49 protein-coding genes (2 of these 49 only partly in view) are annotated in these 57,671 nt (G+C 46.4%); 40 read left to right on the forward strand and 9 right to left on the reverse strand.

Annotation, left to right across the window (positions count from 1 at the left end; all coding sequences use genetic code 11):
* A protein-coding gene (locus tag BMX05_RS04660; protein ID WP_093308806.1) for a M48 family metalloprotease crosses the window boundary here: on the reverse strand, window positions 1-1,287 show its 5' portion. 210 nt of this gene lie to the left of the window's left edge; only the first 1,287 of its 1,497 coding nucleotides appear in the window; it begins with the start codon at window positions 1,285-1,287; its stop codon lies beyond the left edge, outside the window.
* Between the two features lie 60 nt (window positions 1,288-1,347).
* Between BMX05_RS04660 and BMX05_RS04665 the strand changes: the two genes are divergently transcribed.
* Window positions 1,348-1,656, forward strand: a complete 309-nt coding sequence (locus BMX05_RS04665; RefSeq protein WP_245710432.1) for a sulfurtransferase TusA family protein — start codon at window positions 1,348-1,350, stop codon at window positions 1,654-1,656.
* Window positions 1,656-2,720 carry an AI-2E family transporter gene (locus BMX05_RS04670; RefSeq protein WP_093308808.1) on the forward strand — a complete coding sequence of 355 codons (1,065 nt, stop codon included), beginning with the start codon at window positions 1,656-1,658 and terminating at the stop codon, window positions 2,718-2,720. The genes BMX05_RS04665 and BMX05_RS04670 overlap by 1 nt, the downstream gene beginning before the upstream one ends.
* A 75-nt stretch (window positions 2,721-2,795) precedes the next feature.
* On the opposite strand, the gene BMX05_RS04675 is transcribed toward BMX05_RS04670, so the two are convergent.
* Window positions 2,796-3,572, reverse strand: coding sequence for a tRNA-uridine aminocarboxypropyltransferase (locus BMX05_RS04675; protein ID WP_093308809.1), 777 nt, complete (start codon window positions 3,570-3,572; stop codon window positions 2,796-2,798).
* A gap of 68 nt (window positions 3,573-3,640) precedes the next feature.
* Here BMX05_RS04675 and BMX05_RS04680 point away from each other — a divergent pair, with 68 nt between their 5' ends.
* From BMX05_RS04680 to BMX05_RS04710, 7 genes are all read left to right on the forward strand, one after another.
* The gene (locus BMX05_RS04680; RefSeq protein WP_395854979.1) at window positions 3,641-5,050 is read left to right on the forward strand and encodes a YcjX family GTP-binding protein; all 1,410 of its coding nucleotides are present in this window, start codon (window positions 3,641-3,643) and stop codon (window positions 5,048-5,050) included.
* A gap of 158 nt (window positions 5,051-5,208) precedes the next feature.
* The gene (gpmI, locus tag BMX05_RS04685) at window positions 5,209-6,771 is read left to right on the forward strand and encodes a 2,3-bisphosphoglycerate-independent phosphoglycerate mutase (RefSeq protein ID WP_093308811.1); all 1,563 of its coding nucleotides are present in this window, start codon (window positions 5,209-5,211) and stop codon (window positions 6,769-6,771) included.
* Window positions 6,772-6,855: 84 nt separating this feature from the next.
* Window positions 6,856-8,034, forward strand: a complete 1,179-nt coding sequence (locus tag BMX05_RS04690; protein WP_143051943.1) for a murein hydrolase activator EnvC family protein — start codon at window positions 6,856-6,858, stop codon at window positions 8,032-8,034.
* A gap of 88 nt (window positions 8,035-8,122) precedes the next feature.
* Window positions 8,123-9,472 (forward strand): S41 family peptidase, encoded by a 1,350-nt coding sequence (locus BMX05_RS04695; protein ID WP_093308813.1) that lies wholly within the window; start codon window positions 8,123-8,125, stop codon window positions 9,470-9,472.
* Window positions 9,459-10,799, forward strand: coding sequence for a divergent polysaccharide deacetylase family protein (locus BMX05_RS04700; RefSeq protein WP_093308814.1), 1,341 nt, complete (start codon window positions 9,459-9,461; stop codon window positions 10,797-10,799). Before BMX05_RS04695 ends, BMX05_RS04700 begins: the two co-directional genes overlap by 14 nt.
* Before the next feature lie 24 nt (window positions 10,800-10,823).
* Complete coding sequence (locus BMX05_RS04705; RefSeq protein WP_093308815.1) at window positions 10,824-11,747, forward strand: lysophospholipid acyltransferase family protein; 924 nt, start codon at window positions 10,824-10,826, stop codon at window positions 11,745-11,747.
* A 99-nt stretch (window positions 11,748-11,846) separates the two neighbouring features.
* Complete coding sequence (locus tag BMX05_RS04710) at window positions 11,847-12,047, forward strand: zinc ribbon domain-containing protein (RefSeq protein ID WP_093308816.1); 201 nt, start codon at window positions 11,847-11,849, stop codon at window positions 12,045-12,047.
* Window positions 12,048-12,077: 30 nt separating this feature from the next.
* Here BMX05_RS04710 and coaBC read toward each other — a convergent pair whose 3' ends face one another.
* Window positions 12,078-13,307, reverse strand: a complete 1,230-nt coding sequence (gene coaBC, locus BMX05_RS04715; protein WP_093308817.1) for a bifunctional phosphopantothenoylcysteine decarboxylase/phosphopantothenate--cysteine ligase CoaBC — start codon at window positions 13,305-13,307, stop codon at window positions 12,078-12,080.
* Window positions 13,308-13,372: 65 nt separating this feature from the next.
* Between coaBC and radC the strand changes: the two genes are divergently transcribed.
* The 5 genes from radC to dnaE all read left to right on the forward strand — a co-directional run bounded on the left by radC (window position 13,373) and on the right by dnaE (window position 19,239).
* Window positions 13,373-14,050 carry a RadC family protein gene (radC, locus tag BMX05_RS04720; protein WP_093308818.1) on the forward strand — a complete coding sequence of 226 codons (678 nt, stop codon included), beginning with the start codon at window positions 13,373-13,375 and terminating at the stop codon, window positions 14,048-14,050.
* Between the two features lie 269 nt (window positions 14,051-14,319).
* Window positions 14,320-14,556 carry a 50S ribosomal protein L28 gene (rpmB, locus tag BMX05_RS04725; protein ID WP_093308819.1) on the forward strand — a complete coding sequence of 79 codons (237 nt, stop codon included), beginning with the start codon at window positions 14,320-14,322 and terminating at the stop codon, window positions 14,554-14,556.
* A 16-nt stretch (window positions 14,557-14,572) separates the two neighbouring features.
* Window positions 14,573-14,728, forward strand: a complete 156-nt coding sequence (gene rpmG, locus BMX05_RS04730) for a 50S ribosomal protein L33 (RefSeq protein ID WP_093308820.1) — start codon at window positions 14,573-14,575, stop codon at window positions 14,726-14,728.
* A gap of 98 nt (window positions 14,729-14,826) precedes the next feature.
* Complete coding sequence (mutM, locus tag BMX05_RS04735; protein WP_093308821.1) at window positions 14,827-15,696, forward strand: bifunctional DNA-formamidopyrimidine glycosylase/DNA-(apurinic or apyrimidinic site) lyase; 870 nt, start codon at window positions 14,827-14,829, stop codon at window positions 15,694-15,696.
* 18 nt (window positions 15,697-15,714) lie between these two features.
* Window positions 15,715-19,239: a DNA polymerase III subunit alpha gene (gene dnaE, locus BMX05_RS04740; RefSeq protein ID WP_093308822.1), complete on the forward strand. Its 3,525-nt coding sequence runs from the start codon at window positions 15,715-15,717 to the stop codon at window positions 19,237-19,239.
* A gap of 44 nt (window positions 19,240-19,283) precedes the next feature.
* Here dnaE and gyrB read toward each other — a convergent pair whose 3' ends face one another.
* Window positions 19,284-21,701 carry a DNA topoisomerase (ATP-hydrolyzing) subunit B gene (gene gyrB, locus BMX05_RS04745; protein ID WP_093308823.1) on the reverse strand — a complete coding sequence of 806 codons (2,418 nt, stop codon included), beginning with the start codon at window positions 21,699-21,701 and terminating at the stop codon, window positions 19,284-19,286.
* Complete coding sequence (recF, locus tag BMX05_RS04750) at window positions 21,698-22,804, reverse strand: DNA replication/repair protein RecF (protein WP_093308824.1); 1,107 nt, start codon at window positions 22,802-22,804, stop codon at window positions 21,698-21,700. Before recF ends, gyrB begins: the two co-directional genes overlap by 4 nt.
* Before the next feature lie 134 nt (window positions 22,805-22,938).
* Between recF and BMX05_RS04755 the strand changes: the two genes are divergently transcribed.
* Window positions 22,939-24,939: a methyl-accepting chemotaxis protein gene (locus BMX05_RS04755; protein ID WP_093308825.1), complete on the forward strand. Its 2,001-nt coding sequence runs from the start codon at window positions 22,939-22,941 to the stop codon at window positions 24,937-24,939.
* Window positions 24,940-24,989: 50 nt separating this feature from the next.
* On the opposite strand, the gene BMX05_RS04760 is transcribed toward BMX05_RS04755, so the two are convergent.
* Window positions 24,990-26,555, reverse strand: a complete 1,566-nt coding sequence (locus BMX05_RS04760) for a bifunctional aminoglycoside phosphotransferase/ATP-binding protein (RefSeq protein WP_093308826.1) — start codon at window positions 26,553-26,555, stop codon at window positions 24,990-24,992.
* Between the two features lie 662 nt (window positions 26,556-27,217).
* On the opposite strand from BMX05_RS04760, the gene mnmG reads away from it, so the two are divergent.
* The 18 genes from mnmG to BMX05_RS04850 all read left to right on the forward strand — a co-directional run bounded on the left by mnmG (window position 27,218) and on the right by BMX05_RS04850 (window position 45,657).
* Window positions 27,218-29,116, forward strand: a complete 1,899-nt coding sequence (gene mnmG, locus BMX05_RS04765) for a tRNA uridine-5-carboxymethylaminomethyl(34) synthesis enzyme MnmG (protein WP_093308827.1) — start codon at window positions 27,218-27,220, stop codon at window positions 29,114-29,116.
* Entirely contained in the window at window positions 29,116-29,748 is a 633-nt protein-coding gene (gene rsmG / locus BMX05_RS04770) for a 16S rRNA (guanine(527)-N(7))-methyltransferase RsmG (protein ID WP_093308828.1), read from the forward strand. The genes mnmG and rsmG overlap by 1 nt, the downstream gene beginning before the upstream one ends.
* A gap of 13 nt (window positions 29,749-29,761) precedes the next feature.
* Window positions 29,762-30,586, forward strand: coding sequence for a ParB/RepB/Spo0J family partition protein (locus BMX05_RS04775; RefSeq protein ID WP_093308829.1), 825 nt, complete (start codon window positions 29,762-29,764; stop codon window positions 30,584-30,586).
* A gap of 251 nt (window positions 30,587-30,837) precedes the next feature.
* The gene (locus tag BMX05_RS04780; RefSeq protein ID WP_093308830.1) at window positions 30,838-31,185 is read left to right on the forward strand and encodes an ATP synthase subunit I; all 348 of its coding nucleotides are present in this window, start codon (window positions 30,838-30,840) and stop codon (window positions 31,183-31,185) included.
* Window positions 31,186-31,213: 28 nt separating this feature from the next.
* The gene (atpB, locus tag BMX05_RS04785; RefSeq protein WP_093308831.1) at window positions 31,214-32,038 is read left to right on the forward strand and encodes a F0F1 ATP synthase subunit A; all 825 of its coding nucleotides are present in this window, start codon (window positions 31,214-31,216) and stop codon (window positions 32,036-32,038) included.
* A 106-nt stretch (window positions 32,039-32,144) separates the two neighbouring features.
* Window positions 32,145-32,393 (forward strand): F0F1 ATP synthase subunit C, encoded by a 249-nt coding sequence (gene atpE / locus BMX05_RS04790; protein WP_093308832.1) that lies wholly within the window; start codon window positions 32,145-32,147, stop codon window positions 32,391-32,393.
* Window positions 32,394-32,454: 61 nt separating this feature from the next.
* The gene (locus tag BMX05_RS04795) at window positions 32,455-32,925 is read left to right on the forward strand and encodes a F0F1 ATP synthase subunit B (protein WP_093308833.1); all 471 of its coding nucleotides are present in this window, start codon (window positions 32,455-32,457) and stop codon (window positions 32,923-32,925) included.
* Window positions 32,926-32,937: 12 nt separating this feature from the next.
* Window positions 32,938-33,474 (forward strand): F0F1 ATP synthase subunit delta, encoded by a 537-nt coding sequence (locus BMX05_RS04800; RefSeq protein WP_093308834.1) that lies wholly within the window; start codon window positions 32,938-32,940, stop codon window positions 33,472-33,474.
* 16 nt (window positions 33,475-33,490) lie between these two features.
* Window positions 33,491-35,035 carry a F0F1 ATP synthase subunit alpha gene (gene atpA, locus BMX05_RS04805; protein WP_093308835.1) on the forward strand — a complete coding sequence of 515 codons (1,545 nt, stop codon included), beginning with the start codon at window positions 33,491-33,493 and terminating at the stop codon, window positions 35,033-35,035.
* A gap of 73 nt (window positions 35,036-35,108) precedes the next feature.
* On the forward strand, window positions 35,109-35,975 hold the full coding sequence (atpG, locus tag BMX05_RS04810; RefSeq protein ID WP_093308836.1) for a F0F1 ATP synthase subunit gamma: 867 nt from the start codon (window positions 35,109-35,111) through the stop codon (window positions 35,973-35,975).
* Window positions 35,976-36,023: 48 nt separating this feature from the next.
* A complete protein-coding gene (atpD, locus tag BMX05_RS04815; RefSeq protein WP_093308837.1) occupies window positions 36,024-37,403 on the forward strand; it encodes a F0F1 ATP synthase subunit beta in 1,380 nt (459 codons plus the stop codon).
* A gap of 34 nt (window positions 37,404-37,437) precedes the next feature.
* The gene (locus BMX05_RS04820) at window positions 37,438-37,863 is read left to right on the forward strand and encodes a F0F1 ATP synthase subunit epsilon (protein ID WP_093308838.1); all 426 of its coding nucleotides are present in this window, start codon (window positions 37,438-37,440) and stop codon (window positions 37,861-37,863) included.
* 142 nt (window positions 37,864-38,005) lie between these two features.
* On the forward strand, window positions 38,006-39,394 hold the full coding sequence (glmU, locus tag BMX05_RS04825; protein ID WP_093308839.1) for a bifunctional UDP-N-acetylglucosamine diphosphorylase/glucosamine-1-phosphate N-acetyltransferase GlmU: 1,389 nt from the start codon (window positions 38,006-38,008) through the stop codon (window positions 39,392-39,394).
* Between the two features lie 3 nt (window positions 39,395-39,397).
* The gene (glmS, locus tag BMX05_RS04830; protein WP_093308840.1) at window positions 39,398-41,239 is read left to right on the forward strand and encodes a glutamine--fructose-6-phosphate transaminase (isomerizing); all 1,842 of its coding nucleotides are present in this window, start codon (window positions 39,398-39,400) and stop codon (window positions 41,237-41,239) included.
* Between the two features lie 12 nt (window positions 41,240-41,251).
* Complete coding sequence (gene hemC, locus BMX05_RS04835; RefSeq protein WP_218138982.1) at window positions 41,252-42,187, forward strand: hydroxymethylbilane synthase; 936 nt, start codon at window positions 41,252-41,254, stop codon at window positions 42,185-42,187.
* A 9-nt stretch (window positions 42,188-42,196) separates the two neighbouring features.
* A complete protein-coding gene (locus BMX05_RS04840; RefSeq protein ID WP_093308841.1) occupies window positions 42,197-43,015 on the forward strand; it encodes a uroporphyrinogen-III synthase in 819 nt (272 codons plus the stop codon).
* A 57-nt stretch (window positions 43,016-43,072) separates the two neighbouring features.
* Entirely contained in the window at window positions 43,073-44,386 is a 1,314-nt protein-coding gene (locus tag BMX05_RS04845; protein ID WP_093308842.1) for a uroporphyrinogen-III C-methyltransferase, read from the forward strand.
* Window positions 44,383-45,657, forward strand: a complete 1,275-nt coding sequence (locus tag BMX05_RS04850) for a heme biosynthesis HemY N-terminal domain-containing protein (RefSeq protein ID WP_093308843.1) — start codon at window positions 44,383-44,385, stop codon at window positions 45,655-45,657. The genes BMX05_RS04845 and BMX05_RS04850 overlap by 4 nt, the downstream gene beginning before the upstream one ends.
* 289 nt (window positions 45,658-45,946) lie before the next feature.
* Here the strand turns inward: BMX05_RS04850 and BMX05_RS04855 are convergent, their stop codons facing one another.
* The 3 genes from BMX05_RS04855 to BMX05_RS04865 form a co-directional block, all read right to left on the reverse strand.
* Window positions 45,947-47,428: a dihydrolipoyl dehydrogenase gene (locus BMX05_RS04855; protein WP_093308844.1), complete on the reverse strand. Its 1,482-nt coding sequence runs from the start codon at window positions 47,426-47,428 to the stop codon at window positions 45,947-45,949.
* 130 nt (window positions 47,429-47,558) lie between these two features.
* Window positions 47,559-47,897 carry a P-II family nitrogen regulator gene (gene glnK, locus BMX05_RS04860; protein ID WP_093308845.1) on the reverse strand — a complete coding sequence of 113 codons (339 nt, stop codon included), beginning with the start codon at window positions 47,895-47,897 and terminating at the stop codon, window positions 47,559-47,561.
* Between the two features lie 191 nt (window positions 47,898-48,088).
* A complete protein-coding gene (locus tag BMX05_RS04865; protein ID WP_093308846.1) occupies window positions 48,089-49,357 on the reverse strand; it encodes an ATP-binding protein in 1,269 nt (422 codons plus the stop codon).
* A 33-nt stretch (window positions 49,358-49,390) separates the two neighbouring features.
* Here BMX05_RS04865 and rpiA point away from each other — a divergent pair, with 33 nt between their 5' ends.
* The 7 genes from rpiA to BMX05_RS04900 form a co-directional block, all read left to right on the forward strand.
* The gene (rpiA, locus tag BMX05_RS04870; RefSeq protein WP_093308847.1) at window positions 49,391-50,080 is read left to right on the forward strand and encodes a ribose-5-phosphate isomerase RpiA; all 690 of its coding nucleotides are present in this window, start codon (window positions 49,391-49,393) and stop codon (window positions 50,078-50,080) included.
* 13 nt (window positions 50,081-50,093) lie between these two features.
* Window positions 50,094-50,315, forward strand: coding sequence for a YheV family putative zinc ribbon protein (locus BMX05_RS04875; protein WP_093308848.1), 222 nt, complete (start codon window positions 50,094-50,096; stop codon window positions 50,313-50,315).
* A gap of 174 nt (window positions 50,316-50,489) precedes the next feature.
* Window positions 50,490-51,671 carry an acetyl-CoA C-acetyltransferase gene (locus tag BMX05_RS04880; protein ID WP_093308849.1) on the forward strand — a complete coding sequence of 394 codons (1,182 nt, stop codon included), beginning with the start codon at window positions 50,490-50,492 and terminating at the stop codon, window positions 51,669-51,671.
* Window positions 51,672-51,882: 211 nt separating this feature from the next.
* Window positions 51,883-53,226 (forward strand): SWIM zinc finger family protein, encoded by a 1,344-nt coding sequence (locus BMX05_RS04885; RefSeq protein ID WP_093308850.1) that lies wholly within the window; start codon window positions 51,883-51,885, stop codon window positions 53,224-53,226.
* Window positions 53,217-54,689, forward strand: coding sequence for a DUF5691 domain-containing protein (locus tag BMX05_RS04890; protein WP_093308851.1), 1,473 nt, complete (start codon window positions 53,217-53,219; stop codon window positions 54,687-54,689). The genes BMX05_RS04885 and BMX05_RS04890 overlap by 10 nt, the downstream gene beginning before the upstream one ends.
* 26 nt (window positions 54,690-54,715) lie before the next feature.
* Complete coding sequence (locus BMX05_RS04895) at window positions 54,716-55,795, forward strand: ATP-binding protein (protein ID WP_093308852.1); 1,080 nt, start codon at window positions 54,716-54,718, stop codon at window positions 55,793-55,795.
* A gap of 9 nt (window positions 55,796-55,804) precedes the next feature.
* A protein-coding gene (locus BMX05_RS04900; RefSeq protein ID WP_093308853.1) for a DUF5682 family protein crosses the window boundary here: on the forward strand, window positions 55,805-57,671 show its 5' portion. The gene runs 446 nt beyond the window's last position; 1,867 of the gene's 2,313 nt are visible here — the first part of the coding sequence; it begins with the start codon at window positions 55,805-55,807; its stop codon lies off the right edge, out of view.

Here is a 57,671-nt window from a genome sequence, read left to right on the forward strand (position 1 = left end):
TTCTGCCGTTTGATACCAGATATGGGGATCTTGTGGACGTTGACGACTTAACGCTTGCCAAATGGGATAAGCCTTGGTGGGATCGGTTTGCATCAAAGTACGCCCATACCACCATAAAGCAGGATAATAATTGGGGGCTAAAGCCAGTAACTGACTTAAAATCTGTTCGGCTGCTGGGTAATTTTGTGCATGAAAATACGCCTCCGCTAAACTGGTTTGAAGGTTTAAATCCTCCGGATACTGCTTGAGTAAGGCCTGTAGCCCTTGTATAGCCGCTGTGGCTTGTGTTGGTAAAGCCGCCAGTGCTTGAATATAAGTTTGCAAGTGTGCTTTCTGTTCGGCCAAGTCAGGTGCTTCACTTTGTAAACGCGCACTTGCCACCTCAGCACCGCCTTCCAAAGCCACCAAAATACGTGCACGCATCAGTGCATAGGGTGATAAAGTCGGCAGCTGCCAGCCCGCCAAAAGCGCTGATTTTGGCCTGTTTTGTTGTTCGTTCTGAACTTGTGCTGCATGATTTTGCGTATCTGCAATCCGAGATTCGCTTAAAGGGTGAGTGCGCAAAAACTCGAACCCTTGCTCACCTTGTAAATGCATATGTTGTTGCAAGCGTGTAAACATTTTAGGCATGGCTTCAGGATCAAACCCAGCCGCTGCCAAGGTTTCCAACCCAATACGATCCGCTTCTTGTTCGTGCAAACGGCTATAACTTAAACTTTGCTGAATCCCTGCAGCTTGTCCACTACTCATAGCGGCAATCCCAGCTTGAGGTTCTCCTGCTGCACTCAGGGCAATCCCTGCTAATACGCTGGCAATTTGTAAACCTTGGTTGGCTTGCGCTTGTTGCAGACGACGTACAAAATGTTCTTGGCTTAAGTGGCCAAGCTCGTGCGCAAGCACGGAGGCAAATTCTGCTTCTGTCGGTGCAAAGGTGAACAAGCCACTATGAATGCCGATAATTTGCCCAGGTACAGCAAAAGCGTTTAACTGCCGATGTGCCACCACTAAAAGTTGCAATTGTGTGGCTGTCATAGGAGTGTAACTACTTAAACGTTTTAGCAGGGTTTCGCTATAGTCTTGCACCAAAGGATCATAATGCACTTGCGCTTGCTGGCGGAATTGTCTTAACCAAGCCTGACCGAGTAGTCTTTGTTGCTCTGCTGAATACAAAGGGGGCGACCCTAAAGCCGGTAAATCTGCCTGTGCTTTCGCAGTGGCTAGCGGCCCCAAGCCGACAACCAAGATTGCCAGTACCCAGCCTAAGCAAAGATAACACCTTGTAAACATCAGCTGACCCCTTGAGATATTCTCAGCCTTAGTAGGCTAATAGAACCTAGATTGACTACCATGGATACTCGCCCTATGCAAAGTACGCCTGCTCAAGCCGCTTTTACGCCGGCTTTTTCTGTAGATCACACCTTGGATGCACGTGGACTTGTTTGCCCGCTCCCCTTGCTCAAAACCAAACACTGTCTTTTACAACTGGAAGTGGGGCAAGTGTTGTATGTCCTTGCAGAAGACACAGGCGCTTGGACAGATATTCCCGCATTTGTTCGTCATAGTCAGCAACATACTCTGCTCGATGCACAACACACAGCAACCGGTTACCACTTTTGGATCCGCAAAGGCGAATCCTTGTTCTCGAGGTCAGTATGATGGCCGTACGTGTCTTATTAAAGCGTTGGAGCGAGCGTTACTTTTCTGACGAAGAAGCCGTCATCTTATTTTTCGTGCTCTTGCTTGGCTTTGCCGGAATTATCTTGTTAGGCAAGATGCTAGCGCCTTTCCTTGCCAGTGTAGTGATCGCCTTTTTGCTCAATGGCCTAGTCCACGCCTTGGAACGCTGGCATATCCCGAGGATGCTGGCGGTTTCTGTCGCTTCTTGTTTATTTATCGGTGTGTTATTTGCCGCTTTATTTATTTTACTGCCGCTCATCTGGAACCAGTTACTGGGATTATCGCGCGAGTTACCTGGGATGATTCAGGTTGGCCAAACTTGGCTAGCAAGCCTACAAGATACCTATCCGACGTTAATTTCAGAAAGCCATGTCAATGCTTGGGTAGCCCAAGCAGGGCAAGAATTAGGGCAGATTGGCCAAAAGCTCATTTCAGCATCCTTGTCCAGCATTCCCAGTATGATGGCTTTAATTGTGTATTTGGTGCTTGTCCCGATTTTGGTCTTTTTCTTGCTCAAAGATCAGGGATTATTAATCCATTGGTGCGCCTCTTGGTTACCTAATAAGCGGCGGATGCTTGGCCAAGTCTGGGCCGAAATGGATAAACAGATTGCCAATTATATCCGTGGTAAAGCGATTGAAATTGTGATTGTCGGTGCAGCGACTTATGTCGGTTTAGTCGCTTTCGGCATGCAGTATGCGGCTTTACTGGCATTACTGGTTGGCTTATCTGTGTTGATTCCGTATATAGGCGCTGCTGTGGTCACAGTTCCAGTTGCTTTGATTGCAATTTTCCAATTTGGTTGGAGCGATACTTTCATTTACATCATGATCACGTACGGCATTATCCAAGCACTTGATGGTAATGTCTTAGTCCCTTTGCTCTTTTCTGAAGCCGTGAACTTGCATCCTGTCGCGATTATTTTGGCCGTACTTTTCTTTGGCGGTTTATGGGGCTTTTGGGGCGTCTTTTTTGCGATTCCTTTAGCGACCTTATGTAAAGCTGTGCTCAATGCTTGGCCAAGTGATTTTAGCAAGGAGTGAAAGTCCCTCCCCCTGCTAAGAGGTTAGGAGGGGGCTTGCCTGATAAGCAACTTCCCCCTTCCCCAACCTTCCCTTTTACAGGGGAGGGAGAATGTCCTGTTTCAAACACCTTTGCTCGCGTAAATCAGCCAGCAAAGCATGCGCAGGGGACTCCTTCACAATCTCTGCTTGTTGACGGCTTGCTGCATAATGCGTGTTAAAAATATGGAAATAGGCCCCCAACACTTGTGCGCCTGTTGGCTCCTGCGCCATTTTTAACAATTCGATGGCCACTTCAACCGTACATAATTGGTACTTTTGACTGGCCTTACGCAGTTGATATTGGCTGGTAAAATCACCTCGTAAAGGTAGGATAGGTAAGTGTGCAAGATAAGGACTTTTGCGAAAAATCCGTCGTGCCTGCCGCCAAGTCCCCTCAAGTAGGATAAAAACCGGCGTTGCCTGAGGGCGAGCTTGCTGCACTTGTGTATAAGTACTGACACGCTGCGCATAATCGGGCTGATCATCGGGAAAAATCACCATAGGCGCATAGCAAGGTGAAGCTAAAGCCGCTAATAACTCAGGATCGACTTGGGTACGTGACCATAAAAACACCCGGGTATTGGGTAAACAATCCGCAATTAAACGTCCGGTATTGCTAGGCTTATAAGCTTCTTCTGGATGCATTAATAGCCAAAACTCAACCTGAGTCGGTACTTGTACTCGATAAGCACAAATGCAAGCAGGTAAAGCAAGTTGACATTCAGGGCAACGACGCACATTCGCCCCACGCGCTTTAAAAGGGCGGCGTGCCACTGAATGGTGATGTATTGGGTCCATGGGTAAATCTGGGTTGGTTTTATCAGTATACAAAAGACGTTATCTCATCCAGAGCCTATCGGCGGTTTATTCTTTCAAGATCCATTGACAGGAGCATGCAGGTGTCTTGGTCCAAATTTGAATATCAGCTGCAAACTTGGCTAGAACGCGGTTTAGATCAAAGGTTGCGTTTAGCCGTAACGGGTTTAAGTCGCGCGGGTAAAACTGCCTTTATTAGTGCGTTGGTTTATCAGTTGCGTCATCTTAACGCCCAACAGCAACTTCCTCTATTACAGGTTGCTCGTGAAGGGCGTCTTTTAGGCTGCAAGCGCACTCATCAACCGGATTTAAGTATTCCACGCTTTCCTTATGATCAGGCCTTAGCTGCCTTCTACAGCCAACCGCCCTATTGGCCACAGCCCACCAATGGTATCAGTGAAATCTGTCTTAATTTACGTTATCGCCCACAAACCTCACTCAAGCGCTACCTAGGTGAAGTCGCAAGTTTACAACTTGAAATTGTTGATTATCCAGGGGAATGGCTACTTGATTTACCCTTGCTCGAACAAGACTTTATCACCTGGTCCCAGACCAGCATAGACTATTTACAACACCATCCACAAAGGCGTGCGCTGGCCCAAACTTGGTGGCAAGGGGTCGAAGCCTTGGATGTACTGGCACCTGCTGATGAACACAAAATTGCCCAACTAGCTGCCTTATACACAGAGAACTTGCATCAAAGCAAGGCCGCCGGTTTTGCTTGGATTCAACCTGGGCGCTTTATTATGCCTGCTGATCATGCAGGCGCACCTATTTTAGAGTTTTTCCCCTTACCTCAATTGGACAAATATAGTGCGGAGCAAATCCACCAGGCAGCACCAGATAGTTTGTTCGCTTTACTGCAACAACGCTTTGAGTACTATAAAAACCATCTAGTACGCCCTTTTTATAAAGAGCATTTTTCTCGCTTTGATCGGCAAATTGTTTTAATTGATCTGCTACAGGCTTTAAACGCGGGACACGAAAAAGTCCTCGACACGCAAATGACCTTAACCCAACTACTGCAGAGCTTTCGTTATGGGCAAAGGGATTTTTTACGACGCTTGTTTGCCCCTCGGATTGATCGCCTTTTATTTGCGATTACCAAAAGTGATCATGTCACCCGAGATCAAGATCCTGCATTATGCCAACTATTGCAAAACCTCTTGCAAGATCCCCTACAAGACCTACGTACAGATGCAGTACAGCTACAAATTCAACCCCTTGCCTCCGTCCGTGCTACCCAAGAGCTCATCCTTGAATTAAGCGATGGTCAAAAAACACCTGCCTTAAAAGGGCATAATTTGCAGGGTGAAGTCCTCACTTTTTACCCTGGAGAAGTCCCCAAAAGCCTACCTTCGCCCGATTTTTGGCAAACCCAAGGCTTTGAGTTTGTACATTTTGCGCCGCCAAGCTTACATCAAGAACAAGCCCTTGCGCATTTGCGCATGGATGAGGCCTTAGAATTTTTACTCGGTGATAAATTAGCTTAATCCTTACAAGTCAAACAGCAACAAAAAGCACAGGTAAGTCGAGCCTGTGCAGACAGGCTTCCCCAGCTTGTATACACTAGCAGGCTGCACTTGATCTAAGCCTTTCACGGCCTAGATGCGCCCAATATTGAGACTAGCCAAGAGAAGACATAAGGCCCATGAGTACACGCACACCCACTTTATTAATGATTTTAGATGGTTACGGTCACCGCGAAGATCCCACAGATAATGCGATTTATCATGCGAACACGCCTGTGATGGATCGTTTATGGCGCGAGATGCCGCATACACTGATTCATACTTCTGGGATGCAGGTCGGTTTACCTGAAGGCCAAATGGGTAATTCCGAAGTAGGCCATATGAATTTGGGTGCAGGGCGCATTGTGTACCAAGATTTTACCCGCATCACAAAAGCCATCGAAACAGGTGATTTTGCTCAAAATCCTGCTTTAGTCGCAGCGGTTGATGCTGCTGTGGCTCAAGATAAAGCCGTGCATATTATGGGGTTAGTTTCCCCAGGCGGTGTGCATAGCCACCAAGATCATATTCACGCCATGATTGAGCTGGCGGCGCAACGTGGCGCACGTTATGTCTATTTACATGCTTTTTTAGATGGCCGCGATACCCCTCCAAGAAGCGCGCAAGCGTCTCTGGTTGCCTTAGATAAAACATTAAAAGACTTGGGCATTGGCCATATTGCCAGCTTGATTGGGCGTTATTACGCCATGGATAGGGATGCCCGTTGGGACCGTGTGCAAGCAGCTTACCAATTGCTGACCCAAGCCCAAGCCCAATATCATGCAGTCGATGCGGTGACTGGCTTAGCAATGGCGTATGCGCGTGGCGAAAATGATGAATTTGTCCAAGCGACCAGCATACATGCACCAGAAGCTGCGCCTGTACATTTGCAAGATGGCGATAGCCTGATCTTTATGAATTTCCGTGCTGACCGTGCACGCGAAATCAGCCGCGCCTTCGTCGATCAAGATTTTGCACACTTTGCCCGTCCACAACATCCGCAACTCGCCCATTTTGTGATGCTCACTGAGTATGCCGCCAATATTCACGCGCCTTGCGCCTTCCCACCGGAAGCTTTAACCAATACGCTTGGTGAATATCTGGCCAGCTTAGATAAAACTCAATTGCGTATTGCAGAAACTGAAAAATACGCTCATGTGACTTTCTTTTTCTCTGGTGGACGTGAGCTAGAATATCCAGGCGAAACCCGTGCTTTGATTCCTTCTCCACAAGTTGCTACCTATGATTTGCAGCCCGAGATGAGCGCACCCGAACTGACTCGCCAACTGGTTGAAGCGATTCATTCCGGCCAATATGATTTAATCGTTTGTAATTACGCCAATGGCGATATGGTGGGGCACACCGGCGTATATCAAGCTGCAGTACAAGCGGTCGAGGCTTTAGATGCGTGTATTGGTCAAGTAGTAGAAGCGATAGAGCAAGTCGGTGGTCAATGCCTCATCACGGCAGATCACGGCAATGCAGAACAAATGCTCGATCCAAACACAGGGCAAGCTCATACCGCGCACACCACTTGTCCTGTGCCTTTAATTTATATTCCAAATCACCCCAAGCACCCAAGCCTCAAACCAGGGCGTTTGTGTGATATTGCCCCCACCTTATTGACCTTAATGGACTTACCCGTTCCTGATGAAATGACAGGTGAGTCTTTATTAATCCAAGACACCCTAAGCGCTCTTTAGGCTCATCGAGGGAGGCTAATGCCTCCCTTATCATGTCATGCAGACTTGCCTTATACGCTGAGAATGTAAGCGGGATTGAATATCGTGGTTAATGTACATGCCATCATACTGAGATATCTTGCCTTGTTTGGACTTGGGTTCAGCCTGATGTTCGGTGTGGATGTTAATGCGGCTGTTGATCAGGTGTCCCCAGAGCAATTAAAAGCCTTGCAGCAAGAAATCAACAGCTTACAAGGCTGGCTGAAAACGGCCGAAGGCCAGCGTTCTGAGCATCAGGAAATCTTAGCTGAGGCAGAGCGTGACATTGGGATTTTGCTCAAACAGATTCAAGATCACCAAGATCAGCAAAACCAACTCAATGGCCAACTCGATGAACTTCAAAGTCGTCAAACCCTGCTACAACGCCAGCGCGATCAGCAAGCCTTGCTTTTAAGGCGACAAATTCGCGCTGCCTATGCCATGGGCCGACAAGAATATTTGAAAGTCTTGTTAAATCAAGAGGCACCCGACCAGCTCGCGCGCGTGCTACGTTATTATGATTACTTAAACCGAGAACGTGCGACCCGTATTGAAAGCTATCTAGCTAGTGCACGCGAACTGCGCCAAGTCGAAAGCGAGATTATTGAAAAAAGCCAACACCTCAATGCAGTGACGCAAAGTTTACGTGATCAAAGCGCACAGCTTGCACAGGAACAAGAAAAACGCCAACAAGCGTTGGCTGCTTTGGAACAAAATATTCAAAATAAAGGCAGCGAACTCGATAAATTACTCAGTGATCAAGTCCGTTTAGAAAAATTACTTGCTGCCGTTGAGCAAGCAGCACAAAAGATTCAGCCTCAGCCAGATAATCGCCCCTTTCGCAAAATGCGTGGTCAACTCCCTTGGCCACTCGATACAGATCAAGGGGTGAAAGTGCTGCAAGCCTTTGGTAGTGAACAATATAATGGCAAATTACGTTCACGTGGACTTTTATTAGAGGCTAATTTAGGTCAAGCCGTTCGTGCCGTGCATAGCGGACGTGTGGTTTTCTCCGATTGGTTACGCGGTTTTGGCCTAATGGTGATTCTTGATCATGGGACAGGTTATATGAGTTTATATGGCCACAACCAAACCTTGTTAAGAGATACAGGTGCTTGGGTTCACGCCGGCGAGGTGATTGCCACCGCAGGCCATACCGGTGGACAAAAACGCACTGCATTATACTTTGAAATTCGTTATAAAGGCCGTCCAACCGATCCCGTCTCTTGGGTGGCTAAGCGTTAAATGACTCTCGGTAAATTGATGCATGTAACCAACCCCATATGGGCAAAATATCAATTTTATCAGCCATAAAAATTCACAGGATTCTAGGATGCTCTCACTTAAATCTTATCCTCGCCGAGGTGCGCTCGCTGGTTTTAGTTTACTTTTGACCCTCACCGCACCCTGGTTATCTGCGCAACCTCCCGCCCCTGAGCCGCAAATCCTGTATGTTCAAGACCCTTTGCCTTTAGATGAACTGCGTAATTTTGCAGAAATCTATGAGCGTATCAAACAAGCTTATGTCCAGCCAATTGATGATAACACCCTATTAGAATATGCCATCAAAGGGATGCTTGCCGGATTAGATCCACACTCGGCTTACCTCAGCGCCCAAGATTATGACAACTTACAAGAGAGCACCGAAGGGGAGTTTGGTGGTTTAGGGATTGAAGTAGGTGTACATGAAGATGGCATTTTAGTCATTAGCCCAATTGATGACACGCCCGCATCACGCGCTGGCTTAAAACCCCAAGATGTGATTATCAGGATCAACCAAACCCCTACTCGAGGTTTGTCTCTCAGCCAAGGGGTTGATCTCATGCGTGGTGCCCCTGGAACTCAAATAGAGCTTGGGATTCGCCGTGGTAGTCAAACCTTTGATGTGTCTTTAACACGTGCTGTAATCGCGGTCACCAGCGTCAAAACTCGCCTTTTAGAACCCCATTACGGCTATATTCGTATTTCTCAGTTTCAAACCCGCACAGGCAAAGATGTACAAGAAGCTTTAGCTGATCTTTTCGCACGCAACCAAGGGGATTTACGCGGCCTCATTTTGGATTTGCGCAATAACCCAGGCGGGATCTTACAATCTGCGGTGGCAGTTGCTGATGCTTTCTTAACAGAGGGCTTGATTGTGTATACGGAAGGTCGTTTACCGGACGCAGAATTAAGGTTCTCTGCAGATGCCCAAGATCCTAGCCAAGGGGTGCCTTTAATTGTGCTCATTAATGCAGGTAGCGCATCGGCTTCTGAGATTGTCGCTGGTGCCTTACAAGACCATAAACGCGCGGTTTTAATGGGTAGCGCAAGTTTTGGTAAAGGCTCAGTGCAAAGTGTTCTACCTTTAAAAGGTGAGCGGGCATTAAAACTAACAACGGCTTTATATTTCACACCTTCGGGGCGTTCGATTCAAGCTCAAGGCATCATGCCCGATATAAAGGTGCAAAATGTGCGTGTGACCCCAGTTGAGCAACCCAATGCTGAAATCCGCGAAGCAAACTTAGCTGGCCACTTAAATAATGCACAAGAAGACAATACAAAGGCAGCAGGCCAAAACTCATCCACCCAGACTAGCCCTGTGACCTCAGGACTAAGCGCTGAGGATTATCTTTTAGGTGAAGCGCTTAATCTTTTGAAAGGCTGGCAGATTTTGAGGGCTCAACATAATGACGACAACTAATTCACAGCAGGCATCTCAACGGCCGCCTTGGGCACAGTTCAAACGCACACTGACACTTGTCGCTTCAAGTTTTGTACTGGGTAGCTTGAGTTTTTCTAGCCATGCCGCGTCCATTACCTTGATTATTGATGATATCGGTCATCAAATGAAAGCCGGTATGCGCGCGGTTAATCTGCCAGGCGAGGTCACCCTTTCTGTTTTGCCTAATCGCCCTCATAGCCAAACATTAGCAAAAGCAGCGCATCAAGCTGGCAAAGCCATTATGCTGCATTTGCCAATGGAAAATTTGCACGAACGGGAATTAGGAGCCTGTGGTATCACCACGCAGATGCCCAGCGCAGAACAAAAAGAAATCGTGCAACGCTGCTTAAAAGAAGTCCCTCATATTATTGGCGTCAACAACCATATGGGGAGTTTGCTGACCCAAAGTATGCAATCTATGGATGCTGTCCTTGAAGTCATCAAGGGAGAGCGCCTTTTCTTTGTCGATAGCCGCACGACACCTAGAACTGTTGCCGGTGAACGCGCCCAATTGATGCAAGTCCCTTATTTACAAAGAGATGTGTTCTTAGATCATGATCCTGATCCTAAAGCGATTGCTGCTGCTTTCCGTGAGTTGATTGCCCAAGCCAAACGCAAAGGTCATGCGGTTGCTATTGGCCATCCTTATCCACAAACACTGGCTCTTTTAGAACGTGAGCTCCCTAAGTTGAAAGACTATGGTGTCAGCTTAGTCAATGCACCACGTCTGATTCTTGCATTAAACCGTGGTTACCCAGAAGGCCATTTTGGCTTACAGGCCAGTCAGTATGCCAGCTTGACCTCGAATGTGGATCAAGTCAGTCTCTCACCCGTGCAAAACAATAAGCGCTTGCCCAGTTTACAAACCACCAGCACTGAGGTCAGCACCAGTTATCAAGCAGAAGAAACAAAACCAGCAACCAATAAAACAGCATCGGCGGCGGTTAATCCTTCACCTCCGCCACCCACAGAAACCAAATCAGTTGCCCAAGCCTCCCCCAAGATTCCAAGTGTCCCCACAGGCAGCAGTTATAGCCCCTTATCCGGTGAGCATTATAAGATTGCCAACCCAGCACCTTATCGCTATCAAGCGCCTGTAGTACAAGCGATAGAAGCACCTAAACCCGCGCCGCAAGCACAAAACCTTTCAGGCGGGCAAACCCAGTTAAGTTTTAACCGTGCAACGCCTGTAAATAATGCACCCACAATGCAGCCTGTGGATAACTCTTGGTTGAATGACCGCAAGCCCGCGATTCAGGAAAGAAGCGCTCCCAAAGTGCTCACCCCTGTGGAAAAAGTTTTTTAGTGCGTAAGGAATTAAGCAAAATACATGTGTAAAAGGCGTTTGACTCTGTATAAAGAACAGCTTCTTACCGGCTTGGTACTGGCTTGTTGGAGGCTGTTAGCACGTATTCCCCTAGGTTATTTAGCGCATGCTGCTTGGCTCAGTGGTCGCTTGTTATGGTGGGCACATGGCCGTGAGCGTATTGTGACTGAGACCAATTTACGCCTTTGTTATCCCGAGTTATCCACAACACAACAAACACACATGGCACGCGCTAGCTTGGTGGCAAGTAGTGCAACTTTTCTGGAATTAGGATTTGCTTGGCAAGCCCCTTTGTCACTCTGTTTAGCCAGTATTCAAAGGGTTGAAGGCTTAGAAAACTTGCAACAAGCCCAAACTGCTGGCCAAGGCGTGATTATTCTCGCGCCTCATATAGGGAACTGGGAGATTCTTAATCTTTGGCTCTCACAGCAAGGCGTTTTTACCGCTATGTATGCGCCGCCTAAGTTGACCAGCTTAGATAAGCACACCCGTGCTGGCCGTGAGCGCGGTGGTGCCCAGCTTGTGCCTACAGATGTTAAAGGCGTTGCAGCCTTATTGAAGGCCCTCAAACGCGGGGAAATGATCGGTATTTTACCAGATCAAGAACCTGACTGGTCTGGTGGTGTATTTGCGCCTTTCTTCCAGCAACCCGCGTTTACCGGCACCCTACTTGCAAAACTCGTGGCCCGTACCCAAGCCCGAGTCGTCACTGGGATGGCAGAACGCTTACCGCATGGACAAGGCTTTGTAGTTAAGTTTTTCCCCGCAGATGATAGAGTCTATGCACAGGATGAAACGACAGCCTGTACAGGGATTAATGCTTGCGTAGAAACCGCGATTGCCCAAGCTCCCTTGCAATACCAATGGGAATACAAACGCTTTCGTAAACGCCCAACACAGCAACCCTCCTTGTACCCACCAACCTAATGGCCACACCCTGCGCTGTTAAAAAGCACACTATACTTGCTGATATCCTTGTGTACCAACAAGGGTAGATTGATTTCACTCAGCTCAGGAGTGTTTGCTATGTTAGAGGCGTTGTTAGAAACACGTTTTGCCCCCTGCCCTTATTGCGGCCATGAACAAGAATGGGCTTTTGATACCAGTGCTGGTGCCCAAGTCTTCCATGAAGAGTGCGACCTTTGTTATGCCTTGGTTGAAGTGCATTTTTACGTCGATATGCAAGGGAGCTTGGCTCACTTTGAGCTAAAACGCGAGATGGATTAGCTCAAACTGTTTTCATAGACCGCGAGCTCATCACTCGCGGTTGCTCAAGCTTTCTTGATTGGTATAGGCTTGTAAAATTTCTGTCATCAGTTGATGAGCAAGTTCTTTTTTACTTTGTATATCAAATGCCTGCTGACGGTCTTTGGTGATTAACGTCACTGCATTGTGATCACTATGAAAACCAATTTCTGGATTAGACACATCATTGGCAATCATCATATCTAAGCCTTTACGTTGTAACTTTGCCAAAGCATAAGCCTGCACCTTTTGAGTTTCTGCAGCAAAACCAACGACTAAAGCAGGGCGTTGTTGATGCTGGGCGATAGTGGCCACAATATCTGGATTTTCCACCAAATTTAAGGTTAACCCTTGCTGAGATTGATCTTTTTTCAACTTATGCACAGCCACTTCTGCCAAGCGATAATCCGCAACTGCCGCCGCTGCAATAAAAATATCCGTTTGCGCCACCTCGGATAAACAAGCCGCTAGCATTTGTTCAGCGCTTTCTACGTCCACCCGAGTCACACCCGAAGGACAAGCCAATTGTGTGGGGCCACTGACTAAAGTGACCTGACACCCAAGCGCTTGCGCCGCCGCCGCCAGTGCATAACCCATTTTGCCCGAGCTGTGATTACTAATATAACGTACAGGATCGATTGGCTCTCGTGTTGGCCCTGCGGTAATCACGACTTTTGGCCCTTGTGCTTGTTGCACCCCAACCGCTGCTTGCAAGGCCGCTACTATCTGCTCAGGTTCCAACATTCGCCCCATACCTAAATCACCACAAGCCTGTTCGCCACTGGCTGGGCCTAAAATATGTACTTGATGAGTGCGTAAAATTTGCAGATTGGCCTGTGTTGCTGGGTGAGCCCACATGGCTTGATTCATAGCAGGCGCAATAAACACAGGGGCTTGACTGGCTAAATACAAGGTACTCACTAAATCATCTGCATGTCCATGAGCTAAGCGTGCCATTAAATCGGCTGTCGCTGGGGCGATCACAATTTTGTGCGCCCAACGTGCTAACTCAATATGCCCCATACCCGCTTCTGCATCTGCATCTAATAAGCTGGTATGTACTGGGGATTGACTCAAAGCTTGTAGGGTTAAGGGTGTGATAAAGGCTTGGGCGGCCTGCGTCATGGCCACACGCACTTGCGCACCGGCTTGGGTCAGCAAACGGACTAAATGTGCACTTTTATAGGCCGCAATACCACCACTAATGCACACTAAAATACGCTGATCTTTGAGGGAAGTCATAAGCGAAAATCCTTATTTTCTGCTAATTAATGAGGTTGGGATTATCAATGCAAGGAGCAAATCAGATGGCAAGTATTCGTGAATGGCCTGAAGGAGAACGTCCACGTGAAAAATTATTACACATGGGTCCTCAAGCACTTTCTGATGCAGAACTATTAGCTATTTTCTTACGCACAGGCACACAAGGCAAATCAGCGGTTGATCTAGCGCGTGAGCTTATCAAGGAATTTGGTGGTTTACGCACCTTGCTGACCGCAAATCAACAAAGCTTTTGTGCTTGCCACGGATTAGGACAAGCCAAATTTGCAACTTTACAAGCGGTGCTAGAAATGAGCCGCCGTCATATGGAAGCGGTACTCACTCGTGGCGAGGCTCTGACCAGTTCGAAACAGGTCCGCCAATTGTTAAAACTCAAATTACGCGATTATCCGCATGAAGTCTTTGCTGTCATATTTTTGGATAAGCAACATCAAGTGCTTGCCATTGAGGAGCTTTTTAAAGGCACTTTAGATGCAGCCAGTATTTATCCACGCGAAGTCCTCAAACGTGTGTTACACCATAATGCCGCAGCAGTCATTTTTGCGCATAACCATCCTTCAGGTTCAACGCGTCCCAGTCAGGCAGATCAACAAATCACCCAAAGTTTACGCACCTTATTACAGATGATTGATGTGCAAGTGCTCGATCACTTTATTATTGGTGAAGGCGATCCTTACTCATTTGCAGAAGCTGGCTTGATTTAAATCATCCTTGGCTTGCGGTTCCGGCTAGAGCAGGTATAATGTGCCTTCCTCAATACTCTGTGCCGGATCAGCTAGGATTTGTGCCCCGTTTATCCACTGCATCTTGAATGTATACATTCGAGATTGTTTTGGCGTTTGCTTGCATGTGCATGACGCTTCTGATATAAAGTTCGGCCTTTAATCAGGGGTAACGGCGGTCGCCTTCCTTCCATGCCGGTTGTCCCACGGAATTTTCTTGAAGCCAACACTGAGCGGTTGGAGGCCAACAAATGTCACAAGTTTGTCAAGTTACCGGCAAGCGTCCTATCACCGGTAATAACGTATCACACTCAAATCGTAAAACGCGTCGTCGTTTTCTGCCTAACCTGCATACGCATCGTTTTTGGGTAGAGTCTGAAAAGCGCTTCGTTAAATTGCGCGTTTCCTCTAAAGGCATGCGCATTATCGATAAAGTAGGTATCGACCAAGTCTTGGTTGATTTGCGCAAGCGCGGCGAAAGCTTTTAATTAAAGGAGCGATAAGATGCGTGATAAAATCAAGCTAGTTTCTAGCGCAGGTACTGGTCACTTCTACACCACGACCAAAAACAAGCGTACCACGCCTGATAAACTAGAATTCAAAAAGTATGATCCTGTAGTGCGCAAGCATGTGCTCTACAAAGAAGCAAAAATCAAGTAGTCTGATTCGCCCTTTTCTTTTCGCTGGCGCATTAGCACATCAAAACCCGGATTCGTCCGGGTTTTTTATTGCCTTCAATTTACCCTGAGGATGCCTCAATGCCTGAATTACCTGAAGTGGAAACCACACGCACAGGTCTTGCGCCTTATTGCCATCAGGGCATTATCAGCCATTTGCAGGTTCGTCAGCCCAGATTAAGATGGCCTGTCCCCGAAAACCTTGAAGCGCAAGTGCAAGGTGGGCATCTTGCTCCTTTACTACGCCGTGCTAAATACTTACTCCTACCGGTAACCGCACGCGGTTACTTAATTTGGCACCTTGGTATGTCGGGGAAATTTCGTGTCCTTACCCCAGAGACAACAGATCAAGCATGGCGTAAACACGAGCATATTGAGCTGGGTTTAACCTCTGGAGTACGCATCCGTTATGAGGACCCACGACGTTTTGGTGCCTTACTCTGGCATCCAGACTTGCAAGCTGGGCAAGCACAAGCACCCTGGCCACAACATCCATTGCTTACGGCTTTAGGTCCAGAACCTTTATCCACAAATTGGCATGCAGAAGATTTTTATCATCAATGCCGCAAAAGTCGTAAAGCGATTAAAGTGCTTCTGATGGAGCCTAAGTGCGTGGTCGGTGTGGGGAATATTTATGCCACTGAAGCCTTATTCGCGGCCAAGATACATCCACAATGCCCTGCCAATCGCCTCAGTTTCTCTGAATGCGCTCTATTGGTCACTCATGTCAAAAAGATTTTGACCCAAGCTATTGCACAGGGTGGCACCAGCCTAAAAGATTTTGCCTCTGTCCAAGGGGATTTAGGTTATTTTGCCCAATCCTTGCAAGTGTATGGACGCACAGGGCAAGCTTGTTATCTTTGTGAAACGCCTATTCAGAGCGTGCAACTGGCACAGCGTACCTCTGCTTTTTGTCCCCAGTGCCAACCTTTATCCGCAAAAGAAGCCTAAAGTAAGAGCCTACCGCCTATGTCCATGCCAACCTTTGTCCACCTGAATCTCCATAGCGAATATTCTCTTGTCGATGGTTTAATTCGCATTAAAGCCCTCAGCAAGCGCTTGCAAGAATTACAAATGCCTGCAGTTGCCATCACAGATGTGAATAACTTTTTCGGTTTAGTGAAATTCTATAAAAATTTACAAGGCGCTGGATTAAAACCCCTGATTGGTGTGGATATGTATTTAAAACATCCACAAGCATCTGAGGCAGGCTGGCGTTTAACCCTGTTAGCAATGGATAACCAAGGCTATCGTAACCTGACCGAGCTGATCTCCCAAGCTTGGCTAGAAGGCCAGCATCAAGGGCGTGCTTATATCGAGGAAGCTTGGTTGCTGGCAAAAAACCAAGGCATTTTAGTGCTTTCCGGCGCACTAGAAGGAGAAATTGGCCATTGGTTATTGCACCACCCTCCTACAGCCCAGCAGCGCTGTTTACATTGGATGCAACATTTTCCGCAACGTTTTTATTTAGAGATTCAGCGCACCGGCCACCCACAAGATGAAGCCTGTGTGCAAGCCAGTGTTGCCCTTGCCTACCAAGTGCAATGTCCTCTTGTGGCCACCAATGGTGTGCGTTTTTTAAATCCGCAAGACTATTGGGCACATGAAACACGTGTTTGTATTGGTGAAGGGGAAAGTTTAGAAGATCCTAAACGCATCAGCCGTTATCGTGAGCAGCAATACCTAAAAAGTGCCGAGGAAATGCAGGCCCTATTTGCCGATATCCCAGAAGCCCTTACCAATAGTGTAGAAATTGCTAAACGATGCAATGTGACCTTGCGCCTTGGTGAATATTTTTTACCTGAATACCCAGTCCCCCAAGGGATGAGTATGGATGATTTTTTCCGCCAAGTGGCCCATCAAGGTTTACAAGTCCGTTTGCAACAAAACTTTGATCCGCAAAGTGCTGATTTTAGCGCTAAAGCACAAGAATATCGTCAACGCCTAGATTTTGAGCTAGATACCATTTTGCAAATGGGATTTCCCGGCTATTTTTTGATCGTGATGGACTTTATTAAGTGGGCCAAAAATAATGGCGTGCCAGTTGGCCCTGGGCGGGGCTCTGGTGCGGGTTCTTTGGTTGCCTATGCTTTGGATATCACGGACTTAGATCCGATTGCTTATGATTTACTGTTTGAGCGCTTTTTAAATCCTGAACGGGTTTCCATGCCGGATTTTGATATTGATTTTTGTATGGAAGGCCGAGACCGTGTCATTGAGTATGTCGCGGAACGTTATGGACGTTTTGCCGTTTCACAAATCGTCACCTTTGGCACCATGGCCGCAAAAGCAGTTGTGCGTGATGTTGCCAGAGCCCAAGGCAAGCCTTATATGCTGGGGGATAAGTTATCCAAAATGATCCCCTTTGAAGTCGGCATGACACTCAGCAAAGCCTACGACCAAGAAGAGACGCTGCGTACCCACCTTGAGCAAGACGAGGAGGCACGCGAGGTTTGGGAAATGGCACTCAAACTAGAAGGCATCACCCGAGGCACAGGCAAGCACGCAGGCGGCGTGGTCATTGCTCCAACCAAACTCACCGATTTTGCCCCTTTATTATGTGAGGAAGATGGCTCAGGTTTAGTCGTGCAATTTGATAAGGGCGACGTAGAAGAAGCGGGGTTAGTGAAATTTGACTTTCTGGGCCTACGCACCCTGACTATTATTGATTGGGCTGTCAAAGATATTAACCGCTTACGTGCCTCTCAAGGAGAAGCGCCTCTCGATATTAATCATATTGATCTTAAAGATGAAAAAACCTTTGCCATGCTGCAGAAGGCAGAAACCACAGCGGTTTTCCAGCTCGAATCGCGCGGCATGAAAGAACTGATCAAACGCCTGCGTCCTGATTGCCTTGAGGATCTGATTGCTTTAGTGGCTTTATTTCGCCCTGGGCCTTTGCAATCTGGCATGGTGGATGATTTTATCAACCGCAAACATGGACGCGCAGAACTAGCTTGGCCACACCCTGATTATCAATTAGATAGCCTACAACCTGTCCTAGAACCGACTTACGGGATTATTTTGTATCAAGAACAAGTGATGCAAATTGCCCAAGTCATGGCCGGTTATACCCTAGGTGGTGCTGATTTGTTACGGCGCGCTATGGGTAAGAAAAAACCGGAAGAGATGGCCAAACAAAGGGAAGTTTTCTTAGAAGGCAGTAAAAATAACGGTATTGACGAACATCTAGCGGCGAACATCTTTGATCTAGTAGAAAAATTCGCAGGTTATGGTTTTAACAAATCTCACTCTGCTGCCTATGCACTGGTCTCTTATCAAACGGCTTGGTTGAAAGCCCATTACCCTGCCTCTTTTATGGCCGCTGTGTTATCCACAGAAATGCATAATATTGATAAGGTGGTCATGCTGATCGAAGAATGCCGTTGTATGGGGTTAATCTTATGTCCTCCAGATGTGAATTCCAGCCAATATAAATTCACTGTGAATGCTCACCAAGAAATTGTCTATGGTCTTGGCGCGATTAAGGGGGTTGGTGAAGGCCCTATTGGTGCGATTGTCGAGGCACGCAATGCCCAAGGGAGGTTTCAGGATTTATTCGATTTCTGTCATCGCGTCGATACAAGGACACTCAACAAGCGGACTTTGGAAGCTTTGGTGCGTTCAGGTGCCTTTGACAAACTAGGTGCCCCACGTAGCCAATTATTTGCCGCATTAGAGGATGCTTTGCAAAGTGCTGAGCAAGCAAAGGCGAACCAGAATGCCGGTATTGTCGATTTATTCGCAGATGCTTTAACCCCAAGTAGCACAGATACCACAACAACTTATCAGGCTTATCAACAAGTACGTGAATGGACAGATAGAGAGCGTTTACAAGGCGAAAAAGACACTTTAGGGCTTTATTTAACAGGCCACCCTATTGATGCTTATTTGCAAGAACTCAGATTGAGTGTGCGTACCCGTATTGCAGATTTGCATCCCCAAAGAGAACCCCAAAGAGTTGCCGGCTTGGTTGTTGCACAACGTACTTTAAAAAATAAGCGCGGAGAGACTCTTGCGTTCGTCACTTTGGATGATCAAAGCGGTCGCATTGAAGTTGCCTTATTTGCTGAGCAGTATGAAGCGGTGCGCACTTATTTAAGTCATCATAAAGAGATGATCGCGATTGTAGAAGGCGAGGTGAGCCATGATGATTTTTCCAACACTTTACGTATGCGCGCCCGCGATTTTATTCCTTTAGCACAAGCTAGATGCCGTTATGCACAGGCCTTGATTTTGCGGTTTACGCAAGCACACAAGCTGTCCGACGTGCTGCCCAAAGTCATGGCGATTTTATCCACAGCTAAGATAGAGGATTCACAGGCCTTAGGTCTACCACTACATTGGCATTACCAAACACAGGATCCCCAACTCGCCTATCAAGTGAGTGTTGAGTCTCAGCCCAGCCCTTGGCGCATCTATCCAGATGAGACTTTGATTGAAACCTTGCAAGAACACCTAGGTAAACAAGGGGTTGATATCCGCTATCACTAAATAAGAGGCCCCAAGTTTAGAGCTTGGGGTCTTTAGATACGAGATTAAATATCTAAATTACTCACTGTCAGGGCATAAGTCTCAATAAAATCACGCCGAGGTTCAACTTCATCGCCCATCAAGGTGGTGAACATTTGATCTGCAGCAACAGCATCTTCAACAGAAACCCGCAACATACGGCGGCCATTTGGGTCCATGGTCGTTTCCCATAATTGTTCTGGGTTCATTTCCCCTAAGCCTTTATAGCGCTGAACATTATGTCCACGACGCGCTTCTTGCATCAACCAATTTAAGGCAGTTTCTAAGTTATCCACAGGTTGTTTACGCTCACCTCGTTGCACGTAAGCTGTCTCTGTTAATAATCCGGTGAGAATCTCTGCCTGCTCACGAATCAGTTTGGCATCTGCTGAACGGAAGAAATCAAAATCCCACAGATAAGTTTGCGTATTACTATGCTGAGTGACTTCAAGCCGTGGCAAATAAACACTGCGTTCTGGATCATAAATCAAAGACCAAGCCACTTGCATATTCGGAGCAAGTTGTGTGCTTGCACTGGCTTCTAGGCCAAACAGCCAAGTTTGCATGCGCGCCTGGTCCCCAAGCTCAGTGAGCTCTGGCAAAGGTAAATACAGCATGTGTTGCAATGCCCATGTGGGATACAAACGTCCTAAGCGCTCAATACGTTGATTCAAGTTTCGGTACTGATACACGAGTTTTTGCAGTGGTTCGCCACTAATTGCCGGTACATCAGCTGCAGGGAATAAGTGCGCATTTTCCAATGCGGTTTGTGTCAGATACTCAGTTAAAGCCGCTTCATCTTTCAAATATTGCTCGTGTTTGCCACGCTTAATTTTGTACAGAGGTGGCTGAGCAATAAACAGGTGCCCACGCTCAATCAATTCGGGCATTTGCCGGAAAAAGAAGGTAAGTAACAAGGTACGAATATGCGAACCATCAACATCCGCATCCGTCATAATGATAATCGAGTGATAACGTAATTTATCAGGATTAAATTCTTCGCGACCAATCCCACAACCCAAAGCAGTAATCAAGGTGCCTATTTCAGCCGAGCTGAGCATACGATCAAAACGGGCTTTTTCTACGTTGAGAATTTTACCCTTCAGCGGCAAAATCGCCTGCGTGCGTCGGTCACGTCCTTGTTTAGCAGAACCACCTGCTGAATCTCCTTCCACTAGATAAATTTCTGATAGTGCAGGATCTTTTTCCTGACAATCTGCCAATTTACCCGGCAAACCTGCAATATCTAAAGCCCCTTTACGCCGTGTCATTTCACGCGCTTTCCGTGCTGCTTCACGTGCACGCGCCGCATCAAGCATTTTATCCACAATGGCTTTTGATTCTTTGGGATTTTCTAGCAAATACTCGCCGAAGCAACGTGCCATTTCTTGTTCTACCGCGGATTTCACCTCAGAAGACACTAGCTTATCTTTCGTCTGGGAGGAGAATTTAGGATCTGGCACCTTCACAGAGACAATCGCAGTCAAACCTTCACGCGCATCATCACCTGAAGTGTTCACTTTGGCTTTCTTGAGCAAGCCTTCTTGCTCAATATATTGATTGAGCGAGCGGGTCAAAGCAGCACGGAAACCCGATAAGTGAGTGCCACCATCGCGCTGAGGGATATTATTGGTATAACAGAAAATATTTTCTGCAAATCCATCGTTCCATTGTAGAGCCACTTCTACACCAATCCCGTCATCACGCTCACAGCTAAAGTGAAACACGGCATTGAGATGATTTTTATTACGGTTGAGGTGTTCAATAAAGGCTTTTAAGCCGCCTTGATAGCAAAAATGTTCTTTTCGCCCACTACGCTCATCTTGCAAATAAATCCCAACACCTGAGTTTAAAAAAGATAACTCACGCAGGCGTTTAGCTAAAATATCATAATGAAATTCAATATTGGTGAAAGTCTGAGGCGAGGGCTTAAAACGAATCTGGGAACCGCTTTTTTCTGTGCTACCTACCACCTTCAGTGGATATTGGGGTACCCCATGTTGATAACTTTGCTCGAAGACTTGACCTGCACGCCAAATGGTTAAATCCAGCTCTGCAGATAAGGCATTCACCACAGACACTCCCACGCCATGTAAACCACCTGAGACCTTGTAGGTGTTAGCATCGAATTTTCCGCCAGCATGCAAGACAGTTAAAATCACTTCCGCCGCAGAAACGCCTTCTTCATGGTGAATGTCCGTAGGAATCCCACGACCATTATCAGCAACCGTTACAGATTCATCAGGATGAATAAGAACACGAATTTCTGAACAATACCCCGCCAAGGCCTCATCAATGGCGTTATCCACTAACTCAAATACCATGTGATGCAAGCCGGTACCATCATCTGTATCACCAATATACATACCAGGGCGTTTACGTACGGCATCTAGCCCGCGTAACACCTTAATACTTGATGAATCATAGTCGTGTGCGTCACTCATCCGATACTCCTAGAAAAATCGACAGGCGTTAACTGCCCCTGTTCCACGTGAAACCAGCTAACATCAGCTTCTGAGAAAGTTTCCATCGGCACAAGGTGTTTAGCATCAATACAAGTCATAAAAACCTGCTTGCCTTGTTGCACCAATAACTGACAAAAATTCTTTCTATGCTGTGCATCTAGTTCGGCTGCTAAATCATCCACCAGATACACACAAGCCTTATCAGTCAATAAAGCACCTTGCGCAAGTTTTAAGGCACTTACAACAAGCTTTTGCTGGCCACGAGATAAGATATTTAATGCATTATGTCCTTGATAACGAATGCGTAAATCCGCCCGTTGGGCGCCCAAGCTAGTAAAGCCTTGTGCTTGGTCGCGTGCACGCGAAGATGTTAAAGCATCCGAATATTCATATTTTTTATCCCACCCAGGATAATAAGTTAATTCTATGGATAAATTTAATGTAAGTGCCTGTAAATATTGGATAAATACTGGCTGCAACATTTCAAGATAAGCAAGACGTGCTTGATGTACCACCTGGGTATAGCGAATTAATTCATTATCCCAAAGCTGCAAATATGAGGGATCAATTTTAGCATGTTTCAGTAGGCTATTACGCTGCTTAAGTGCATTTTGTAACCCTTGCCATGCGGGCAAAAAATGCGCATGTGCATGAAAGGCTCCCCAATCTAAGTACTGACGCCTTAATTGAGGGGCACCTTCTAATAAACGTAGGCTATCAGGTGTAATCAGCTGTATAGGCAAACAAGCTGCCAGTTCTGCGGTTGTCCGTACGCTTTGTTCTTGTATATAGATCAAGCTTCTTTCTTGCTGGCGTTCTCTTTGGATAGCTAAACGATAACTAGCGCCACATTTTTGACGCACTTTTGCATAAAGATGGAGACTATCTTGTTGATGTTGAATACTCGATAGCAAAGATTTATGCCGAAAAGAGCGCCCTAGTCCCAGAATATGAACCGCCTCTAACAAACTTGTCTTACCACTTGCATTAGCACCATACACAACATTGATATGTGCATTGGGTTGCCAACGTGTTGGCTGTAAATTACGCAAACTGTGAATATCTAAGCGCTCTAACGTCATAAAATTTCAGCTTTTTGTATAGCTATTCATATAAAGATAAGAGAACATCTTCATGACGAAAATGCAGGTATTTGCTACCTCTACATAAGAAGAAAAAATCAATGAATGATTTGATTCTAAAGGAGATTTAATCCATGGACTTTTGGTATTCCACCTCTTTGCGTACCCGTTTATTTATTAATGTGTCCTTACTCTTGCTTGTTATTTTTGGGTTATCTTTGTTGATGCAACATCAACTCACAACAACCCATAGTCGTGAGCGCGTACAAAACCAAGATTTACCTCAAGTCTTAGCCTTGCTCAGTACGCAAATTCAAACAGAACTGACAGGCCCTATCGCTTTATCTCAGCAATTGGCAGAAAATTCCTTTATCCACCAGTGGTTACAAGACGGCAGCCCGCAGGATCAGCTCGCTAAAATACAAGCGCATTTACAACAGGTGCAGCAAATCACAGGGGCAAACCTGGTTTTTATGGCAACAGGTACAGACCAAACTTATTATCATTACTCCAATGGCACTTTGCAGCACAGACGTTTATCTGCACAAAATCCAGATGATGCTTGGTATTATCGTTTTAGCCAACAAGCAGAAGCTTTTGAGCTCAACTTAGACACCAATCATTTTGAGGGCGATCAGCTTAAATTATTTATTAATTACCGCTCTCATGCACAAATCACCCGCGAAGGGCACTCGCTTCCGGTTAACTTGGCAGGCGTGGGACTTGATATGCAGCATCTTGCAGATCTGATCCGTCAATATTCAATTGGTGATACAGGCTTTGTCTTTTTAACCCAAATGACAGGCCGAGTGGATATTCACCCAGATCCCAAAGTTGCAGGCCAGCTAACACTAAATGCCTTACCAGGCTTTGCCAATCTTGCTGAAGTGATGTTGCAAGATACTTCCGGAAAAACACGAGTCTATCAAATTCAGAATCAAGGACATACAGAGTATGTCGGCGTACGCTTTATTGCTGATTTACAAAGATTTCTTATCGTACAAGTTCCTGAATACCAAATTTTAGCACCGGTACAAGAGATCAGTTTACAACTTCTTGGACTGGCAGGTATTTTATCTGCTGTCGGTTTGCTTTTAGTGTACTGGCAATCTGGACATTGGGTTTTGCCGATTCGCTCCCTTGCCAAACAGATTTTACATGTCGCACAACAGCATGATTTAAGTTATCGCTTGCATACCAAAGATGGCGCCGAAATTGGTGAATTAGTCAAAGATATGAACCAGTTATTGCAGCATTTACAAATAGCTATCACTAAGGTGCAATCTAATAGCCAAGCAATGTATCAAGCAAGCGATCATTTAACCTTAGGTGCACATGCAGCAACGACAGCCATTCAACAACAACAAGTTTCTGTAACTCAAGTAGCACAAGCTCTCACTGAAATCAGCCAAAAAACGCACCGTATTAACACCCATGCACAAGAGGCTGCCGAACAGGCTACTGTTTGCCAAGCAAACACCCAAACAGGCCGTAAACATTTGACACAAAGTGCGCACACTTTGCACCAGTTGGCACACGAGGTACAAGCTTGCCATCACACCATGAGCCACCTTGCCCAAGCTACTAATAATATCTCTCATGTGGTTGATGTGATTCAGGCGGTTTCTGAACAAACGAATTTACTTGCACTCAATGCCGCGATTGAGTCCGCACGCGCAGGAGAGGCAGGCCGTGGTTTTGCCGTCGTTGCAGATGAAGTACGCGCTTTGGCGCAACGCACGCATGATTCAGCGGATGAAATCCAAGGTTTGGTCACAGAGCTACAAACACAAACACAAGACGTTGTTCAACGCATGCATGCAAGTTATACACATAGCCAAACCAGTGTTGCCGATCTGGAACTTGCTGTGACCGAGTTACAAGAAGTGGAAGATGGTGTTCAGCATATGAATACCATGAATGCAGAAATTGCTACCTTGATTGATCAACAAAGCCAACAACTCAAAACAGTGAATCAAAAACTACAAGAAATTGCCGAACACAGCCAACACACAGCTTCTTCAGCTGAACAAGCCACTGCTTTTACCCAAAATATCCAAGAATTAACACAAGAGTTGCAACAAAGAACAGCACTTTTTAAATGTGAGGGCGTACAAAATATTATGCGAGCTTAATGGCACAGAAAAAGCGGTAGATACATACCGCTTTTTCTTTTTTCGCCTCCTTAAGAAGACAGGCGCTGTTGCAAACAAGTGACTAATTGCTGATTTGCCTTGGGCGCTTCCGTATCCACGTGCAAGGCATAAATTTCTTCTTCTGGGGTCAGAGGTTCTAACTGTGCTAGCTGCTGGTGTAGGACTTCTAAAGTTGCCTCAGAAGCTTCCCCTTTGCGCAGAGCACGCTTGCGAATACGTGCTTCCAAGATATCTAAGGGTGCTTGCAAGACAATCACTAACGCAGGCAACCCCAAGTTTTCAGCAACTTGGCGCATGGCATCTCTTTGCCAACGGCGCAGATGTGTCGCGTCTAAAGTCACACTATAGCCCGCTTGTAATAAAGCTTGTGCCGTTTGTGCTAAATGTGCGTAAGTTTTTTCTGTTGCTTCTTGCGTGTAAATGCCAGAGGCTAATGCAGAATGACTATTTGCATCAGCTGCTAAACCAAACAGGCGTTTACGTTCCACATCTGAACGTAAGCGAATTCCACCTAATTGCTGTAAAACGTAGGCACTCAGTGTGCTTTTACCACTCCCTGCCACACCTAAAGTCAACAAAAGATAGGGACTTTTGAGTTCAGTATAGCTTTCTGCTAACTGGGCATAGCTACGATAATTAGCCAAAGCAGCAGCTTTTTGCGTATCGCTTGCTTGTGGGTCAGCTGCACAAAAAAGGTTAATTTTTGCTCTCACCATTGCCCGATAGGCTTTGTAGAAATCTAATAATGCTAATCCTTGATAATCTCCAGTCATTTCTAGGTAAGTATTCAAAAAGCTATGTGCATAAGCTTCTAGCCCTCGATCTTCCAAGTCCATAACGATAAAAGCAATTTCGCTCATGACATCAATCCAGCGAAATTCATCATTAAACTCAATACAATCAAAAAGTTTCACTTCATCATCAATCAAGGTCACATTGGCTAAGTGCACATCACCATGACATTCCCGCACAAAACCTTTTGCCAAGCGTTCTGCTAGCAAGGGCTGTAATCTTTGATATGTCTCTTGTGCCCAAGCGGCTAACTGTTGCATTTGCTGCTGGTCTTGCGCATCAGTTAATAAAGGCTCAATTTGCTGGAAATTTTGTAACATAGGTGCCCAGACTTGGGCTGGTGTACCTAATGTAAAACTTGCATCAGCACACGCAATTTTTTGATGGAAGTCTGCCAACTTGGTTGCCAGATCCTGCATGTGCCGTATTTCCAACTCCCCCCTTGCCTGCACCTCATTAAGTACTTGCTTAGGATCAAATTGACGCATTTTTATAGCATATTCAAAAACTTGACGTGTATCCCCCAGCAAAGGTTGTGTGCAGGTACCAGAAATAGGTACCACCTTCAAGTAAAGCTCTGGTGCCAAACGCTGATTGAGCTTCACTTCCTGTTCACAAAAATAACGCCTTTGTTCCAAGCTAGAAAAATCCAAGAAGCCAAAATTCACCGGCTTTTTGATTTTGTAGGCGTATTCCCCTGTTAACACGACCCAAGAAATATGAGTTTCATAGACATGAAACTCCTGAGTTGCGTGTGCATACACTTGTGAATTTTGCAAACTAGCGATTAACTCACTTGACATGATCACCCTCTGATTTTTCTGTGGTTAAAATAAAAATATCACTATATATCAATAGGATAGAATATAAAAGATGACTTGGACTTCCCTAAATTTGGCAGACATGAAAATGTGGATAAATCTGTGGATAACCCTGTTGATAACCTATGTATAACTCTGTGGATAAAAATAGATTTTTTACTCCTGTGGATAAGTCAGTCTTTTGTCCACAGGATATCCACAGGATATCCACAAGTTATTAACAGACTTATACACATAGCAAATATTTGTTTTATATACAAAAAAACTAGTTATGCACAGAATATTGCTTACCCTATAATAATAACAATAAAAAAGAAAAAGAGCTTATTATTATTAACCAACCACTTCACGATGGCCAATCTCTACTCACAAAACAAGGACTACAAAAATCCTTTGTTGAATGCTTGTATGCAGTCGGGGACTAACCTAAAATCCACATCCAACAAACCAGAACCACAATGCTTAGTAACAAAAAGCACTTGATATTTTAGATTTCTTTAATGTAAAACTTTCCCTGCACTTACCCTACATATCTTCAAATACTTTTCCAAAAAAAGTAGCAAACCCTTGAATCAATTAAATTTTTGCTAAATTTATTAGCCAGCCAAATAAGTCGCAATAAACCAAAGTGGAGACTCAACAAGGTGGATTATCCTAAGCATTTCGATGTTATCGTCATTGGTGGTGGTCATGCAGGTACTGAAGCTGCTTTGGCTAGCGCACGCATGGGATGCGAAACCCTGTTGCTTACTCACAACATAGAAACCTTGGGACAGATGTCTTGTAACCCAGCAATTGGTGGCATTGGCAAAAGTCACTTAGTGAAAGAGATCGATGCACTCGGTGGTGCAATGGCAAAAGCCACTGATCTAGCAGGGATTCAATTTAGAATTCTCAACAGCCGTAAAGGCCCTGCAGTACGTGCAACACGTGCTCAAGCCGATAGAGCACTTTACAAAGCTGCTATCCGTCATATGCTAGAAAATCAAGCACACCTAAGCTTATTCCAGCAGGCTGTTGATGACTTAATTGTTCAAAGCGATCAAGCGGTAGGCGTGGTAACCCAAGCAGGCATACGTTTTTTTGCTACCAGCATAGTGCTAACCACAGGTACTTTCCTAGGGGGTGTAATTCACATAGGTTTACAGCAGCACTCAGGCGGACGTGCAGGTGATCCACCAGCAATCGCTTTAGCGCATAGATTACGTGAATTACCTTTAGATGTTGGGCGCTTAAAAACAGGCACTCCACCTCGCATTGATGCTAAAAGTGTTAATTTCTCTGCGATGCAAGCACAACCTGGGGATACTCCCTTGCCAGTAATGTCTTTTCTTGGACACCCAGAACAGCATCCAGAACAAGTCCATTGCTACATCACACATACCAATGCGCAAACGCATGAGATTATTCGCACTAATCTAGACCGCTCACCCATGTACTCTGGAGTGATCGAAGGTATAGGACCTAGATACTGCCCCTCTATTGAAGACAAGATTCACAGATTTGCTGATAAGGAATCACATCAGGTATTTATCGAACCTGAAGGCTTAAATACGCACGAGCTTTATCCAAATGGTATCTCTACTTCCTTACCTTTCGATGTACAGCTTGCATTGGTACGTTCTATTTGTGGCATGGAGCAAGCGCATATCACACGTCCAGGGTATGCCATTGAGTATGATTATTTTAATCCACAAGGTTTAACTACCAGTCTAGAAAGCAAACATATCCACAACCTGTTTTTTGCTGGTCAAATCAATGGTACAACCGGTTACGAAGAGGCCGGTGCTCAAGGCCTACTAGCAGGCCTTAATGCCGGTTTAAGAGCACAAGACAAGGCACTTTGGTCACCTCGCCGTGATGAGGCTTATATTGGTGTTCTCGTAGATGATTTGATTACTTTAGGTACTTCTGAACCTTATCGCATGTTTACTTCACGTGCGGAACACCGTCTAGTGTTGCGTGAAGACAATGCAGATTTGCGTCTGACTGAACAAGGCTATCGGTTAGGTTTAGTGGATGAAACACGTTGGGCGGCATTTTGTAAAAAACGCGAAAGCATCGAGTGTGAAAGCGCGCGCTTAAAAGCCACTTGGATCCAACCACAAAGCCAGCAGGCACAAGCTTTACAAGAACTCACTCAAGAAAAGATTCAGCGCCCAACAAATTTATTAGACTTACTTAAACGTCCTGAAGTCGAATTCAAACACTTACAAGCACTGGATGAATTAAGTCAAACCATAGCACCACAAGTTAGCGAACAAGTCCAAATCCAAGTGAAATACGCAGGTTATATCAAACGCCAATATGAAGAGATTGATAAACTGCGTCGTCACGAAAATACACCCTTGGCGGTAGACTTTAATTATCAACAGGTTGATGGGCTTTCTAATGAGATTAAACAAAAGCTCAGCCATATACGCCCAAGTAGTCTAGCCCAAGCAGCACGCATTCCAGGAGTGACCCCAGCTGCTATCTCTATGCTTTTGATTTACATGAAGAAGCACAAGATGACTACCGTATCTTCAGCAGGTCAAATTTAATGTCAAGTCGTGTTGAGCAAGCCTTATCTACAGGGCTAAACGAATTATCCTTATCTCTATCAGCACAGCAGCAAGCAAGCTTATTGGAATACATCAGCTTGCTACAGAAATGGAACCGGACCTACAATTTAACTGCAGTTCGAGATCCGGTTGAAATGGTTTCGAAACATATCTTAGACAGTTTGAGTGTACTAAAGCATTTAGACCCTGAGCAGCCCTTACTGGACGTAGGCTCTGGTGCAGGTTTACCGGGTATTCCTCTTGCCATTTGTTATCCAAACTGGCCTATTAGCTTGCTAGACACCAATGGCAAAAAGTCTCGCTTTCAATTTCAAGCTTGCGCACATTTGGGGTTAACACAAGTTGCAGTGATTCATACTCGTGTTGAGAATTTTCAGCCATCAATCTTATTTCCACAAATCATTAGCCGTGCTTTCAGCAGCTTACAAGACATGCTGAGATGGACAGAGCATTTGCTTGCAGAAAAAGGCACTTGGTGGGCAATGAAAGGCACATATCCACAGGAAGAACTGCAAGCATTGGATAGCAAATATCAACTTTTGCAGACTTGCTCCTTACAAGTCCCCCAGCTTGAAGGCGAACGCCATTTACTCCAATTAGCACCTAGCTAATGTTGTCATCAAGATGAAAGACCCACAGCCTGTACCAGCATCTGCAAAAAGTGGCCGCTTGCAGTATTTGCCTATTGCAGCGATTCAACCGAATCCACAACAACCACGCCAAGAGATTCACCCGCAAGCTTTGCAAGAATTAGCGGCTTCTTTGCAAGCACAGGGGATCTTGCAACCTCTAGTAGTAACATCTTTGCCTGCAACATCGGATACGGCACAAAAATACCAACTTATTGCAGGTGAAAGGCGGTGGCGTGCTGCTCAATATTTGGGGTGGCAATCTGTGCCTGTACTGATTCGTGAGGCACAGCAAGATCAAATACTTGCACTTGCACTCATTGAAAATATTCAGCGGGAAGCCCTGAATCCGGTAGAAGAAGCGCAAGCTTTGAAGCGCTTACAAGAAGAATATCAATATTCGCAACAGCAAATTGCCGATGCGATCGGGCGTTCTCGTAGCACGGTTGCCAATTTATTACGTTTGTTAAAATTACCCCGTCCTGTGTTAGAGTGGCTTACCATAGGGGCTTTAGACCAAGGCCATGCACGTGCTTTACTTGCTTTACCAAAAGAACAGCAAATCGCTGGAGCACGTGAAGTGATTGATAAATCTTTGTCAGTTCGTCAGACAGAAGCTCTAGTAAAACGCTGGTTACAACAACTGCCACAGCCTAAAACCCATGTGCAAGATCAAGATTTACTCCAGCTACAAGCACACTTAAGTGAATACTTGGGTACACCTGTGGATATCAAGCACACTAAGCAAGGCCAAGGGCGTCTAGTGATTCACTATGCCTCCTTACATATGCTTGATCATATTCTTAAATGTCTTAGATGAGCCAAAAGTGTGCTTACCTGATAGACTTGCACTCTTTTGGAGAGATCTTTATATTGCACCTTGGTCTTAATTGAGCAAATGAAGACCTGTATATGTTGAATGCCTAGAGCAATGTCAATATAATCCAGCGAGTTTTTGTGTGAGTCTAATCCTTAAAACTCTACATCCTGTTGATTGACGAGGCGCATTTGATTAGTAAGCCAAGGCCAACAAAAACGTATCCTAGTGCAAGGATACAAGGCCCTAAAGTCATGCGTGTCATTGGGTTGCAGCTTTTAGGGAGTATAAGTCTTGCTTGTGTGGGTTGGGCGTTAGGCGATCTGGTTATTGCTTACTCTTTGCTTACAGGTGGGTTAGTTTGTGCCTTGCCCAATTTAGTCTTTGCATGGATGGCGTTTCGTTTTCAAGGTGCGCGTGCTGCCAAACGCGTAGTGAATGCCTTCTACAAAGCAGAAATGTTGAAGTTTGGTTTGACGGTCGTACTCTTTGCTGGAGTCTTCGCCTTAGTGCGCCCCTTAAACCCAATTTTCTTCTTCGTCGCTTATGTTGCAGTTCAAGCGTTACACTGGTTATCCCCTTGGATAATTAAGGTACGTTAGCTGCACAAATAAAAATTGAGGCTGAACTATGGCAGGAACTAATCCTACTGCGTCCGAGTACATACAGCACCACTTGCAAAACCTTACTTTAGGGTTTCACCCTGAAAATGGCTTGAGCTTTGCACATGGTGCAAAAGAAGCTCAGGAGATGGGTTTTTGGGCGATTCACGTTGATACCCTAGGCTGGTCGGTCTTGTTAGGATGTATTTTTCTTTACATCTTTAACAAAGCAGCAAAAAGTGTGACCACAGGGGTACCTAATGGCCTGCAAAACTTTGTGGAAATCCTCGTTGAATTCGTTGATAAAAGCGTCAAGGAGACTTTCCACGGGCGTAGCAGCCTCATCGCGCCTTTGTCCCTAACTATTTTCTGTTGGATCTTCTTGATGAACTTGATGGACTTAGTGCCTGTAGATTGGTTGCCTATGTTGGCATCCTCTTTAGGTATTGAGTACATGAAAGTCGTGCCAACAACAGATGTGAATGCCACCTTAGGCATGTCGATTTCTGTATTTGTGTTGATTATCTACTACAGCATCAAAGTGAAAGGTGTAAAAGGTTTTGCAGCTGAGCTAACTTTGCATCCTTTTAACAGTAAGTGGATGATTCCTTTTAACTTCTTGTTGGAAGGTGTCGGCTTGTTAGCAAAGCCTATTTCTCTGGCACTACGTTTGTTCGGTAACCTGTATGCGGGTGAGCTTATCTTTATCCTGATTGCCATCTTGCCTTTCTGGATTCAGTGGGCCTTGTCTGTGCCTTGGGCAATTTTCCACATCCTGGTTATCACGCTACAAGCCTTTATCTTTATGATGCTGACTATTGTATACCTCAGCATGGCATGTGAAGATCACTAAGATTTACTCCCTAGATGCGTCAGCTTATACACATCTAGGGTTCATTTTGCGGTAATTTAAACTTTAACCTTCAACTCAAACTTAAACTCTAATTTGGGAGAAAACGATGGAAGCTCAAGTACTGGGTATGACTGCTATCGCTGTTGCTCTGCTGATCGGTCTAGGTGCATTAGGTACCGCTATTGGCTTTGGTATCCTCGGTGGCAAATTCCTAGAAGGTGCTGCTCGTCAACCAGAAATGGTACCTATGCTGCAAGTTAAAATGTTCATCGTTGCAGGTCTTCTTGACGCGGTAACTATGATCGGCGTAGGTATTGCGTTGTTCTTCACCTTCGCGAACCCGTTTGTAGGTTAATTCTAGGTTACCTTGGGAACCGAAAATCTAACCACAAACTGAATAAGCGAGAGGTGCTGGCGTGAATCTGAATTTGACACTGATCGGCCAAGCCATCGCGTTCGCGATTTTCGTCTGGTTCTGCATGAAGTACGTATGGCCGCCTGTAACTGAGGCCATGCGTGCGCGCCAGAAGAAAATAGCTGATGGCTTAGACGCAGCAAGCCGTGCTTCACGCGATCTGGAATTGGCACAAGAAAAAGCCTCCCAGACATTACGTGAAAGCAAAGAGCAAGCTGCTCAAATCATAGAGCAAGCGAATAAGCGGGCTAACCAGATCATAGAAGAAGCTAAGGACCAAGCACGTGAAGAAGGCGAGCGCCTAATCACTGCAGCCAAGGCAGAAATCGACCAAGAAGTTAACCGAGCTAAAGAGCAACTTCGTGCTCAAGTTGCTCTGTTAGCGGTTCGCGGGGCGGAGCAGATCTTGGAAGCCTCTATTGATGAAAAAGCCCACAGCGAGTTGGTCAACAAACTTGCCGCTGAGCTTTAAGCGAGGTGACCAATGGCTGAAACAACGACTGTTGCCCGGCCTTATGCAAAAGCCGCGTTTGAATTTGCTTTAAGTCAGGGAAAACTCAACGACTGGTCTAAGATGCTGTCGGCAGTTGCCGCAGCAGCAGATCAGGGTGAGGTCAAACAGCTCCTACTTAATCCTGCTTTGACCAGCGCGCAAAAAGCAGAAGTACTGCTAGAAATTTGCCAATCCTCACTGGATGAAAGTGTACGTCATTTCGTACTTGCCTTAAGTGAGAATGGGCGTTTGCCATTGATCCCGGTAATTGCTGAACTGTATGAAGCCTTGAGGGCTGAGCAGGAGCAAACTGTCGATGTGGTGGTGACTTCTGCTTATCCTCTGGACGAGCAGCAGCAAAACAAACTGGCGCAGGCTTTGCGTAAGCGGCTAAACCGGGAAGTGAACCTAAGTACACACGAAGATAAAAGTCTTATCGGCGGTATCATTATCCGCGCCGGAGACTTGGTGATTGACGGTTCAGTCCGCGGCAAGCTAGCTAAACTGGCCGAAGCGTTGAAATCCTGATTTTGAGGGACATGGCATGCAGCAACTGAATCCATCCGAGATCAGCGAAATTATTAAGAAGCGCATCGAAAAACTCGATGTGACTTCTGAAGCCCGTAATGAGGGCACTATCGTTAGCGTATCTGATGGTATCGTACAGATCCACGGCCTAGCTGACGTAATGTATGGTGAAATGATCGAGTTTGAGGGCGGCCTTTTTGGTATGGCGCTTAACCTCGAGCGTGATTCTGTCGGTGCAGTTATCTTAGGCGATTATTTAGGTCTTCAAGAAGGCCAAACGGCTAAGTGTACCGGTCGTATCTTAGAAGTACCCGTAGGTCCTGCGCTAAAAGGTCGTGTAGTAGATGCCTTAGGTAACCCTATCGACGGCAAAGGTCCTATTAACGCAGACGAAACTGATGCGATTGAAAAAGTCGCACCAGGTGTTATCTGGCGTAAGTCTGTTGATCAACCTGTACAAACAGGTTACAAGGCAGTTGACGCCATGGTACCTATCGGTCGCGGTCAGCGTGAGTTGATCATCGGTGACCGTCAAACGGGTAAAACCGCTTTGGCTGTTGACGCGATTATCAACCAAAAAGACAGCGGCGTGATCTGTGTTTATGTCGCTATCGGTCAAAAGCAATCTACTATTGCTAACGTAGTACGCAAGCTCGAAGAGCATGGCGCTATGGATCACACCATTATCGTGGCCGCTGGTGCTTCTGATCCTGCATCTATGCAGTTCTTAGCGCCTTATGCTGGCTGTACTATGGGTGAGTACTTCCGTGACCGTGGTCAAGATGCTTTGATTATCTATGACGATTTAACCAAGCAAGCTTGGGCTTATCGTCAGATTTCTTTGCTTCTACGTCGTCCGCCTGGTCGTGAAGCTTATCCTGGTGACGTTTTCTATCTCCACTCACGTTTGCTTGAGCGTGCATCACGCGTAAGTGCTGAGTATGTAGAGAAGTTCACCAATGGTGAAGTCAAAGGTCAAACCGGTTCTTTAACAGCACTGCCTATTATCGAAACTCAAGGTGGTGACGTTTCCGCGTTCGTACCTACTAACGTAATTTCGATCACTGACGGTCAGATCTTCCTCGAAACCAACCTTTTCAACGCAGGTATCCGTCCTGCAATGAACGCAGGTATTTCGGTGTCTCGTGTAGGGGGCGCAGCTCAGACTAAAATCATCAAGAAACTTGGTGGTGGTATCCGTCTAGCACTTGCCCAGTACCGTGAACTGGCAGCCTTCTCTCAGTTCGCCTCTGACCTTGATGATGCAACCCGTAAGCAGTTGGAGCATGGCCAACGTGTTACTGAGCTGATGAAGCAAAAGCAATACGCGCCTTTATCCATTGCTGAAATGGGTCTGAGTCTGTACGCAGCGAACGAAGGTCACCTCGATGATATCCCTGTAAGCAAAGTGGGTGAGTTTGAAGCAGCTTTACATTCCTACATGAATAGTGAGTGTGCAGAGCTGATGAAAACCATCAACGCAAGCGGCGACTACAATGGTGAAATCGAGGCCGGCCTCAAAGCTGGTATTGAGCAATTTAAGGCTACTCAAACTTGGTAGCGAGTTAGGCTCGTCGTATGGCGGGCCTAAGTCTTGACACCAATTACGAGTAGGCGGACAAGGCAGAAGCGCTATGGCAGTCGGAAAAGAGATTCGCACCCAAATAGGGAGCATCAAAAATACGCAAAAGATTACCAGCGCCATGGAAATGGTTGCTGCGTCTAAAATGCGTAAAGCGCAAGAACGCATGGCCGCGAGTCAGCCTTATGCCAATCAGATTCGTAAAGTTGTCGGCCATATTGCCAAGGCCTCACCTGAATATAAGCACCTGTATCTAGAAGAGCGGGATGTGAAGCGGGTAGGTTACATCATAGTCTCAACAGACCGAGGTTTGTGTGGCGGTCTGAACACTAACTTATTCAAAGCTGCGATCAAGTCGATTCAAGGCTGGATGGATAAGGGTGTGGATGTAGATTATTGCGTCATTGGTAGTAAAGCCACAGCTTTCTTCCGTAGATATGGCGGGAATGTGATTGCAGCAAAGAGCGGGCTAGGGGATGCGCCTGTAGCAAGTGATTTGGTTGGTAGCGTTAAGGTCATGCTTGATGCGTACGACCAAGGCGAGCTAGATCGCGTGTATGTAGTGTATAACAATTTTGTAAACACTATGACCCAAAAGCCGCTAGTGCAGCAGCTATTGCCTCTGCAAGCTGACGCGGAACACGAAGAAACCGGCCCCAGCCACTGGGATTATCTCTATGAACCTGATGCAAAAGACTTACTTGACAAGCTGTTAGTACGTTACGTCGAGTCACAAGTGTATCAGGCTGTGGTTGAGAATAACGCCTGTGAGCAAGCGGCGCGTATGATTGCGATGAAAAACGCAACAGACAACGCGGGCAATCTTATCGACGAGTTGCAGCTTATTTATAACAAAGCTCGTCAAGCAGCTATTACCCAAGAAATTTCCGAAATTGTGGGTGGCGCCGCCGCTGTATAAGGCGTTACAGGTAAGCAGGTTTCAATTGCAGGTTAACGAGGAACCAAGATGAGTAGCGGACGTATCGTACAAATCATCGGTGCGGTAATCGACGTGGAATTCCCACGTGACACCGTACCCAAAGTTTACGACGCGCTGAAAGTGATCGGTACCGAAATTACCCTCGAAGTACAGCAACAGCTGGGTGACGGTATTGTGCGTTGTATCGCGATGGGCTCGACAGAAGGTCTCAAACGCGGTTTGGTCGCAGAAAACACAGATGCGCCTATTTCTATTCCTGTCGGTGTAGAAACTCTAGGTCGTATCATGGACGTGCTAGGCTCACCAATCGATGAGCAAGGCCCTATCGGTGAGAAAGAGCGTTGGGCAATCCACCGCGCTGCACCTAGCTTTGACGAGCAAGCCGGTGGCAACGAGCTTTTAGAGACAGGTATCAAGGTAATTGACCTTGTATGTCCTTTCGCTAAAGGTGGTAAAGTTGGTCTGTTCGGCGGTGCGGGTGTAGGTAAAACAGTTAACATGATGGAGCTGATCCGTAACATCGCGATCGAGCACTCAGGTTATTCTGTATTCGCCGGTGTAGGTGAGCGTACTCGTGAAGGTAACGACTTCTACCATGAGATGAAAGACTCCAACGTATTGGATAAAGTATCTCTCGTTTATGGTCAGATGAACGAACCACCTGGTAACCGTTTACGTGTTGCCTTGACAGGTCTAACGATTGCAGAGAAGTTCCGTGACGAAGGTCGTGACGTACTTTTCTTCGTTGATAACATCTATCGTTACACCTTGGCAGGTACTGAGGTATCCGCACTGTTAGGTCGTATGCCTTCTGCGGTAGGTTATCAGCCTACTTTGGCAGAGGAAATGGGCGTATTGCAAGAGCGTATTACCTCAACTAAGACAGGTTCTATCACGTCGATCCAAGCGGTATACGTACCTGCGGATGACTTGACTGACCCATCGCCTGCAACCACCTTCTCGCACCTTGACGCGACTGTTGTATTGTCACGTGATATCGCGGCTTTAGGTATCTATCCTGCGGTAGATCCTTTGGATTCTACATCACGTCAGCTTGATCCTTTAGTAATTGGTCAAGAGCACTATGATGTAGCGCGTGGCGTACAATCTGTACTTCAGCGTTATAAAGAGCTGAAAGATATCATCGCCATTTTGGGTATGGATGAGCTGTCTGAAGAAGATAAGCAAACTGTAGCCCGTGCGCGTAAGATTCAGCGCTTCCTGTCTCAGCCATTCTTCGTTGCGGAAGTATTCACTGGTTCGCCCGGTAAATACGTTTCCTTGAAAGATACCATTCGTGGTTTCCAAGGCATCTTGAATGGCGAGTTTGACCAACTCCCTGAGCAGGCGTTTTATATGGTGGGTTCTATCGACGAGGCTATCGAAAAAGCCAAGTCTATGAAGTAAGCCACCGGGTTGAGACTTTTATAGAGGCGAAACCATGGCTATAACCCTTCACTGCGACATCGTAAGTGCCGAGAAGTCTATCTTCAATGGCCGCGCAGAGCTGGTTGTTGCCGCCGGTGTGCTGGGTGATCTGGGGCTTGCTCCGGGTCACGCACCCTTACTGACGGAACTCCAACCTGGCCCGATTCGGGTAGTTAAACAGGGTGGCGAAGAAGAGATCTTCTACGTCTCCGGCGGTTTTCTAGAAGTGCAACCAAATGTAGTGTCTATCCTTGCTGATAGTGCTTTACGTGCGGTCGATCTTGATGAGGCTGCTGCAGAGCAAGCACGCCAAAATGCAGAACGTGCACTGAAAGAAAAAGGTTCAGAGCTGGATTATGCGCGTGCAACGATTGAGCTTGCAGAAGCTGTGGCGAAACTGCGTACTTTAGAGCAGTTACGTCGCAAAAATGCGCACTAACCTTCTAGTGACCAACCATCTCAAAGGGCAGCTTCGGCTGCCCTTTTTTATTACGAAGAAAAATACCGTAAATAATCTGTGAATAAGCCCACACGAACAGGGTAAAATGTGTGGGATTGTCAATTTTATAAGGGGAGAAGCGATGGCATTGGAAATTATTATTTTGGCCGCAGGACAGGGCAAACGTATGCGTTCTAGTCGTGCCAAAGTGTTACATCCACTTGCTCATACACCCCTTATTGGGCATGTCTTAAATGCCAGTGCTAAGCTGCAACCAGAGCGGATTCATATTGTAATTGGGCATGCAGGTGAGCAGATACAAGCCTATGTCGAGCAAACTTATCCACAGCTCCCTATTCATTGGGCACAGCAAACGCAGCAATTGGGAACAGGGCATGCGGTTACGCAAGTGTTAGCTCATTTACCAGCTGATGCGCAAGTTTTGGTTTTGTATGCAGATGTTCCTTTAGTTAATCCGCAAACACTCAAAGCTTTGTTGGCAGAAACGGCGCGCGCTTCCTTAGCTGTGTTGACTTTAGAACTAGATAACCCCCAAGGTTATGGACGCATCTTACGTAATACCCAAGGCCAAGTGTGCGCGATTGTCGAAGAGAAAGATGCTAGTGCGACGCAAAAAGCAATTCAAGAAATCAACACGGGCATCATGGCAACAGATAGCCAAACCTTAAAAACTTGGTTGCCGAAAATTTCTAATCAAAATGCACAACAAGAATATTACCTGACGGATTTGATTGCTTTAGTTGCGCAAGCAGGAATGGATGTAGCAAGTTATTGTGCACAGGATGCATTAGAGGTCACTGGAGTTAATACAAAAGCCCAGTTAGCACAATTAGAACGTGCCTATCAAAGATGCCAAGCCCATGCTTTACTTGAGCAAGGGGTGACCTTATATGATCCTGAACGCTTAGATATTCGTGGGCATTTAGAATGTGGTCAAGATGTGACCTTGGATGTGAATTGTATTTTTGAAGGTAGGGTGCGCTTAGGAAATCGGGTCACGATAGAAGCGCACTGTATTTTAAAAGATGTCACCTTAGGTGATGATGTTCATATACGAGCTTATTCACATCTTGAAGGCGTGGATTTACAAGGGCACAATCAGGTGGGCCCTTATGCACGTTTGCGTCCTGGTACCCAGCTAGCCACTGGGGCTAAAGTGGGTAATTTTGTGGAGACCAAAAAAGCTTATTTAGGCCCGAATACCAAAGCCAATCATTTAAGCTATTTGGGGGACGCGCATATTGAAGCTGAGGTTAATATAGGCGCAGGTACTATCACCTGTAATTATGACGGTGTGAATAAATCGCAAACCTATATTCATCAAGGGGCTTTTATTGGCTCGAATACGGCGTTAGTGGCTCCGGTAACTATCGGTGCGCAAGCGGTAGTCGGTGCAGGATCGACCGTCAGTAAAAATGTGAGTGCAGGTGCTTTAGCGGTGAGTCGTGCACGTCAAAGCGAATATCAACATTGGCCTCGGCCACAAAAAAAGCAGCAACAGGAGTCTTAATCCATGTGTGGTATTGTAGGTGCTGTCGCCGAACGTACAGTAACGCCTATCTTATTAGAAGGCTTAAGACGCCTAGAGTATCGCGGCTATGATTCTGCTGGATTAGCCGTGATTGCCCCAGAAGGATTACAGCGTCAGCGGGCCGTTGGTAAAGTCGCTCAATTAGAAAAACGTCTAGAAACACACCCTTTGCGTGGTATGACGGGCATTGCGCATACGCGCTGGGCTACGCATGGTGCACCGACGGAAGTAAATGCTCACCCGCATATGTCTGGGTCTCAATTGGCTGTGGTGCACAATGGCATTATTGAAAACTATGCCAGCTTGCGCCAGCGGTTACAGGCCACAGGTTATACTTTCGAATCCCAAACGGATACGGAAGTTATCGCGCATCTGATTGAGAAGTACTATCAACAAAGTGGTGATTTGTTTGTCGCTGTACAGCAAGCCATTATTTTGTTGGAAGGGGCTTTTGCGATTGCTGTGGTACATCAAGCGCATCCTGAATACCTAGTTTGTGCACGCAAAGGGAGCCCTCTGGTGTTAGGCGTTGGCAGTGGTGAAAGCTTTTGTGCTTCTGATCCACTGGCCTTATTGCAAGTCACAGACCGTTTTATCTACTTGCAAGAAGGTGATATTGCTTGTTTATCGGTCACAGGTGTGGAGATTGTTGATCAGCAAGGCCAAAACGTCGAACGTCCGATGAAAATGTGGGAGCATGGCCACCAAGCTGCTGATAAGCAAGGCTATAAGCATTACATGCTCAAAGAAATCCATGAGCAGCCCAAAGTTATGCAAGATACCCTTGAAGGGCGTATCAGCCAAACCAGTGTGCTTCCTGAGATTTTAGGCAGCCAAGCCAGCTTGATTTTGCCTCATGTTGAGCAAGTGCATGTCATTGCCTGCGGTACCAGCTTTCATGCAGGGATGGTCGCGCGTTACTGGATTGAGAAAATTGCTGGTTTGCCTTGCATGGTTGAGGTAGCGAGTGAATACCGTTACCGCGATGTGGTGGTGCCACCGAATACTTTATTTGTGTGTATCTCGCAATCAGGTGAAACCGCAGATACTTTGGCCGCGTTGCGTTTCGCACGTCAGGCGGGTTATCTCGCGACCCTTGCAATTTGTAATGTCCCTGGTAGCTCGTTAATTCGTGAAACTGATTTAGCCTTAATGACACGCGCTGGTCCTGAAATCGGTGTCGCATCGACCAAAGCTTTTACCACCCAGTTAATTGCCTTGATGCTGCTAACATTAGTGCTACGTCGTGTACGTCAGGCAGCCAGCCGTGGTCAAGACACTTGTGAGCAACGTATTGTCAGTGCTTTGCATGCTTTACCAGATAAAATCAATCGTGTGCTTGCTCTGGATGAACAGATCGAAGCCTATGCGCAAAGTTTTGCAGACAAGCAACACGCATTATTTTTAGGACGGGGTACTCAATATCCTATCGCAATGGAAGGGGCGCTTAAGCTCAAGGAAATCTCTTATATTCATGCAGAGGCTTACCCCGCAGGTGAGCTTAAACATGGACCGCTTGCGCTTGTTGATAAAGAAATGCCTGTAGTTGCCATAGCGCCACATGATGACTTATTGGAAAAACTCAAGTCCAATCTGCAAGAAGTACAAGCACGCGGTGGACAAGTTTTAGTGTTTGCTGATGGTGCGGCTCGTGTCGGTGCTGAAATGGGTTTAGCTGTCTTACATATGCCAGAAGTCATTGATGAACTAGCGCCTATCTTATACACCTTACCTTTACAACTGCTGGCTTATCATGTTGCCGTGTTGAAAGGAACGGATGTTGATCAACCACGTAACCTCGCCAAATCTGTGACTGTAGAATAATGAGGAGCCCTTGTGCCAAAACTACGTATTGCAACACGTCAAAGCCCACTGGCCATGTGGCAAGCCGAGCATATTCAGGCGCGTTTGCAGGCTTTACATCCTGATTTGGATGTTGAGCTGGTGCCTATGGTGACACGAGGCGATAAAATTCTTGATACGCCTTTAGCAAAAATTGGCGGTAAGGGGTTATTTGTCAAAGAATTAGAACATGCGATTTACGAAGGCCGTGCGGATATTGCCGTACATTCGATGAAAGATGTCCCTATGCATCTGCCCGACGATATGGCCTTGCCGGTGATTTGTACTCGCGAAGATCCCACAGATGCTTTCGTTTCTAACCAATATGCTGGGATACAAGATTTACCGCAAGGTGCTTGTGTGGGGACCTCGAGTCTAAGACGTCACATGCAATTACAGGCCTTGCGTCCTGATTTAGTGATTAAAAGTTTGCGTGGCAATGTGCAAACCCGTTTGGCTAAGTTAGATGCGGGTGAATTTGCTGCCATTGTATTAGCGACTTCTGGGTTAAAACGTTTACAACTGGATGCCAGAATTCGTTGTGTGCTGACGCCTGAGCAAAGTTTGCCTGCGGTCGGGCAAGGTGCTTTAGGGATAGAAACTCGAGCAAACGATGATCAAGTGGCAGCTTGGTTAGCCCCTTTACATGATGAAAATACGGCTGCTTGTGTCTTAGCAGAACGTGCTATGAATCGTCATTTAGAAGGAGGGTGTCAAGTACCCATTGCAGGCTTTGCGCAGTGGACGCAGGATGGCCAATTGCATTTACGTGCGCTGGTTGGTGATTTAGACGCGGGCCGTTTACTCAGTGCGCAAGGTTATGCTGTTGCTGAGAAAGCAGAAGCTTTGGGGATTCAAGTTGCGCAAGACCTGCTCGCACAAGGCGCCGGTGAGATTTTAGCGCGTGTTTATGCGCAAGCGGATCACTAGGGCTCACTTGTGGATATTTGTGCCTCTTTAGAATTGACGCAAGCCCAAATACAGGCATTAAAGGCGTCTAGGCTTTTATTAACGCGTCCTCAAGAGCGTGCGCCTGCTTGGTTACAGGCAGCACAAGCATTACAAATGCAAGTAGCTAATGTGCCTTTGTTAGAACTAGAGCCGATACCAGAAGATGCACAAGCGCGTCATCTCTGGCTGAATTTAGATTTATTTCAGCATATTATTTGTGTCAGCCCAACAGCTGCGCAAGCTTTGGTACAGGCTTTGGACACTTATTGGCCACAGCCACCCCTCGGTATAGATTGGTATACTGTAGGCACAGGAAGCGCGCAAATTTTACAGGCTTACGGGTTAGCACCTGTTATTTGTCCACAGGTTGCTCAAGGTGATACGAGTGAAGCTTTGCTTGATTTGCCTGAGTTATCCACAGCCAGACTTGCGCAAAGCCGTTGCCTTATCTGCCGAGGTGAAGGCGGACGCATGCTACTAAGGGATACTTTGCAGGCGCGAGGTGCCAGTGTCACTCTGCTCAATGTTTACCGTCGTCGAGCACCAAATTTGAACACTGAGCAAACTCATTTGCTGTGCCAAGCGCCTTGGGATGCTGTGGTCGTCACCAGTGGTGAGGCGCTACAATATTTAACGACCTATTTAACGGCAAACCCACAATCCCAGCGCTGGTTAACGCCTTTACTGGTGCCTAGTGCGCGTTTAATGCAAGAAGCACAGAGTTTAGGTTTTCGCTCTGTGGTGAATACTCAGGGAGCCACGTTAGCGCCTGTATTGCGGGCACTTGCCTCCCTCAAGACAAATTAACGCCCTTTAGTCATAGATAGCCGATAGAGACAATCGGCCTAACAAGGTAAGCTGCCGATGAGTGAGAATAAAAAGGATGATCAGTCCAAAAAAGGACTATCGAAACCAGCCACAACCGCGGCTGACAAATCAAATCAACAAACAACCGCTTCTGCGGCAAGTAAGCCAGCAGCAGACAAGGTGAATCAGGCTGCTGATCAGCAACCAGCCAAGGATCAAGCTGAAAAGCCTACTGTAGATGCAGTGGTTACCAAAAAGTCAGCACCAGAAAAAACATCTGAGGCAAAGCAGCCATCAGAGAAAACATCCGGTTACCAGGCGAGTGTCCCTCCAACAGTGCATAAAACCAGTCCTTGGGCTGGGATCTTAGCAGGTGTTTCTTTATTAGGTGTGCTAGGCGTTGCAGGCGGAGGTTTCTGGCTTTGGCAGCAGCATACCCTAGCACAGCAAGAAATCAGTACACAAAAAACTCAGCTCAGCCAGCTAAAGCAAGCACTCGAAGGCTATAACAGCCAATTTGCTACCTTGCAGCAGGGTATTCAGCAAGGTGCACAGCACGACCGTCGTCAAGGGGATCAGCTGCAAGCGCTGCAAGCCCAAACGACTAAATTGATTGAGCAAATCACTCGGGATGAAGAGCCGCAACCACGTGATTGGTTAATGGCAGAGGCTGAATACTTGATGCGTCTGGCCAATCAGCGCTTGCAATTAGAGGGGGATGTGAAAGGCGCATTAGCCCTCTTATTGTCTGCAGATGCACGTTTGCAAGAAGCTGATGAAGCTGGTTTGGTGCCCGTGCGAGGCGTATTAAAAGATGATATTTTGACATTAAAATCCATTACGCCAGTCGATCTGAGCGAAATTATCTTGCGTTTGATGGCGGCAACTAAGAAAGTCGATGCTTTACCCTTCCCTTCTTCTCCTGAGTTGGCCGAATCTCCAAAGGATTTAGCTCAGCTTGTGGATAATGGCAATGTGCTGATGCAGCAAATGTGGGAAGAGCTTAAACAGCTGGTCGTTGTGCGCCAACGTGGTGAAGCGGTTGTACCTTTGTTGCCTCCGCAAGAAACCGAGTACTTGCGTCACAATCTCAAGTTACAACTTGAGCAAGCCCAAATGGCGGCCATGCGTGCAGAAGAAACCATTTACCAGCAAAAGCTCGCCCAAGCAGGCGAGTGGATGAATACTTACTTTGCAAAACAAAGTCAGGAAGTACAAGCCCTAGGTGCTGAATTGAAATCCTTAGGTGGTTTAAAGGTGACAGTGGCACGTCCTGATATTACTGGCTCGTTAGCGGCACTAAAAAAATACTTACGCCAGCGTTATGATACGCCTGTACCTGCGATTAAAGCTGGGGGTGATCAAGCATGAAGCGTTGGGGAATCTTACTAATTATCATGCTCGTGGCTGGGGTTTTATTTGGCCAGATGATGCTTAAAGGCCCTGGGTATATCTTGATTGCTTTACCAGGAAATACCACCACAGTGGAAATGTCACTTTGGGTGGGTGCTGTTGGTCTATTTTTACTGTTTATTGTGCTGTATTTTGGCCTGCGTTTATTGGAAGGTGCAGGTAATTCAGTGCGAGATCTGCGCCGTTGGCAAGTTGAACGTCGCCAGCAGCGTGCATTAGAGCATCATGTGCGCGGTATGCTAGAGCTCAACCAAGGACGTTGGAAGAATGCACAAAAGCTTTTAGAACAATCGGCTAAGCACTCGCCAGCTGGCACTCTCGCTTATCTGGGTGCTGCAGAAGCGGCCCAGCGTTTAAATACACCTGAAGCTGCGGATGAGTATTTGCGTTTAGCACAACAAGAAGGCAGCCAGCAAACCCATAAAGATATACGTGGTGTGCGTGTTGCCGTTGAGCTCACTCGGGCACGGCTGCAATTGGAGCGTCAGCAAAACCAGCAAGCCTTGGCAACTTTAACCCAGCTAAGAGAGATCGCACCAGATCAACCAGAAGTTTTAAAGTTACAAAGCCAAGTGCTACAACGTTTGCAACAATGGCAAGCTTTGTTAGGTCTGTTGCCTGATTTACGCGCGCAAAACTTGATTAGTGATCAAGAAGATCAGCGCCTAGAGCGTATGGGCTACCTGGGCTTGTTGAATGCGCAAATTGATGCGAATCAACAACAACAAAAAGTCTCCGCAGAAGTCAAGGAAACTTGGCGACGTTTGCCCAGTTACCTGAAAGCAGATGCGCAAGTCGTGCGTTTATATGTCGCGCACTTGTTGGCATATCAGGCATTTGATGATGCCGAAGCGGCTTTACGCCAAGCTTTAGAAACACGTTGGTGTGCAGATTTATTGGAAGAATATGGCGTTCTACCAGTGAAAGCAAATCCAAAGGTGCGCTTACAACAAATAGCGCATTGGCTGGAAGCCCGTCCACAAGATGCTGATTTATTACTGGCGGCAGGACGGATTGCGTTACAAGCGCATCAATGGCAGCAAGCACAAGAGTATCTAGAGGCTAGCTATCGTCAGCAGCCCGATAGTGTACGTTGTGCAGAGTTAAGCCGTTTATATGCCAGCTTGGGGGATGAACAAAAAAGCTTAGAATTACACCGCCAAGGCTTGTTAGATGTTCAAAGGCGTTTGCCTGAGCTTCCACAACCAAGCAAGGCTGTGGTGAAATAAGCCAACAAAGTGAATAAATAACCTCCTCCAAATAATGAGGGGGTTTTTTATCTGCAAGCGCAGAAAATCTTCTTCTGAGTCTTGGCTTGATCACGAGTACAAACTCACCCGCTAGATCGACCGCTGGTGCCCCAGCAGCATGTGGGGATGTCAGGTTACTTGATACTCGAAGTTGGGGTGGTCTTGGTTTTAGCACACAAGGTTTTGTGCAAGATTGCAACCTGTGGTGACGCAGCAAAAACCAGTGAGGTGATGGCTTGAAATAAGTGTACAAGGAGGGGGCCAGTATCTACAGGTGCATACAAGTGTAATCTGGCACAGGCCCTAGCTTTAATTGCGCATTTAAATCAATTAGGGCGCAGCGTAAAGTTTCCTCCAAGACAGGATGATAAAAAGGCATCGCCAGCATTTGTTGGGCGCTCATACGTTGTTGGCATGCCCAAGCGAGTAAATGGGCAAGATGCTCTGCACGTGGTGTGCATAATTCTGCCCCCAAAAATAAGCCACTGCCTTGCTCAGCATACAAGCGAATCCAGCCGACTTGCAGGTGCATCATGTGTACTCTGGCATCCAGATGAGTGCACTGGGCTTGGCCCAAAGCAAATTTATGTTCATCCCGATAACGTTCTAATAAATCCGCATAGCCTAATCCAATCTTAGCCATACTCGGCTGTGTAAAGCCTATGGCTAAAGGACAACGTCTTTGTCCTGCTTGTACTTTGGGGTAGCGTCCAGCGTTTTCACCTGCGATACAGCCTTCGTCTAAGGCTTCGTGAAGATGTAAGCGATCTTGGTTGGCATCACCAATAATAAAAATATGACTGGCGCTATTGTCTTGGCTAATACATTGCAGGGTGTATTGGTTGAAACGTGGAAAACCTTGGTCATCTAAACGGATATGGGCATTTTCTAGTGCAAGATGCTGTAAATTTGCCTGATAAGCAAAGAGGTTTAGCACATAATCCACTTGGGTGCTTTGTAGCGCATTAGGTGTTTGGTAGTGAATTGTTACCTGATTTTCTTGTGCGTCATAGCCAACGTGATGAATTTTTGTTTGTGTATGTAGCGTCAGCTTGGTTTGTAGATAGGCCTGTGCTTGTGCACGAATCCAGGGATCCGTTAGTAAACCAAATTGCTGCTTTTCCGTGAAAACTTCTACCTTGACTCCAAGCACTTGCAACGCTTGGGCAATTTCTAGGGCTTGTGTATCAGCGCCGATAATTGCTAGGGACTTTGGTAGGTGAGGCAAGTCAAACAGGGTATGGGTATCTAGTATTTTACTGGCTTGTTGTTGAGATAAGTGCGCAAGTGATGCAGGCCATAGCAAATGGGCGCCTGTAGCAATCACGATACGCTGTGCATAAATCGCTTGGCTGTGGCCGTTTGCTTGGGTCAAAATTAAAGTATGAGGATCGGCAAAATGAGCTTGGCCTTGTATTTTGTGCGTGTCGGGAATTTCCGCTAAATTTTGCTGCCAAGAGGTTTTAACCAAGGCATTTTGTTGACGTATATGAGAGAGAACTTCTTGAGTGTGCACTTGGCTATCAAGTTGTAAGCCAAATCGATCATGGTGCGTGATACAGGTGGCGACCTCGCTTGCAGCAACCAGAAGTTTCGTTGGTATATAAGCATGACTGGCATTGGATTTGTGAGAAAAACAAGCATCAATTAAAGCAATTTGATCAGTAAAACGTGCTGCTGCTTGATAAGCACTTAAGCCTGCACTACCTGCTCCGATAATAGCAACATCAACGCATTTGAGCGGCATCATAGAAGAACCTCCTTCAAATCACAGGCAGTCAGGCAAGGGAATCTGGCATAAAGAAGACACCCCGCCCAAGCGGACGAGGTAGAGGAATTAAGAAATCAAAGCTGCTAGAGAAGTGTCGGTTGCTTGTTGCTTAAATGGCATCGCGGTCGGTTTCGCCTGTGCGAATACGGATCACTTTTTCTAGCGGGGAGATAAAGATTTTTCCATCACCGATTTTACCTGTGTTAGCAACATTGGTAATTGCATCAATGACTTGCTCAACCACATCGTCATCAACAGCGATTTCTAGCTTCACTTTAGGTAAGAAATCCACCACATATTCAGCACCACGGTATAACTCAGTGTGGCCTTTTTGGCGTCCAAAGCCTTTCACTTCCGTGACTGTGATTCCTTGCACACCTATTTCGGAGAGTGCCTCGCGTACATCATCCAGTTTGAACGGCTTGATAATCGCAGTTACCAGCTTCATTACAGGGTTCTCCTTATTGGACTAGATTGAGTTAACACTAATCCCAGCTCAAAATTTAACCCTGTACCCTAGTAATCAAGGTACAGGCGTTGTACAAATAGAGGGTTAACCTTAAGTGGGCATCGAAAGAATTGAGGCATCGAGGCCAAGATTACACTTAGAAACACGCCTAGAATGCGGCCGTCTGCACATCAAGTCAAGCATGGCAATGTAAGAGAAAAGCAGTTCCCTTGCGTTTGAATTGGTGAGGTTTCACCCAAGGCAGGAATCGCCTGATCATTGATTTTAATATCACCGCCATGGCTGCGGGCAATACGACGTGCCATATAAAGCCCCAGGCCAGTGCCAGAAATTTTTTGACTTTTACGCCCGCGAACATAACGCATAAACAGGCTTTCTTTTTCTTGTAAAAGCTCACCTTCATCGACCACGTTAAATAGATAGTGATTTTGCTGACGTTGCCCGTGAACCAAAACACGTGCACCTTGGGGCCCATATTTTAATGCATTTTCAATCAGGTTACGCAAAGCAACCTCCAACAACGTCAGTTGGCCTTGTATAAGGGTTTGTTCTGCTGTGAGCATCCAGCATACCTGTTCCGCCTGAGGTACACTAGCTAATTGCTGTTCAATACGTGCTTGTAGTTCTTGAATATTAAAAATTTCTGTACGTGGGTTGGTTAAAGCATTTGCACGATCATCAACATAAAAGCCATCAACCGCACGTTGAATACGTTCTACTGCAGCCTGCATTCGATGTAGACGTTTGTGCTCCTCAGGTATTTTCTTGCTAAGTGCAGGCAAAGCCATCACTAGTACACTTAAAGGTGTACGGATTTCATGTGATAAAATGGCAAAAAATTCTCTTTGTTGTTGGCGTAATTCCTGCTCAAGGGTTAAAGCTGCTTCTGCATCTTTAATCGCAGCATCTAACTCCTGATACAATAAAGCTTGTTCTTTAAAATGAGTTTGGGTTTGCAAATTTAAGCTGTAGTTGAGATTCCCAACATAAAAAGGATAAGCCAGTGCTAAAGGCAAACTTAACCATAAGGTGAAGGTGGAAGTTTGCCAAATAAACTGCCAACCTTGTAACTCTGCTCCCCAAAGGGCCCCTAGTGTCCAAAGAAAGAGAGCATAAATCAGGTGAGTTGTGCCGGATAAGCTCAGCAAGTTAATCACAAACAAGCTAAAGCCAAGCAAAGCGGCAAGCGGGTGAAAGGCCCCTAAACCTGTGAGAAAACCTATCAATAAACCATCAAAATAAAAGCTCATCCAAGGGGAATAGGTTTTACAATAGGTCTCACAAAACCAAGCAAGATGGGGCCATAAGGCATAAGCGCCTAAGAGCCACCAAGCCCAAGGAGTGAGATTTAACTCCCAGTATACACCTGACCAAACAAGTGCACCTAGATAGGTAGCAAGTAGGCGACCTACATAGGCGGAAGGCGTTGCTAACTCCATATATGACCTAACATAAATAAATGAGACTTTACGATGACTCAAGACCAACTCAAACAAGCCGTTGCTCAAGCAGCTTTGGACATGATACAAGCGCGTTTAACCAAAGACACGGTTTTAGGTATAGGGACAGGCTCTACCGCGAATTATTTTATTGATGCACTTGCTCAATATCGTTTTGATTTTGATGGTGCTGTGGCCAGTTCTGCAGCGACTGAAGCACGTTTAAAAGCTGCGGGTATTCCTGTCTATGATCTAAACGGCGTGGGCACCTTGCCTATTTATATTGATGGTGCGGATGAAGCAAATCCACATTTACACTTAATTAAAGGTGGTGGGGCGGCTTTAACCCGTGAAAAGATTGTTGCCGCCGCCAGTGAAGAATTTATTTGTATTGCAGATAGCTCGAAGCAGGTCGACATTTTGGGTCATTTTCCGCTTCCTATCGAAGTGGTCCCTATGGCACGTAGTTATGTTGCGCGTGAGTTGGTCAAGTTAGGGGCGGATCCTGTCTATCGGGAAGGTGTAGTCACAGATAATGGTAATTGTATTTTAGATGCTTATCACTTGGATGTTTTAGATCCGATCGCCTTTGAACAACGTCTCAATCAAATTGTCGGTGTAGTGACCAATGGCTTATTTGCCCAAAGGGGGGCAGATGTTTTGTTGATTGGTCATCCAGATGGGGTAAAAACCTACTATCCCGCAAAAGATTGGGCTAGCTAAGGGAATCAGAAAGATGCAAAAGCGTTTTATTGCTGGGGCAGTTTGTCCTAAGTGTGGAGCTATGGATACCTTGAAAGCTTGGCACCATGAACAGGTACAATATCGGGAGTGTGTTGCCTGTGATTTCAAGGATGAATTACAAGAAAATCCACAAGTCGCAGAGTTGGCAACCCGTGTCAATCAAACCCCTGTACGCCCTGAAGATGAGATTAGCCTTGTGAAGATTTTAGGTTAAACCTTAGTCGTTTAAATGCAAATAAGCCTATCTTCACAGCGTAAAAGCAGGTATAAAAAAATGAGTTGGTTTTGTCGCTAAGTTGTCAAACCAAGCCATTACACTGAAGTAAAGTACAGGCCTAAGATGCTACTAACAGGCGCTTAGGTATTGAGCACACCACAGGAGATCTTTATGCAAGATGTTGTAATTGTTGCCGCAACCCGTACCCCTGTCGGCAGTTTTGGTGGAAGTTTAGCAGGTGTTTCCGCTGCAGATTTGGGCGCTGGTGTGATTAAAGCCTTGATTGAGAAAGCCGGTGTGGCACCTGAGAGCATTGATGAAGTGCTGATGGGGCAAGTGTTAACCGCAGGTTGTGGACAAAATCCAGCACGTCAAGCTGTGATCAAAGCAGGCCTACCTGCGACAACACCCGCGATGACGATTAATAAAGTCTGTGGTTCAGGCTTAAAAGCGCTACATTTGGCAACCCAAGCGATTCGTTGTGGTGATGCGGAGATGATTATTGCCGGTGGACAAGAAAACATGTCCTCCTCCGCACACATTTTACCTAACTCGCGTAATGGTCAGCGCATGGGGGATTGGGCTGCTAAAGATACCATGATTGTTGATGGTCTCTGGTGTGCTTTCAATGATTATCACATGGGTATCACTGCGGAAAATATCGTAGAGAAGTACGATATTAGCCGTGAAGAACAAGATGCTTTTGCCGCTGCTTCACAAAGCAAGGCACTCGCTGCGATTGCTGCAGGTCGTTTTGCAGATGAAATCACGCCAGTGAGCATTCCGCAGCGTAAAGGTGATCCTCTGGTATTTGCACAGGATGAAAACCCACGTGCAGGCGTTGATGAAGCCAAACTTGCGGGTATGCGTCCTGCATTTAAGAAAGACGGCACCGTAACTGCGGGTAATGCTTCTTCTATTAATGACGGTGCGGCGGCGGTTTTACTCTGTTCTGCTGCTAAAGCGCAAGAATTAGGCCTTCCTGTATTGGCGCGTATTAAAGCTTATGCCAATGCTGGGGTTGATCCTGCGATCATGGGAACAGGTCCTGTGCCCGCTTCTAAGCGTTGCTTAGAAAAAGCTGGCTGGAGTGTAGATGATCTTGACTTAGTCGAAGCCAACGAAGCTTTTGCTGCACAAGCGATTAGCGTCAACCGTGATATGGGTTGGGATACTAGCAAAGTGAATGTAAACGGCGGCGCAATTGCTATTGGTCACCCAATTGGTGCGTCTGGTTGCCGTATCCTAGTGACTTTGCTCCATGAAATGCAAAAGCGTGATGCGAAAAAAGGCCTAGCAACCTTGTGTATCGGCGGTGGTCAAGGGGTTGCTTTAGCGATTGAGCGCGACTAATCCGTTAAGATGATACCACTTTGTGTTCAACCCTCCTTCCCATGATGGGATCGAGGGTTTTTTTATGTATCAGGGTATGTGCTTGTTGGTATAGGTATTTATAAAGGGAAAAATACTTGCTTGCTCGTATACAAGCTTGTATTACACTGGCTCAATTCAGCCAAGAGTGCTTGCTAGGTTGGATGCTAATAAATGGAAACGGAGTTTCACCATGAATGCGCAAGTTGATTGGTCCTTAGTGCAGCGCTTAGCGCCAGATGCAGCTTCATTAAATGCCGCTAAAAAATTACTCAAGCCTAAAAGCTGGCCAAAAATGGGCCATGATGCAAAAGCCGATCTTCTATGGGGCCTGTGTCAAGGTTCTGGAGGCAGCCCTTATCAAACCCTAGTCTATGCACGAGGCGAAAGTTACCAGTGTTCTTGCCCTTCGCGTAAAGTACCTTGCAAACATGCATTGGCCCTGTTGGGGCGTTTCATTGAAACACCGGAAGCTTTTACCACTAAAGATCTACCCGACTGGGCGGAAACCTGGCTGCAAAAACGACTTGCAAAGCAGGCCGCTAAAAAAGAGATCACCCCAGAAGACGCCGCAGCTAAAGCTAAGCGCACAGCACAAACACAAGCTAAAAGGCTAGCAAGCGCGCAGGCAGCGTGTGCCGATGTACACCAATGGATTAATGATCAACTTGAAACCGGCATTGCCTATTTTATTAAAAATATCCATGCGCGGTGTCGACGTATGGCCGCGCGTTTGGTTGATGCAAAGGCGACTAATCTAGCAGGGCGCATTGATGAATTACCTGCCTGTATTCTGGAAGCCCCTACCTCAGTACGTGCACAAGTCGCCTTGCAGGAATTGGCCAAAATTGCCCTTTTGTGTCGCTTAGGGCAGGCAGCTTCTCCGTGCGCGCAAGTGAGGCGTGCGCTGATCAGTGGGGAAACCCGTCAAACCCTTCTTGATAGTACACAAACCCTTAAAATCTACGGGCGTTGGCAGGTGATAGGTGAAGAATTTAGCATGCGTACCACTGGTGTCTTAGCGCAAGCGCGTTGGTTATTACGTACGGATGCACCTGCGCCTTTAGCCTTGGTAGTGGATTATCACCCCCAGACTTATAGTGCAGAGGAGATTCCTGCGACTTTTGCGATGGAGTTGCTTGGAGAAGTAGTTTTTTACCCAGATTCTGCACCTTATCGGGCATTTTTGGGAGAGTACCAATTTGGAGCGCCGGCAAGCTTAGCGAGCCTAAGCCAAACACAACTAACCCAAGCACATGCCAATATCCATGAAAGCTTACTACAAAAAAATATACATACCCCATGGGCGCAAACGCATGCACTTATTCTGGGTGCAGGTCATATTGAGCAACAAGCCCAAGCGAGTTATTGCTGGGTGAGTCAAGACCAACAACAAAGCCTTGTACTTAGCAACACGCATTTTCCTGCTTATCTAGTACAAGCGCCTTTAGCTGCGGCTCTGATATTACATCAGGGCCAATATGCAAGATGCGTGAGTTTTTATACCCAAGCTTGGGGAGGTGTGGCATGTCAGTAACTCCCTTAACCTCTGTAGATACAGCTGTAGAAGAAGCACTTGCACAAGAGCTTGCACAAATTACAACGTTGGAAAACCATTGGCTATTGGGCAATGCCAATTTTGAGCTCAGCCAAGTGCCTCAAAGTTGGCAGCCTTTGTTAGCCCAGGTGGCACCTGCACAAAGGCAAGTCTATGCATTAATTCTGAGTCAACAACAAAAACTTTTTTTACAACAAGAAGTATGGCAGCCGTCGGCAGCTACTGGCAAAGCTGCTTTACCTGAGCTGCCCTTGCCTTGCTTACCCGCACGCGCACATGCCTTGTTTCACCAAGTGAAAGGGGCCTTAGCACAAATCCCACACGCGCATATAGGCCACTTGCTGCATCAAATGGCGGCCTTGGGTTACAGTGTGCCGCCACAACTTTGGTTACCTAAAACGCAGGACGGGCGTTATTTACCTGCCCTCTATTTGCCTTGGTGGTTTTGGGTTCGCGGGAAAGATCCATACAGTGCGCTTGATGTAGAGACTTGGTCTTGCTACACCGCGAAAGAAATCTTCTATCTATGGACGCACCTGTATAGACAAGATGCCGCTAAAGCTCGCACTTTATTAATGACATTTGCAAGCAAGTTACCGAAGGAATCAGGTGCAGAACTGCTTAAGATGTTGAGTGTGGATTTAACGGTACAAGATCAAGCTTTGTTAGAAACTTGTTTGCAAAATAAACACTTACAAGTTCGTCAAGTAGCCCAAGCCTTATTATGGCGTTTACAAGACGCACCTGTGGTGGATGAGGAGGCACTCGCCTTATTAAAAAACCAGCTGGAATATCGTCACGGGCGTTTGAGTAAAATATCAACAGAGAAAACAGAGCCACTTGCCACACCAATTGCTGCAGTACCTTACATCCATTTGGCACAGGCTTTTGATTTAAGTCCACATCAGCTGGTGTTGGCATGGCGAGAAGCTAGTTTCTCTGCAGCAGAGAACCAAGCATTCTGGTTGAGTGTTGTATGCCAATTACCGACTTACAGCTTAGAAAAGTGTCTCACAGATTTAGTGGCCCGTATTCCTAAAACGCCCAGTTTATTTAAAACCTTGGTCGCGCTTGGCATACGTTTAACGGCAGAACAAAGTCAGCAATTGGCTAAAGCTATCTTGAGCCATGCAGATAACCGCCTTGCTTGGAGTGAACTGCTTGCACTTGTCGATCAACCGTTGACCGATGTGGATATCACATCCGTGTGGGCTAGCGCGTTTGGGCAAAGCCTCGCTAAGAAAATCACTAAGGTTTGCAAGGCGTCAACGCATATTAATCAGCCGCATCTGATACGAGAAATACTCGCATTAGGCTGGCTGGTAGATGCTCAGGCCGCGAGTACCAGCGTAAAAATTTTGCAAGATTTAGGGGTATCTATACATGATACGGCTTTAGATACCCACCGCCTTACTCTTGAGCTAACTACTTCGCTTGATTGATTACAGACTTGAATAAGGATACAAGTATGACAGAAATGCTTCGCTTACCGGCAGAACAGGCCTATCAAGCTGAATTAGAAGCCCTTAAACAGGAAGATACAGGCGCACGTCCGCCGAATTGGCAATTATCACCACGCGCGGTTGTGACTTATTTAATGGGGGGAAAAACGGCTTCCGGTGTAGAGATTTCTGCTAAGTATTTTGGTGATGCCAGTTTAATAGAAACGGCAGTCGCTACCTTGGCAACGGATCGCGCTTTGCTTTTATTAGGCGTGCCAGGCACAGCAAAATCTTGGGTTTCAGAACATTTAAGCGCCGCAATTTGTGGCGATAGTACGCAAGTGATTCAGTGTACTTCTGGTACAGATGAAAACCAAATTCGTTATGGTTGGAATTATGCGCAGTTATTAGCGAAAGGCCCGAGCTTAGATGCCTTGGTGCCCACGCCTTTATATCGAGCCATGCAAAACGGTACCTTATGTCGTTTGGAAGAGCTCACGCGGATGGGATCAGATGTGCAAGATACCCTGATTACTATCTTGTCAGAGAAGATGCTACCCATTCCTGAGCTGAACCAAGCAATTTATGCACAGCGTGGTTTTAACCTCATTGCCACAGCCAATAACCGTGATAAAGGGGTGAATGAGCTGTCTTCCGCATTAAAACGCCGCTTTAATGTGGTGGTTTTGCCTTTACCAGATGATAGAGCACAAGAAGTGGCTATCGTTTATCAAAGAGTGCAAGAGATGGGTGCCGCCTTAGATTTACCTGTGCCGGCACAAGCAGCAGCAGAAATTGAAAAAGTGGTGACTATCTTCCGTGAACTGCGTGCTGGTGAAACCCAAGATGCTAATATGCGTTTAAAAACGCCAAGTGCCAGTTTATCTACGGCAGAAGCCATTAGCGTCATGGTGGGGAGTTTGAGCCAAGCACACTGGTTTAGTGAAGGGCGTTTAAGCGCACAGGAAATTAGCCATAATCTTATTGGCGCGATTGTGAAAGACCCTGTACAAGATAAGGCCGTCTTGGCGGAATACTTAGAAACCGTGCTGAAAAAGCGTTCTGGCTTTGAAGGCTATTATCGCAGCTTACACGCACGGCTTTAAGGTGGCCTTATGCCTGTAGATATCCATTATTTGGGGATTCGACATCATGGTCCTGGCTCTGCGCGCCATGTGTATGCGGCTTTGGAAGCTTTGCAACCAGAACAAGTCTTGATTGAAGGCCCTAGTGATGCAAGTGATCTGATTTCCTTGTTGATGCATGCACACATGCAAGTTCCTGTTGCTTTATTGAGTTATGCCGTCGATCAGCCACAAAGCAGCATTTACTATCCTTTCACTGAATACTCGCCTGAATATCAAGCTATCTTATGGGCTCATCGAGCGCATAAGCCAGTGCATTTTATTGATATTCCTTTTGCAATTCGTTTTGCTCAGCATCAGCAAGAAGCCTTAGCAACAGAAGAGGCGCAAGAAGAACCGGCACAAGAGGAAGCCGCAACCTCACAAGAAGAGCAAAGCGTCCAACCGCAAGACTCTGTACATCAAGATCCGTTACTCGCTTTAGCGCGCTTGGCCGGTTATACAGATGGGGAGGCTTGGTGGCACGATGTAATGGAGCAAAGTCAGGCGCAGCAAGATCCTCTGCAAATCTTCCAGCACTTGGCACTGGCGATGGAGGCGCTACGTGAAGCGCAAGGAGAAGAAGATCAAGAAGATCACTTGCGGGAAGCCTACATGCGAGTCGAGATTCAAAAACTCAGCAAGCAGCAAACACAAGGCTGTATCGCGGTGGTGTGTGGCGCTTGGCACCTGCCCGCTTTGAAACAAAAAGTGCGCCTTACAGCAGACAAGCAAACATTAAAAAGTTTGCCTAAAAAATTAGCAGCGAGTAAATACAAAACAACTTGGATTCCTTGGACCTCACCGCGTTTGGCGCAAGCTTCAGGTTATGGTGCTGGGGTACAAGCACCGCAGTGGTACCAGCATTTGTGGCAATTTCGGGAGCGAGATCCACAAGAAAGCAGCGTGATCTGGTTAGTTCATGTGGCCAGCTTGTTACGTGATGCGGGGCATTTTGTTTCTTCTGCGTCCGTGATAGAGGCCCAGCGTCTTGCGGTGAGTTTAGCTGCTTTGCGTGGGCGTTTGCATGTGGGATTAAGTGAGCTCAAATCTGCGGTACTTGCTTGCCTGTGTTTTGGGGATCAAACCCTGTGGCACAGTATTGAAGAGGCCTTGCTGATGGGGGATCAAGTGGGGGAAATTCCCGCAGATGCACCCTTAGTGCCTTTGCTGGAAGATCTCAAGCGCTTACAAAAAACCTATCGCCTGCCGCCGCAAGCAACGACGAAAGAGTACGCGCTTGATTTACGCACTGACTTAGGCTTAAAGCGTTCGCACTTGTTGCATCGTTTATCCTTGTTAAGTGTGCCTTGGGGGCACTTGCTGGATGCGCAAAGTGGGCGTGGTACTTTTCGTGAAGTATGGCAATTAAAGTGGCAGCCTGAATATAGTGTGCACTTAGTAGAACATCTGGTGTATGGGACCAGTATTGAAATCGCTGCAAATCGGAAAATGTGTGCTCATCTGCAAGCAGAATCCCAGTTAACACCACTTGCACAACAACTGCATGTTTGCCTAACGGCTGATTTACAAGATGCTTTGGATCTTGGGCTACAAAAACTCAGTGAATGCGCGACCTATACCCATGAGGGATTAAGTTTATTAACGAGTATTGTGCCTTTGGTTGATGTGAGTCGTTATGGCAGTGCGCGCCAGCTTTCCCTCGCTCATGTCGATGCTTTGATTGCACGCTTAGTGATTCAAGCAGGACTAGCCTTACCTTATGAAAGTCGTCAGCTGAATGCACAAGAAGCTGAACATTATCGACAAGCTATCACCCAAGTGCATCAAGCAGTCAATTTGCATTTTGCCGAGCAAGACGACGTGTTGGCCACTTGGTGGGATGCGCTTGAGCAAA

The organism is Allopseudospirillum japonicum (assembly GCF_900108915.1).
Taxonomy (GTDB): Bacteria; Pseudomonadota; Gammaproteobacteria; order Pseudomonadales; family Halomonadaceae; genus Pseudospirillum; species Pseudospirillum japonicum.

Bases quoted from the DNA above. Each gene is read 5' to 3' on its own strand.
- BMX05_RS04665 (WP_245710432.1), top strand. From the start codon at position 1,348: ATGGATACTCGCCCTATGCAAAGTACGCCTGCTCAAGCCGCTTTTACG.
- BMX05_RS04670 (WP_093308808.1), top strand. From the start codon at position 1,656: ATGGCCGTACGTGTCTTATTAAAGCGTTGGAGCGAGCGTTACTTTTCT.
- gpmI (WP_093308811.1), top strand. From the start codon at position 5,209: ATGAGTACACGCACACCCACTTTATTAATGATTTTAGATGGTTACGGT.
- BMX05_RS04695 (WP_093308813.1), top strand. From the start codon at position 8,123: ATGCTCTCACTTAAATCTTATCCTCGCCGAGGTGCGCTCGCTGGTTTT.
- BMX05_RS04700 (WP_093308814.1), top strand. From the start codon at position 9,459: ATGACGACAACTAATTCACAGCAGGCATCTCAACGGCCGCCTTGGGCA.
- BMX05_RS04705 (WP_093308815.1), top strand. From the start codon at position 10,824: ATGTGTAAAAGGCGTTTGACTCTGTATAAAGAACAGCTTCTTACCGGC.
- BMX05_RS04710 (WP_093308816.1), top strand. From the start codon at position 11,847: ATGTTAGAGGCGTTGTTAGAAACACGTTTTGCCCCCTGCCCTTATTGC.
- coaBC (WP_093308817.1), bottom strand. From the start codon at position 13,307: ATGACTTCCCTCAAAGATCAGCGTATTTTAGTGTGCATTAGTGGTGGT.
- radC (WP_093308818.1), top strand. From the start codon at position 13,373: ATGGCAAGTATTCGTGAATGGCCTGAAGGAGAACGTCCACGTGAAAAA.
- rpmB (WP_093308819.1), top strand. From the start codon at position 14,320: ATGTCACAAGTTTGTCAAGTTACCGGCAAGCGTCCTATCACCGGTAAT.
- rpmG (WP_093308820.1), top strand. From the start codon at position 14,573: ATGCGTGATAAAATCAAGCTAGTTTCTAGCGCAGGTACTGGTCACTTC.
- mutM (WP_093308821.1), top strand. From the start codon at position 14,827: ATGCCTGAATTACCTGAAGTGGAAACCACACGCACAGGTCTTGCGCCT.
- dnaE (WP_093308822.1), top strand. From the start codon at position 15,715: ATGTCCATGCCAACCTTTGTCCACCTGAATCTCCATAGCGAATATTCT.
- gyrB (WP_093308823.1), bottom strand. From the start codon at position 21,701: ATGAGTGACGCACACGACTATGATTCATCAAGTATTAAGGTGTTACGC.
- recF (WP_093308824.1), bottom strand. From the start codon at position 22,804: ATGACGTTAGAGCGCTTAGATATTCACAGTTTGCGTAATTTACAGCCA.
- BMX05_RS04755 (WP_093308825.1), top strand. From the start codon at position 22,939: ATGGACTTTTGGTATTCCACCTCTTTGCGTACCCGTTTATTTATTAAT.
- BMX05_RS04760 (WP_093308826.1), bottom strand. From the start codon at position 26,555: ATGTCAAGTGAGTTAATCGCTAGTTTGCAAAATTCACAAGTGTATGCA.
- rsmG (WP_093308828.1), top strand. From the start codon at position 29,116: ATGTCAAGTCGTGTTGAGCAAGCCTTATCTACAGGGCTAAACGAATTA.
- BMX05_RS04775 (WP_093308829.1), top strand. From the start codon at position 29,762: ATGAAAGACCCACAGCCTGTACCAGCATCTGCAAAAAGTGGCCGCTTG.
- BMX05_RS04780 (WP_093308830.1), top strand. From the start codon at position 30,838: ATGCGTGTCATTGGGTTGCAGCTTTTAGGGAGTATAAGTCTTGCTTGT.
- atpB (WP_093308831.1), top strand. From the start codon at position 31,214: ATGGCAGGAACTAATCCTACTGCGTCCGAGTACATACAGCACCACTTG.
- atpE (WP_093308832.1), top strand. From the start codon at position 32,145: ATGGAAGCTCAAGTACTGGGTATGACTGCTATCGCTGTTGCTCTGCTG.
- BMX05_RS04800 (WP_093308834.1), top strand. From the start codon at position 32,938: ATGGCTGAAACAACGACTGTTGCCCGGCCTTATGCAAAAGCCGCGTTT.
- atpA (WP_093308835.1), top strand. From the start codon at position 33,491: ATGCAGCAACTGAATCCATCCGAGATCAGCGAAATTATTAAGAAGCGC.
- atpG (WP_093308836.1), top strand. From the start codon at position 35,109: ATGGCAGTCGGAAAAGAGATTCGCACCCAAATAGGGAGCATCAAAAAT.
- atpD (WP_093308837.1), top strand. From the start codon at position 36,024: ATGAGTAGCGGACGTATCGTACAAATCATCGGTGCGGTAATCGACGTG.
- BMX05_RS04820 (WP_093308838.1), top strand. From the start codon at position 37,438: ATGGCTATAACCCTTCACTGCGACATCGTAAGTGCCGAGAAGTCTATC.
- glmU (WP_093308839.1), top strand. From the start codon at position 38,006: ATGGCATTGGAAATTATTATTTTGGCCGCAGGACAGGGCAAACGTATG.
- glmS (WP_093308840.1), top strand. From the start codon at position 39,398: ATGTGTGGTATTGTAGGTGCTGTCGCCGAACGTACAGTAACGCCTATC.
- BMX05_RS04845 (WP_093308842.1), top strand. From the start codon at position 43,073: ATGAGTGAGAATAAAAAGGATGATCAGTCCAAAAAAGGACTATCGAAA.
- BMX05_RS04850 (WP_093308843.1), top strand. From the start codon at position 44,383: ATGAAGCGTTGGGGAATCTTACTAATTATCATGCTCGTGGCTGGGGTT.
- BMX05_RS04855 (WP_093308844.1), bottom strand. From the start codon at position 47,428: ATGATGCCGCTCAAATGCGTTGATGTTGCTATTATCGGAGCAGGTAGT.
- glnK (WP_093308845.1), bottom strand. From the start codon at position 47,897: ATGAAGCTGGTAACTGCGATTATCAAGCCGTTCAAACTGGATGATGTA.
- BMX05_RS04865 (WP_093308846.1), bottom strand. From the start codon at position 49,357: ATGGAGTTAGCAACGCCTTCCGCCTATGTAGGTCGCCTACTTGCTACC.
- rpiA (WP_093308847.1), top strand. From the start codon at position 49,391: ATGACTCAAGACCAACTCAAACAAGCCGTTGCTCAAGCAGCTTTGGAC.
- BMX05_RS04875 (WP_093308848.1), top strand. From the start codon at position 50,094: ATGCAAAAGCGTTTTATTGCTGGGGCAGTTTGTCCTAAGTGTGGAGCT.
- BMX05_RS04880 (WP_093308849.1), top strand. From the start codon at position 50,490: ATGCAAGATGTTGTAATTGTTGCCGCAACCCGTACCCCTGTCGGCAGT.
- BMX05_RS04885 (WP_093308850.1), top strand. From the start codon at position 51,883: ATGAATGCGCAAGTTGATTGGTCCTTAGTGCAGCGCTTAGCGCCAGAT.
- BMX05_RS04890 (WP_093308851.1), top strand. From the start codon at position 53,217: ATGTCAGTAACTCCCTTAACCTCTGTAGATACAGCTGTAGAAGAAGCA.
- BMX05_RS04895 (WP_093308852.1), top strand. From the start codon at position 54,716: ATGACAGAAATGCTTCGCTTACCGGCAGAACAGGCCTATCAAGCTGAA.